The following is a 57,671-nucleotide window of genomic DNA, read 5'->3' on the forward strand; positions in this document are numbered from 1 at the left end:
ACTGCTACTCGTACTGCTGGGTCTCGGCAGAGGCGGGTTGTTTTGGCAACGATGATCTGTATGGCGGTTCCTTGCATTGCTCAGACCGGTGCGTTTATCGCTTTGTTGGCTGAGGTTTCTTTGTTGGCTGTAGTTGGGTTGTTTGCGGTTCATTTTGGTGGTTTGGTTGTTGTTGCATTGGTTATGGGTCGGTTGTTAGGTACGGGAGGTTCTTTGGATGTTGTTGAACTACCGGTTCTTCTCTCTCCAGACCTCGGGATGTTGTGGAAGAAATGGGTTATGAGAATGAAGGGGTTTATCTTGGATGGAGCGGTTCCTTTGGTTGGTGCGGTTGGCGCTGCCTCTGTTCTATATGAAACCGGGGTCTTGAAGGTTTTAGGCCGGGTTATAGAGCCTTTAGTGACTGAGTGGTTGTTGTTGCCGAGTGAGGCCGCAGTTCCCTTGATACTCGGTGTGGTGCGGCGTGAATTAACTGTGCTCCCATTGATTGAGATGGAGCTAACCGTGCTACAGTTATTTGTCGCTTCGTTGGTCGGTTTGTTTTACATCCCCTGCATCGCTGTTTTAGCAATACTAGCAAAAGAGTTTTCACTCCGTATGACTGTTGGTGTTCTTTTAGCAACTACGGTTGTGGCTTTTACAGTTGGCGGTGTCGTTGCAAGAATTGGACTCCTTATCTAACTGTTGATAGAAAAAACAAACACCAACCCTGTGATATCTCTAACCCACCCTTAAAAAAATTAACAAGTACCTTTGTATTAATTAAAAAATAATTTAAACTTCAAGTTTGTATTAAAAGGACGGTTATCTGTGCTAAAAAAAATATCAAAAAAACTCGAAAAAACATTCAGTAGATCCCCCCTATTCTTCAAGATCTACGCAAAACCATACCAAAACGTCGTTGAAAGAGAGATACAACTAACAAAAAAACATGGAGAACTCAAACAACCATTACTAAACATCGGATGCGGAAGCATGCCCTTCACAGCATACTACCTAGCAAAAAAAACAGGCCTACAGGTACACGCAGTAGACCAAAACCCAGAGATGACAAAACTAGCCAGAGAAACATTACAAAAACTCGATATAGAAAATAAAATAAAAACAATAGAAAAAAAAGCAAGCGAAATCGACTACAAAAACTACCAAAACGTCTACACCGCACTCCACCTATCACCCAAAAAAAAGATATACAACAGATTTATCCAGACAGCTAACCCAAAAGCACAATTCCTTGTCAGAGAACCCAGAAAGAGATTCAAAAACCAATACGACCAAATCCATAATTCAGAAAAACCAAAAGAATGCGTCAAACACAACCTAATCACCTTCAACCGATCCTGCCTATACACAAAAAAATAACCCCCTAAACAACAGGAGCTAAACACTTGAAACCCAGCTTCAATAAAAAAATCGCCTTATGGATATTAGGCGTATCAATACTAATGGGCCTAACTGTTTGGGCTGGATGGCAAGAACTTTTAACAGCCCTAACCCAAACAACACCACAACACCTAACCCTACTACTAATCCTACAACTCACCACAACAATCATGATAGCATACCAATGGAAATATATAATCAATAAAACCTCAAACTACATCGACCTCTGGAAAACATACCTAATCCTACAAGCAGGATCCTTCGTAGAAATGGTAACACCCTCCTCAAAACTAGGAGGTGAAGCCGCCAAAATATATCTACTACGACACAACACAGAGATGGAGTACACAGACTCAACAGCAGTAATGCTAGCCCAAAAATACATCTCCCTAATACCATTCCTATTCATAACACTATTCTTCACAATAATAGGATACATAGCATATGGATTACCCAGAACCACATTCCTAGGACTCGGATTCCTAACAATAATCGTATTAACTTTAGCCGCCCTAACAATATGGTCCAGATATTGGGGAGAACCATTAAGAGAAACAGGAGAAGGATTAATAGGCAAAGCACTCTCCAGCCTCGACTTCCTAAGAAAAGCATCACTCGAATCAAGCAAAATACTAACAAAAAAAGACTTCACCTACCTATTCACAATATCCACCGCAATATGGATCTTATACCCAATCAAAGTCTGGATAGTTGGATACATGTTAGGCTATGAAGTTGGAATAGTAGCTATAACCGTCATCACATACATCAGCTACCTAACAAGCCTACTACCACTCACACCAGGCGGCATAGGAACGTTTGAAGGAACAATGGCCATCTTCTTCAACATAACAGGCTATACATTCACCGAAGGCCTCGCAGTAGCACTCGTAACAAGGCTTGTAACCTACTGGTTCCCACTACTAATATCATTCCTAGCATCAATATACATATCAAAAGCCACAGAAATACCAATACTCAAAAATAAACAAAAAAAACCACCAAACAAATAAAAAAAACAAAAAAACCTTTTTTTCACCAAAAAACCAAACCCAAAAACCAATTACCCAATAAAAACTTTTTAGACAGCCTTATTTTACATCAAAACAAACATTAACTTGGAGGGGATGGTTTGTACCAAGAAGGACACATAGGACTCAGCCTACTATTCTACGCCCCAATAGCATATGCATACCTATACATAGGAACAGCATGGTACATACTACTACCAGCAACCCTCACAGCCATCACACTATCAAACCTCCCCGACATAGACCTAAAAACAACATTCCTAACCCACCGAGGCTTCACCCACACAATCCTCTTCGCACTCATAATCGGAATACTAACAGCATTCCTATTCCTCGGAACAATCTCACTATTCCAAACACTACCCATCGAACAAAGAATAACCACCTGGCTACTAGGATTCCTAACAGGCACCACAGCAATAACATCACACATATTCGGAGACATGCTAACACCAATGGGAGTAAAACCCCTATGGCCATTCACAAACAAAAAAATAACAGCAAAAATGTTCAAAGCCCAAAACAGACTAGCAAACACAACATTCCTAATGGCCGGAGTATTCACATTCACATCAATAATCTGGCTATCCATATAACAAACAAACTCACCAACCAACAACCCTAACCTAACCTAACTTAACCTAACCTACCTTCCTAAACTTTTTGTGCAATCTATCTATCAATCGCTAAAACCTTGCAAACCATGAAAAAAACTTTATAAACAAATTACTAAATAGAACAATAGATCTAGATGAAGTGTGCTGAAACAGTTGAGAGTATGTCCAAATACTTGAAAAAACAAACCGTAATAGATTTCCAGCTTCTAAACCGGAAATTCGAAGGAGAAAAATACCGGATTTGCAATGAAAAACTAATCGACGTAATCTCAATCATCATACTCTCAGCAGCCAAAAACGAAGAACTGTTCCAAGACATCATCAACTGGGGTGAAGAAAACGGAGTAGCCTCACCAGCAACCTTCTCCAGAAGAAAAAACTTCCTCATAGATCTAGAGCTAATAAAAGAAAACAAAATAAAAGAAGGCGTCGGCCGACCAAAACTCAAACTAAAACTCAACCAACAACGATTCGAAAAAATGTTCGGAAAAACATTCTTCAAAAAAAATATAAAAAACAACGGAGACCTATAAACCAAACAAAATACAAACAAAACCAGATCAAAGTAGGTTGAATCGGTTTGACTGTTATGTGTGTATGATTGTCTGGTTTGGTTTTAGTTGTTGTTTGGTTGTTATTCACGTAGTTGGTTTTTTAACTCCATGATTTCGTCTATTCTTTTTCTTGCCTGCTCTACGAGCTGGGTATTGGTTGAACCTTCTAGTTTGCCTAGTTCTCTTTTATAGGGTCCGAGTCTTTTTCCGATGTTGCGGGCTTTTTTTTGGGAGATACCGTCTTTTCCTTTTAGTTGTGTTTCGTAGATCTCTTCTATTTTGTTTAAAATTTCCTTTACTTTTTTTTCTTCATTGGTTGAATATCCGTTTTCATTGATTTCAAGCATTCCTGCTATTAGTTCTGCGACCTTTTCTCCTCGATCTGTAAATTTAATTACTTTTCTTCGGCCAGAGATTTTTGATTCCAACAAACCGACCTCTTCCAACTTGGATACAGTTTTGATGATATGGGAGTAACTGCCTTCAAGGCTGTATGAAACTTCGGTTGGATATGTCTCACCTTCACGATAAACTGTTAGTAAAATTTTAACCGGGACCTCTTTGAACAAGGTTTTCTTTAGTTCTTTTTTCATTAAACATTCATTTAAACACAAACTATAAAAAACTTGATTATAATCCCGGGAAATCTATTTCTTTAAGATGAACTTACCAAGCTTGGGAGACATAAAGAGACTCAGAAAAAAAGTTGGGATGACACAGAGCGAGCTTGCAGATCGAGCAGGTGTCTCCCAACCATTGATAGCCAGAATAGAATCACTCGATATAGACCCAAGATTCTCAACATTCAAAAAAATCTACGAAACACTACAGGAAGCGGAAAAAGAACGAATAAACGCAGGAGACGTGATGCACAGCCCAGTGATAACTGTAAAATGCTATCAAGAACTAAAAGACGCAATCGAAGTAATGAGAGACTCAGATTTCAGCCAAATACCCGTCATAGACAAACATGGAGTCCCAATCGGCAGCGTATGCGAATCAACAATAATAAACGAACTAGACTCCACAACACCGGAGAGAATACGGGACAAAAAAGTCGAAGACGTAATGGGCAGTTGCTTCCCCACAGTAACACCGGTAACCGACCTCGAAGTAGTGCTAGGAATGCTAGAGTACACCCCCGCAATCCTAGTCACAGAAAAAGGAAAACTGGTCGGAGTAATAACAAAACACGACATCATGAAAGTAGCTGAGGAAAAATAAAATGGAAACAAAACTACAGGTAGCTCTAGACATAACCGAACTAAACACAGCACTAGAAATAGCCGAACAAACAGTAAAAGGAGGAGTAGACTGGATAGAAGCAGGAACACCATTAATAAAATCCTCTGGACTAAAAGCAGTACAACAACTAAAACAAAAACACCCAGACAAAAAAATCATCGCAGACATGAAAACAATGGACACAGGCAGCCTAGAAGTAGAGATCGCATCAAAAAAAGGAGCAGACATAATATCAATACTCGGTACAGCAGCAGACCAAACAATAAAAGACGCAGTACAAAAATCAAACGAATACGGAACCCAAATAATGACAGACCTAATAAACACAAAAAACCCAGTACAAAGAGCAAAACAACTAAAAAACCTAGGAACCGACATAATACTAGTCCACACAGGAATAGACCAACAAATGGCTGGAGCAAACCCACTAGACACACTAAAAGAAATCACAAACAACATAACAAACACACAGATAGCAGTAGCCGGAGGACTCAACAAACAAACAGCAAAACAAGCAGCCAAAACAGCAGACATAATAATAGTAGGAGGCGCAATAACCAGATCCAGCAACATACAAAAATCAACCAGAGAAATAAAAAAAGCAATAAAAAACACAAAACAAACCACAAAACAAACCACAAAACAAAAACAAACCACAAAACAAAAAATCCAAGAAATAACAACCTGCAACCTAGCAGACGCCCTAAACCGAAAAGGAATAATACCAATCCAACAAGTCAGTGGAGAAAAAACATTCGGAAGAGCACTAACAGTCAAAACAATGAACGGAGATTGGTCAAAACCAGTACAAGCAATAGACAAAGCACAAAAAGGAGACATAATAGTAATCGACGCATCAAAAGGAAACCTAGCAGTATGGGGAGAACTAGCAACAAAATCTGCAATAAACAACAACATAAACGGCGTTATAATAAACGGCGGAATACGAGACATAAAAGAAATAAAAAAACTAAAATACCCCGCATGGGCAACACATACAACACCAGCGGCCGGAGAACCCAAAGGCAACGGAGAAATAGGAACAGAAATACAAATCGGCCCCACAACAATAAAAACCGGAGACTACATACTCGCCGACCAAAACGGCGCAATAGCAATAAAAAAACAAAAAATAAACTACGCAATAAACAAAGCAAAACTAATAAAAGAAAACGAAGACAGAGTACGCAGCCAAATCCAACAAGGAAAAACACTATCAAAAGCAATAGAACTAAAAAAATGGGAAAACCAACAAAGATAAACAACCAAACCCAAAAACAACCAACAAAACAAAGAAATAAAAACACCCAAAAACAATATAAAATAGATAAATACCTTTCTAACAAAAAACAAACGTGATAACATGGTAGATAGGGCCGTAATACCAGCAGCTGGAAAAGGAACAAGACTAAAACCAATAACAGACGCAATACCAAAAGAAATGATAAGAGTCGGTAGAAAACCAACAATAGAACACGTACTAACAGTACTAAAAAAAGGCGGAATCAAAAAAGTATTAATCGTAGTAGGACGTCAAAAAAGCGCCATAATAGACTACCTAGGATCCGGAGAACGCCTAGGAATCGACGTATACTACCGCGTACAAGAAAAACCAAAAGGAACCGCCCACGCAATATCACTCGCAAAAGACTTCATACAAAACGACTTCGTCATAATGTACGGAGACAACTACATAACCCCCTACAACACCATGGAAGACATAATAAACTACCACAAACAAAAAAACAGCCAAGGAACACTCGTACTAGACAAAGTTGAAGACCCAAGACGGTTCGGAATCGTAGACATAGACCAAAACGGCCAAGTACACGGAATGATAGAAAAACCAACCATGAAAGAAGCCCAGCCATACAAAAGAAACGACCACTGGCTAAACATCGCAGGCCTCATGGTAATGAACCCAAAAATATTCGAATACATCGAACAAACCACACCCGGAAAACAAGGAGAACTATGGCTAACCGACGCAATAGAACTCATGAGAAAAAAAGAAAACAACCTACACGGATATATATTCAACGGCACCAGATACGACATAGGAACATTCGAATCACTAAAACAAGCCGACATACAAGCACAAAAAAACAAGAAATAAAAAACCCCTATAAAAACTACAGTCACAAAAAACCTACATAATAAAAAAAGGTTCCTCACATATACTAGATATAACAGTTCTATTCTGCATTTAGTATAGAATATCAGATGGTATTCGAGTTGATATATGGTTTGTTTCTCTGATTGTGTATTGTTTTTTTTGTTTAGGCAATATGGGTGTGGCTTGTTGTTTAGTTTTTTTATTTTATTATAGAGGTGTGTCCTCTCCTTATGGAGGAGAGGTTTTTTCGTAGCCCTGGTTAGAGATAAGAAATAGTTAGGTTTGGTAACTCCATTCTCCTTTGTATTCTAGGTCATGGAACTCTGTGAGATAGGTTTTATGGAGTTCGTCTGGATCTAATTCATCGTATATTTCGGGATATACAGATTCTGCCATCAATGAAGTTCCAATAGGGTATCTCATTGCTGAAACGACGTCTTGTGAGAGAAGGTGTACTTCATCTTCTTCTAATGCGGTTGTTAGGGACAGACCTGTTCTCTCCATTATCGTGTTATACTCGTTTTCCACTTTTTCTGTTGTGTTAACGGTGTATCCAAGTGTATCTGAACACCTGATTATTTTAATCATAACTTCAGGATTTTCATCAACTACCCACTCTGGACTAACTTCTGGATGGGTTTTATCTAAATCCTCGGCGATATTTCTTGAATTAATCAACTCTAGCATTTGATGCCAGTTGGAGTCGTTTGTTGCTGCAGTGGTGTATTCTTCGAATTGCTCTATATATACATTTTTAACATCTTCTTCCCCGATTTCATTGGTAAGTTCGATTATTTCTTCCATTGATTCCTCATAAAAATCTAACAGTTTTTCTGCATTGTCTTCTGCATCTAATATCTTACCTAAAATCTCGATTTCTTCTTCTATTTGATCTACTTTATAGAAATCCAGTCTAACAACAGTTATGTCAAACTTATCAAGTTTGTCTTCAAGGTCTTCTTCATAATCAGAGTATGCAATAACTAGATCTGGATTTAAACTGGCTATCTCTTCATAGTTAGGGTTGAAAAAATTACCTACGGTAGTTCTATCATCTAAATCTTCCCAAAATTGGTCGCCCTTCATAAACTCTGAAATTCCAACAATTTTGTCGTCACAATCAAGAGCTCTGACAGCTTCTGCAGAGTTACTTGTTAATGTAACTATCTCCTCAACTGGATAGTTAACTTCTACCTCAGTACCGGTTGAATCCTCGATTGTTATTTTATCTTTATCGCTTTCCATACCATCGATACAACCTCCAAACGATATAAATAGAGCTAATACTATTAAAACAATAAAAAAACTTAAATAACGTTTTTTCACCATATTTGATCCCTTAAATACATTTTAAACTATTTCTATATCTGTACAAAACAACATAAATATTACGTTTCTATCAAAAAGTATTAAAAAACACATAAAAAAAATAAAAAAGTAATAAATAGGGTTTGGGGAAATTCGTTACCAGCAGAGCCCCTCACATTTATCTAGTCTACGTCCCTCTATACATGGAATATCTATATCTAGTTTTTTGTATTGTTCCCAGTCGGTCAGTATTAGGCAGGCATCCGCTTGGTTTAATGCTTTCTCCGGTGTTTTTTCGTAGTTTATATCTGGAAATACATCCATCATGTTTTCACTTGCTTTCGGGTCATGAGCGTATATTGTGGTGTTTTTTTGTTTTAGAGTTTTTATAACAGGTAATGCTCTGCTTTCCCGTATGTCATCGGTTCCTGGTTTAAATGCTAGGCCTAATACAGCTATTTTTTTATTTTTTAGCTCACCGATTTTCGACTCCAACATCTCAACTATTTTCTGAGGTTGTTTCTGGTTAGTTTTCAGCACTGCGTCAAGTATATCCGGTTTTTCGTCTACTTCAACTGCTTTAGATTTCAAGGCTCGAACGTCTTTCGGGAAGCAGTTGTGGATTATAATACCATAACTAGCTGTGAATGATTGGTTGTCTTCAACCTCGACTGAATGTACATCAACATCCTCTGTATACCTATCTATTTCAACAACCCGATCCACATGATTTTCTTCTCCGTTTTTGTTTTTTTCTCTAAAAATCCTTAGACGTTCAGTACGAGATATCTTGATATCATTTCTAACCTCTTTAGAACCCAATGTTTTTTCAAAATCCAGTTTTAGTTCTGACCCACTACTACGTTTTATCGTTGTATCGATATCCAGTGACTCCAACAACAATGATAGTTGTTCACCCAACAACTGGAGTTCAGGCCCAATAATCAACTGTGCCTCACCACGACCACCACTGTAGTTGGGGAAAATTCCCTTTAAAAAGGCTTTTTTATTATCGGTTGTTTCTTGAAACACCTGTTCAGGTATTTTTTTACCATAAACACCGATACAAAACTCCTTTAATAAAGCCCCGGCCAACTGGTTTTCAATACTTAACTGGTTTTTATCTCCTGGAGTTATCGTGTAAGGCACTTCGAATCTATTCAAAAATTCATACACTGGATCTAAGTTATCAGCATCCATCGTTCTAAAAACACACATACCGTTATCGATAAGCTGTTCGGTGTCTCCAAAATTTATAAAACTACCTATAAACATCCAGATGTCTTCACCTAAAGAACAAGGTGACTCAAAAACACCACCACCCAACCCCTTTATATTACAACTATCCTTCTCAGACATATCTAAACCAACTGCTTCATCAACTGGGACCCAATCCTCTTCTTCCCCACCTACATCGATCAAAACATCTTCAACACCATGTTTTTCGATTATCTCTAAGAAATCTATCGATACGGGGTTTACTGGAAACTCCCCAATCAAAGGTATTTCATCACCAACCGACAGATTGATTGCAGGCTTTACGCTCCAACCACCATCCTGAACAATAAATGGATGGTCCTCCGTCGCTTTCAAAGAACGACCGCTTTCCGTAAACACCTCAACCAAAACATCATTATAAGGTCTTTCAGTAACGGTGGTAATCTCTTTAAACTCCCGACTACCTGTATCTAAATCTAGACTGTAAGCCTTCAAACTACAATCTTTGATAAACAAACTATGGAGCTTCTCTATCGGAATATACTTTAACTCACCATCTACCTCTACCAAAACCCTCTCCCCGGTAGGTAAACAACTTCCACCAAAACCAACACCACTATCTAAAAAACTACGTTCTACACGCTTATCCAACCCAACCCCATCCATAACCTCATACGAATCAATATCAAGTTTTTTACATATATTCCCAACTTCATTAGCAAAACTAATTTTGGTTGCAAGCAAAGAATTGCTGGCGTACTTAACCATCTCAGCCGTCTTTACATCGGTTTCAAACACTTGGAAACCATCATCAATCAAAGGCCTATACAGCTGCTTCAAATTCTCAACTGCCTCTTCATCACCACCTAAAACAATCCTATCCGGCTCCATAAAATCATATACCGCCGTTCCTTCACGCAGAAACTCAGGGTTACATGCCAACAACAAACTATCCTTCCTCAACCCACTTTTCTCCAAAACAACCCTACCAACCTCCTTAGTACTACCAGGCAGAACAGTACTCTTAACAACAACCATATGGCTTTCCTCCGACATCAACGCCTTACCAAGCTCCCGAGCACCATCCAAAACAACCGACAAATCAAGACCCCCATCCTCACAACTAGGTGTAGGCAAACAAATAAAAGTAATATCAGTATCTCCAACAACACCATAATCAGTAGTCGCATAAAAACGAGAACCCAGATGTTCATCAAGTAACTTCTGAAGACCCGGCTCATGAATGTGAAGCACACCACTATTCAAACCATCTACAACATCCGGATCAATATCAACATTAACAGTCTCATGCCCAAGCTCAGCAAGACACAAAGCAGTCGTAGTACCAACATAACCAGAACCAACAATACTAACCTTCATAACACCTATTATCTAATCCTCAAAAAGAAAAATCCTAACGGATAAAAAACAAAAAAAAAGAACAAAAAAAACAAGAAAATAAAAGTTTGAGTTAAAATGAATCTTTAGAAATGATGTAATCTCTGTATTTAGAGTAGCCGGTGGGTTTTATAGAGTGGTTAGTTGGGTTGTTTTGTTTTTTCTGGGTTAGGTTTCTGTTGGTTGTGGTATTTTTTGTGGGTCTTCTTCGTATAGGTGTGGGGTTTTTTGTTCTGATTTTGGGATTATGATTTTGTGGCCGTCGATGTTTTTTATTTTTATTTTTATTTGGTATACTGGTTCTATGTTTTTTTTGGATAGTGTTTCTGGTCCGCCTGATGCGTGTATTTGTCCTTTTTTCATGATTATTATTTGGTCGCAGTATCTTGCTGCTAGGTTGAGGTCGTGTATTGCTATTAGGACTAGTATGTTGTTTTTGGTTTGTTTTCTTGTTATGTTGAGCATTTCTATTTGGTGTTTGATGTCTAGGTTGTTTGTGGGTTCGTCTAGGACCAGTATTTTGGGTTTTTGTGCTAGAGCTCTGGCTAGAATGACTTTTTGTCTTTGACCTCCGCTTAGTTCGTCTAGGCCGCGCATTGCTAGGTGGTTTAGGTCGAATTTGTTGATTAGGTTTCTGACTATTTTTAGGTCTTTTTTGCTTGGTTTCCAGCCTAGATAGGGTTTTCTTCCCATTAGTATGGTGTCGAATACTGTTATTGAGAAGTTTACTTCTTCGGCTTGGGGTACGTATCCGATTTTTCTGGCTCTTTGTTTTTTGTCTATTTGGGGTAGGCTGGATCCATCTATTTTTATGTCTCCTTGTTTTGGTGTGAGGATTCCGGATATGCATTTGAGTAGGGTTGTTTTTCCACAGCCGTTGGGTCCTAATAATCCGATTACCTGTCCTTTTTGTAGGTTTAGGTTGATGTTTTTGAGGACTTTGTGTCCATTGTAGTCGTAATTAACGTTGTTTACTTGTATTGTTACCAATTTCTTTTCCTCCTTCTGAGTATTAGGTATAGGAATAGTGGTACACCTAGGAATGAGGTTAGTATTCCTACTGGTAGTACTTCGGGGTATATTATGGTTCTAGCTACGGTGTCTGAAGCTACAAGTATTATTGCGCCGATTATTGCGGATGCTGGTACGAGGAATCTGTGGTCGGTTCCATATATCATTCTTGTTATGTGTGGGGCTACCAACCCGATGAATCCTATTGTTCCTAGGAAGGATACTGCTGCGGCAGTCATTAAGCTGGCTACAACCATTCCGTATATCCTTATTTTTTCTACGTCAACTCCTAAACTGGATGCGGTTTCATCACCTAGCATTAAAGCGTTGAAGTCCCAGGTCCATTTAACTACAGGTATCAGCATTATTAGTAGTATTATTGTTACTATTCCGGTGTTCATCCAGTCTGCTTTACCTAAACTTCCGAAAAGCCAGTAAACTATCGCTGTAACCTCTGATTCGTCACCTATATACTGTAGTAGTGATAGTCCGGCTGAGAAAAGGTACATCATTGCGATACCGGCAAGTATGAGGGTTGCGCTGTCTGAACCCTTCATTTTGGTGATGCCGATGATTAGGAAGGCTGGTGCGAGTGCGAAAATGAATGCACTTATGACTAAAACCCAGTCTTGACCGATTAAGGTTTGAAGTCCTAGAAAACCGCCTGTAACAATCACTAATGCGGCTCCGAATCCAGCACCTGATGCTACACCCAGTGTGTATGGAGATGCCAGAGGGTTTTTCAGTATGTTCTGCATTACGACTCCAGCGACGGCTAAACAGGCTCCAGCAACTATTGCCATGAAAACCCTCGGCATTCTTAGGTGCCAGACAATGGTTGACTCTAGATGGCTTGAACTGAATGTAGTTGGGAAAAACCTGTTTAAAACTGCGTTTACAGCTTCAACTATCCCAACGGTGGCACTTCCAGCTGACAGTGAAGCAATAGAAGTTATACCTAAGATTATGAGGCTGGTGACCAAAAACAGATATTTTCTATTTATATATTTGGCGTATCCATCCTCAGAATCCCAATAACCTCCATGTTCCAACCCCATACATTAACCACTTTCTTTGTTATTTGCTGTAATACCAAATCCCATCATACTCTATTCCATGGAAATCCTCTAGATATTCTTCATGAACTTCCATTGGATCTATATCTTCATATACATCTGGATAGAGATACTCAGCCATAATTAATGTACCAATGTTGTTTTGCATTGTTGATAAGACGTTTTGAGATACCAATACGAGCTCGTCGTTTTTAACCGCATCTGTCTCCGACAACCCCTCCCTATCAACAATATCGTTGTACATCTGTTCAGCGTTCTCTGTACAGTTCACATCATACCCTAGTACACTTGAATCCTGAACCACCTTCATCATAGCATCCGGATTGTTATCAAGAACCCATTCAGCACTTACGGTAGGATATGTCCTGTCTCGGTCTCCAGCAATGTTGTTTGCTCCAACCAACTCAACAACCTGGTGGTAGTTACTTTCGTTTGTAGAGGCAGTGCTCCACTCTTCAAATCCCTCAATATAAACATCTTTCACTTCACTCTCGTTTATATCACCAGCAAGCTCTTTAACCTCATCCATATGTTTGTTATAGAAGTTAAGTAGCTCTTCAGCCTCATCTTCCTTGTCTAGTATTTCACCTAGTATCTCTATCTCCTCTTCTATACTATCCATCTTATAGAAATCAAGCCTAACAACATCTATTCCAAACGGCTTTAAATCATCTTCAAGATCTTCAGTATACTCAGTGTATGTAAGAACTAAATCAGGTTTTGGTTCAAGACTAGCTATCTCCTCTGGATTAGGATTGAAGATGTTTCCAACACTATCAATCTCACCTAAATCTCCCCAGAAATCACCGCTCATATAGTCATTTATTCCAACCACCTTATCTTCAGCCCCCAAAGCTCTAACAGCTTCGGCTGAATCACTAGTTAACGTCACTACATTCTCAACAGGATAGTTAATTTCAATCTCCTCTCCAGTAGAATCAACAATTGTTATCCGTTCCTTATCACTCTCGAAATAATCTACACAACCACCGACCAACAATACAGATGACAACAAACAGACAACAAACAATAATTTTAGATATTTACGCGGTACCAATTTACATTCCTCCAACAAAAAAACTGTTTACTTAAAAACATAACAATAAAACGCTATCCATATAAACACATCTTAGTAACGACCTTCCATTTATAAACAGTTTTTTATAGATTTATTTGAAATATAGGATAAAAACAAATAAATATTACGATACCACTCAAACATAACAAGAACCGTATAAAAAAACAGAAAAAATAACAACAAAAGGTCGATAAAAAAACAAACAAATACATTACACAAACTTTTCTATCAAACCAAAGACAATTAACAGATGTGAACCAAATCAAAATAGATGTAAATCAAAGCTCTATGTTGTGATTTCTTTATGAATGTTAATGAAACTACACTTGAATTAGTTGAAGAGTTGATCGCGTGGGCCGAAGAAATCAACATCGAGGTTTTTCAAGTAGGCGAATCAACAATAATCGATTGTTCAAAGGGAGGATATGACGCTGGAGCTCTATACACTATGGCCTGCCAAGGAGGTCTAGCAACAACAGGTTTTACCGAAATGGATATAAACGGAACTATGTTTCCAGCAACACAAAACTATACAGATAATCCTGTTTTAGCCTGTATAGGATGTCAGAAAGCGGATCTAAACCTTGATGGAGCCATAGGCTCTGGACCTGCAAAACTTCTTACAACCGAATGCAATACACCTGAAAAACAAGAATCAGATTTCGCCGTTCTAACATTAGAAACAGACAAAACCCCTACAAAAGAAACACTCGAGAAATTTGCAGATAGATGTGGAGTTGCAGCAAACTGTTTATACGTATTAACCGCCCCAACAAACAGCCTGGTAGGAAGTATACAGATATCCGCCCGCGCAATAGAAACCACGTTATATAGGCTCCAGAGACAAGGATACAACCTAGAAAACATAATATCCGGTTTCGCAACAACACCAATCCCACCAATAGCAGAAGACCCTGTAAAAGCAATGGGACGAACAAACGACGCAGTCATATATGGAAGCAAAGTACACCTAACCACTAAAAAAGACAGCGACAAATTCAAAAAAACACCATCCAAAAACTCAGAAAAATACGGCAAACCAATGATAGAAGTATACAAAGAAGCCGACAAAGATTTCTACAAAATCGACCAAGACTTCTTCGCACCAGCCCAGATAACAGTTAACACAACCAACAACGGAAAACTCAAAAAATATGGAGAAATCAACCCCCAACAACTAAAAAAATCATTCAAAATAGAGGACTAAAAAATGGGACTAAACTACAAAGAAGCAGGAGTAGACATAAACCAAGAAGAAAAAACAATAGAAGCACTCGCAACAGCACTAGCCGGAACAACAAAAACACGCAAAGGAGAACACCAACCACTCGACATAAAAGGCCATTACGCAGGCCTAATCAACATCGGAGACAAAATAATAGCAATGGCAACAGACGGAGTAGGAAGCAAACTAATAACCGCCAACGAAATGAACGACTACACCGGCATAGGAATAGACTGCATAGCAATGAACGTAAACGACATAATCTGCACAGGCGCAGAACCAATCGCCTTCGTAGACTACCTAGCATTCGAAAAACCAAAACCAGAACAAGCCAAAGAAATAGGAAAAAGCATAAAAAAAGGAGCAAAACAAGCAAACATAACCGTCCTAGGAGGCGAAACAGCAACACTACCAGAAATAATACGAGGATTCGACATAGCCGGAACATGCATCGGACTCGCAGACCCAGAAAACCTAGTACTAGGAAACGAAATAAACATAGGAGACAAAATAATAGGAATAAAAAGCTCCGGAATCCACAGCAACGGCCTAACACTCGCCCGAAAAACAATAGAAAACTCCGAAATCAACTACCACACCAAAATAAACGGCCAAAAAATAGGTAAAACACTACTAACACCAACCAGAATCTACGTAAAAGAAATACTAGAAATAAACAAAAAATGCAACATAACAGGCCTAGCCCACATAACAGGCGGAGGACTAAGAAACCTAAACAGACTAGGCGACTACAAATACAACATAAAAAACCCACAAAAACCCCAACCAATATTCCAAAAAATACAAGAACTAGGAAACATCACAAACAAAGAAATGTACAGAGTATTCAACATGGGAACCGGATTCTGCATAACAACACCAAACCCAGAAAAACCACTCAAAATACTAAAAAAACACAACAGAGAAGCCAAAATAATCGGAGAAATACAAGAAGGCAAATCAATCCACATAAAGGGAGTCGGAAAACTATAAAAAAACAAACATCCAACCCAAAACACACCAAAAAACAAAACCCCCTAAAAACCAGTATAAGGAGTTTTTTTAACTTATTTGGGGTGTGAAGTTCTCTTCCTTATGGAACGAATGTGGAGTTAGGTTGGGGATGGATCACTTGAACCTATAAAAAAAGTTGTTGAGGAAGTTACTTTATGGAGTATGATTATGAATAGGGGTTACAAGTATTGTCTCTATCCTTTAGAACAGGATAAGCATGAACTGGTAAAACTTCTTGAACTGTGCCGACAGGTCTACAACCATTTCCTTGAAGAACTCAACGTAGCAGATAATATTTTAGGTAAGGGACTTGCCGAAGTTACGTCTGCAGAGAATGCAACCTCTACAGACAACAAACACCAGATTCAGTTCTGTGATGTATCTGCAAGTTGTGTCATCGAAACAGGAAGCCCCTTCCACCTCGAAGCATAGCTGAGAGATGGTAGTGGGTAGTTCACAGCTTCAACCTCTCTTTTATTTCATCATAACTTTCTTTCAAGTCCTGCGATATCACTCTGGTATCCCCTAAAACCGGCATGAAATTTGAATCACCTTCCCACCTTGGGACGATATGAGTATGTATATGTGTATCTATACCGGCTCCAGCCACCCGACCTAGATTTGTACCAACATTATATCCATCAGGATTAAAAACCTCATCACTAGCTTCTATATACCTTGATAGAAACCGCTGAGTCTCCAAAACCTCTTTTTCAGTTCTTGAAGTATAATCCGAAGTATGCCTATATGGAGCAACCATAGCATGCCCAGGGTTATAGGGATATTTATTAAGCAACAAAAAACAACTTTCTCCTCTATACAAAATCAAGTTCTCCCTATCCCTACCAACATCCTGTTCAGGCAAACTACAGAAAACACAATCTACATCATCATTTTTAGCCTTCCTAACATACTTGATTCTCCAAGGTGCAAAAATACGTTCCATCATCATGAATTAAATACCTGGACCCGTATTTATTTTTTGATGAAGAAAGTTAACGATGTAGAAATAGAAGACACATACTGCGAAGCATTCGATGGATTATACACAAGACTACAGATAACAGCTGGAGACAAAAAAAGACTAAAACAAGCAACCGAAGGATCAACTGCCCTTCCCTGCACAGTCTTCAACGAATCAGAAGGAGGAGTCGAAACCTACTTAAACAAAACAGAAACCATAGACGGAAGACCAGGATCAATAATACAGATATGGGTCAACAAAACCGGTGGAAAAGAAAAACTAGAACACGAAACCGCTAAAAGAATTCGACAAGGAATACTCGTAGTACCCGAAACAAAAGTATTCAACCAAACAAACTCCAACAAAAAAATCGACACAATGAAAAAAATAGGACACTGCGGCGATGGATACGAATGGACCGAAAAAAGACACAACAGAGAAATGATAAACATCCCAATAATGATGGGAGAATTCCTAATCGAAAAACAAATCGCCTACAACACAGGCATAATGGGCGGAAACATATGGTACTACTGCGACTCAAACAAAACAGCACTAAAAGCAGGAGACGCAGCACTCAAAGAAATCAAAAAAATAAAAGGAACAACAACCCCCTTCCAAATATGCTCAGCCGGATCAAAAGTCGAAACCAACTACCCAGAAATAGGCCCCACAACAAACCACCCATACTGCCCAACACTAAAAAACAAAATAAAACAATCAAAAGTACCAAAACAAACAAAATCAATACCAGAAATAGTCATCAACGGAACAAACAAAAAAGCCATAAAAAAAGCAATGAAAAAAACAATACAAACAATAACCCAACACAAAGGAGTACAAAAAATATCAGCAGGAAACTTCGGAGGAGAACTAGGCAAACACAAAATACACCTACACGACCTAATCTAATTCAATCTAATCCAATCCAATCTAATTTAGCTTAATCTAAGTCCACTTTACTTGATTTTCTCTCTAGATTACCTATTTATACGAAACAATATAAAAGATGGAGATTAAGTCTTGAGGTAATTTAAAAATAAAAAAAGGATGAGGGACTCAAGGATAGTGGCCGGTATGGATAGGGAGTAGTTTGGTCTTTGTTTAATCAAGTTTTAAGCATCTAAACTTGATTTATTAAATCCCTCTTTTTTTCTTTTCTATGGTTTTTTTGTTGTTTTTTTGTTTTGTTGTGTTTCAGTCTTTGTCTGAGACTTTTGCTTCTTCGAAAGTCATCATGTCGGTTAAAACGCTGCACGCTGATTGTATTATTGGCATGACTAGTACTGCGCCTGTTCCTTCACCTAGACGCATGTTGAAGTCGACAAGTTCCGTTAATCCGATGTGGTTTAGTGTGGCTGCGTGTCCAGATTCAACGGAATCGTGGCTGGCTATTAGATAGTTTTTTATTTCTGGTTCGATTTCGTAGGCAAGTAATGCAGCTGCTCCAGATATAAAGCCATCGACGATTACTGGTATGTTTTTGCTGGCTGCTGCTAGAGCGACACCTGCCATGCCACCGATTTCATATCCACCTACTTTTGATAATACATCGAATGGGTCTTCTGGGTTTGGGTTGTTGGTTTCGATTGCTTGTTTTATGCTATCTATTTTTTTATTGTATCCTTCGTCATCGACTCCGGTTCCACGGTCGGTGACATCTTCTACATCGGTTCCTGTGAAACATGAGATTAATGCGCTGCTGGGAGTTGTGTTCCCGATACCCATATCGCCGATTGCAACCAAATCTATTTTTTCTTCATTATAGATTTCTTGGAAAACCTTTATACCGGATTCAACTGCTTTAACAGCTTTTTCACGGGACATAGCGGGTTCTTTAACCATGTTGTTGGTGCCAGGTCCAAGGCTCATGTCGACTAATTCTGGATGTTCGATCTCCGCTTTAATGCCCATATCTACAACAACTGAACGTGCTTCTGCTTCACTAGCCAGAACGTTCACGGCTGCACCTCCATTCAAGAAGTTCATTACCATCTGGCCGGTAACTTCCTGTGGATAAGCACTGACACCCTCTTCAACTACACCATGATCACCAGCCATAGTGAAAACTGCTTTATTTTCGATGCTGGGAAGACCACCCTTAATGCCAGCAATTTGAATAGAAAGCTCCTCTAACCTACCCAAACTGCCACGTGGTTTAGTCAAAGAATCCTGGCGTTCACGAGCCTGTTCCATAGCCTCTTCATCTAATGGAGATATGTTTGATAAGACATTATTTAACAAATCACTTTCAACAACTACATTCTTCATATAAACACCTATTACAAAGCTAGTTTAAAAAAACACAATGCAATACTTGTACTGACATGAGTATATATAGATAAATACATGCCTTCACGTAATACAGATGTAATACAACAATCGGTCGTTATATAGAGTTTAATATAAAAACGGTTTTTTTGTTTTTTTTGTTTTTTAGGGATAGCTGAACAAACATACTATTTAGGACACGGACATATCAAACGTCAAGGTGATTTAATTTGAAGATTGCAGTTACCGGTTGTCTGGGTAATATGGGCTCGAGAATTGCAGAGGCAGTTATCGAGAGTGATGATCAAATTGTTTTTGCAGTTGAAGCCCCAGGCCATGAAGAGATAGGTGTTGATTTAGGGGAAACCCTGGGTTTTGGAGAGATAGGTGTTCCCATTTCATCGGCAGCCGATTTTAAAGAACTACTTGATTCAGAAAAACCAGATGTGGTAATTGATTTCACAATGCCCCAAGCAACACTTGGTTTTGTTGAAGATTGTATAGAGTCACGCGTAAACATAGTTGTAGGTACAACAGGATTTACAGATGAGGTCAAAGAAGCAATGTTAGGCGATATAGAAGACAGCGATATATCGGCTTTAGTTTCACCGAACTATTCGGTAGGAGTCAATGTTTTCTGGAAGCTTGTTTCGATGGCCGCTAGAACATTAAATTATGATGCAGAGATCGTTGAAGTACATCATAACCAGAAAGTAGATTCACCAAGTGGTACAGCGATTAAAACTGCAGATATAATAAAAGATATGCGGGGAGAAGGTGAATTTGTATACGGTAGGAGTGGAGTCCATGAAAGGGAGAAAACAGAGATAGGTGTACATAGTGTTCGCGCTGGAGATGTAGTCGGTGACCACACAGTATACTTCAGCGGTACCAACGCCGGTGAAAGAATCGAAGTAACCCACAGAGCACATGACAGACAAGCCTTCGTTCAAGGCGCATTGATGGCAGCTAGATTCCTGTTAGACCAACCACCAGGCCTATACAGCATGGACGACATACTAGGTTTCGGCCAACAAGAAGGAATAGATGAAGAGATAGCAAGGCCGAAAAGATGTAAAAAAGGTGGAAGGCCAGGTTTTGGAGGATGTGGACGAAAGTAGAATCCCATTTCGAGAGCTATCCCGCTCAAAAGAAAGTAATGCGGCTTCTATTAAAAAGAGGGTTCAAAATAGATGAACAAGGAACCATACGTTCAGGCAGTATACGGATACCCAAAGCCCAAATCGCTCAAGAAGTAGAAGTAGACAGAAAAGCAGTTGACGCAGCAATCAAACGTATAGAAAACAACGATTTCCTGCGAGATATTTTCCACAACCTAAGGTCGATGACTCTACTTGAAGACGTAGCTCCAAAACTAGGTTTAGGGATAACAATAATAACACCTACAGATGCTGCAAAAAAAGGGATATTAGGCAGAGTAGCAGCAACAATCTCTAAAAAAGACATAAGCATATACCAAGCGATAGCAGACGACCCAAACCTAACAGACAACCCAAAATTAACAATAATAACAGAAAAAAGAATCCCAGGAAACACTATAGATGAATTAAGAGAGATAGAAGGAGTTAAAAAAGTAACTATCTCCTAAACCTCTTTAAATCGAATCTTTAAGTCTCTTTATCTCTTTTTTTATCTCTTCTATAATCTCTTCGTTCTCATGATGCATCAAACCCTCACCACATTCAGGACATTTAAAGTCTATATCTGTTGCTTCTTCAAAAGTCAGTTTAACGTGGTTCTCAGGACACAAATAAAACACATTCTCTTCCTCAAAAACAAGACGTTCCTCCAACTCCTCAACTATCTGTTTCTTCCGTTTCTCCATCACATTTTCAGCATTATCCAAACTAAGCTTCCACGTATACGTAATCCACCCAGTATTGCTGTTTCTACTCCGGGTATATTCAGCCAACCCATTTTGATACAACTGATAAAGAATCCTTCGAACATCATTCAACTCCAACTCAACATTCTCAACAAGCTCTTCATCAACAGCAGTACCTCTCTCCTGCAGCTCCTTAACTACCTGAAGCGCTTCCTCACCAGACACTTCCTTTATAAAATCTCTAATCGTAGGATCTTCCAGTTTATTTCCATCAGAACTTGACAAAATAACACCACAACAAATTTTTAAATAAATCTACACCAGACATCTAAAACCAGGTTCAAAACCATAAATAAACCAATAACATTCACCAGCCTTAACCAAAACCTGTAAACCGAACCAACAAACATCATAGTTAACTCACACCAAACCCAGCCCAGACAACCCAGTATCCTCTATAACTATATGTTCTACAACAAAATAAAATCTTCTACACAACACCAAACCAAGAACCCACATTAATTCAATTTAATCAATTACTGATTCAAGTTGTTTTTAATCAAGGTATTTAACTTTTTTATCGTTTTCTGATGGAACGACTTTAACTTGACCATCAAAATGTTTTTTCAATTGCTTTCCATCATATATTCTATCTAAAAGAACTGCTAGAGCAGCAATTTCCGAATGAGGTTGGTTTGTAACCGATATATTGAGGTCAGCCAGTTCATAAACTCGGCCGGGAACTTTTTCAGCACCAACAACGACCAGTATATCCTGGTCAATAGATTTCAACTCACTTGATTTATCTACTAAACGCTCACCGTACATTGTTAAGTGAACAATCAACCCACTCCAATTTTTTAGTACACTACGCCAACTAACCCCAACCTTTACTTCAAAATCTCCACCAAAACGACTGGAAACATCATCGATGCTTTTTTTTATCTTCTCGTCACTTGACGTCAAAAACAATCCGTTTGCACCGAAAGCCCTACCAACCAAACCAACATGAGTAGTTATTCTCTGATCCCTCTGTGGCCTATGCCCCATTCTAAGAATCTTGATATCCATAAAAACCCCATATTCAATTCAGTTCAGTTAATGGCTATCTACGATACTGTAATCTATGTTGGATTCTTCGAGAGAGTCAACCAAATCCTGTAACTCAGTATGGCTACAGAAAACAAATACATCTAGACCATGGGATGCTGCATGTGAAACAGCTTGTTTGGCTCCAAAAAAAAGATCAGGTTCACCATAACTTTTACGCATCGCAACAAGACCGGGTAAGCCAACTGCTGCAGTTAAATCAATCTGCTCTCCAACTTCCACTTCGTATCCGATGTTAGAACCACCATCTTTTTTAGGTGGGACTCTGACAACAGTTACCTTACCAGGAGCCATATCTATGATGCCTGAAATCTCCTTGATGTTAACCTCATCTCCAACATCGGCATCTGAGGTTGCTACTCCGTGTGCTGAACTATCCTCTTTAGATCCAGCTTTTAACAACCCCCCCTCCATATACAACCCAACCTCCATACCCTCTGTAACATGTACTTCAGCTATAGCTGTAAAATAAGGAATCTTGTTCAAAACATTTCTCTGAATATCTTCATAAAAATTCTTCAGAAACTCAGACTGGTCAATTATTCTCTGAACACCCTCCATCGTAACATAATACCCCTCCTCGCCTTCTCTTAAAAACCCATCCTTCTTCAAAGTTTTTATGTTTTCAGAAACAGCTTGAGGAGTGATACCAAACTTTCTAGCTATGTTGGTCTGTTTAACACCAGGCTGGTTTCTAGCCACTTCAACAAGAATTTTCAACTTAGTATCAACTACATCATCCATCTTACCCATCTACATTCAATATTTATTAAACAACTATAATTTGATGGATTTTTTATTTCCGCTCAATCTTATTCCCACGTATATACACCGAGTCACTACGTCGAGCCATAGCTCTCACAAGCACTTCACTTTGCTCCAGTTTCTCAGACAAATCAGAAATAAACTCACTTCCGTTTTCAATCATACCCTCAAGAGCTTCTTGATCTTTCTCAAACAACTCATCGGAAAGCATTGATATATGAAGTATCTCAACAATCTCTTTCAAATCACACTCAAAATTAGCTTTAAACCTTGAATATGAAGTTTCATACTCCTTAACCGGACTACCGTTGTTCATACTCCAATGAGACTTAACAAGCCCTATAGAGTTAAGTAAATCCAACATCTCCTCAGCATCCTTACCGAACTCCTCCTCCAACTCATCCTGAGATACATCGCCATCAAAAACCTGTCTAAAAATCTCAGTATACCGATCGTTTTTAAAAACATGAAGGAGCGGTACCAAGTCAGCCGGATCGTTAATAATCTTGGTATTATTACTCATAAATACACCAATTCAGATTAAACAAAATTGTGTTAAATATAATTATAGTTACTCAAAATTAAAGTTTACTGAAAATTCAAAGTAAAACTCCCTACCTTTACCGCGAAGCAGATGCAAATGTCAATAACAAACAAACCACCGACTCAAAAACCACTACAAAAACTTAAATAACCAACAGGGTCATACATACTTCGGATCACTTAAACCAAACAATAAACTCCACACAGCTTAAGTGATTATCTTGATTTTATTGTGGCCGGGGTGGGGTAGTGGCTATCCTGTAGCCCTGTGGAGGCTACGATCCGGGTTCGATTCTCGGTCCCGGCCCTAAACCAACCAAAAACCACAGCTAAAAAAGCTTAGAAAAATTAACAAACAAGAAACTATTTTTTTACTAAACTCCACTCCAGATATACTGTTTCTACAAAAAATATATACCTTGGTTTAACTCACATAGCTGTTGTGAAATAAAAATGAACTACTTTTTTTTCAGCATGTTTTTCACTTTATCCCATATTATTTCATATTTCATTGCAGGAATAGCTAGTTATCTTTTTAGTAAAGACATGTATACGGGTGGTGAGAGAACACTTGATTTCTTAGTCGACCCATCTGAAGGCGATGAAGCAAAATTCACTGCATACAAGGTATTACCGGCTCAGATTGTTAGGGGTTTATTGATGTCTGTTGTTTTATATCCAGTGCTTGGTGCCATAGCCGACCTATCATTCACTACCCAGTTTCTGTTTTTCACAGGCCTGATGTATATATACACAGACCTGTCCTCTGCAGTCCCATTTCCCAGCAACATTGAAGGACAAGTATACATGAAAAAAAGACATTTAACCAAACACTCCTTCTTGAAACCCCAGATAGAGATAATCATATACAGCGTGATATTCGGGATTCTAGTCAGCTTGTTCGCATTCTAACAAGATAATAATTGATCGATTAAATTCTCCCTTAAATGGAGTGCAGGGCTTTTACTAACTTAAGTTTCTATTATCTGTTTTGATGTATATAGGTGAGGTAATGGGCATCGATATAGGTTTCAGGTATAGCCCACACTATCTTTACATCGAGCAATGCGTATATATGTATATATAGTATTTGGAATTTTTGTTGGGAACTTTTTTGAATATGTTTCAAGCACTTACATAACTAACTATTTATTTTGGTATCACTATAGAAATGGTTTTTCTTCTAATCTTTCTCAACGCGATTTAGAGTTTTAGCCAACTTCCGTCTTCGTGTGGGTCGGGGCATGGCCATTCTTCATCTGGTTCTCTACAGTTGCATTTTCGTTTGATTTTCCTGCGTGTTTTGTTTTTATTTTCGTTTTGGTTTTTGGTTTTATCTGTTTTTTTGGTTTTGTTTGTTTTTTGTTTTTTCATTTGTTTGCTCCTTTTTTGGGTTTTATTTTTTTCTGGGTTTGTTTTTCTATTGTTTTTTGGATGTGTTGGTTTATTTTTAGGTTTTGTTCGGTTTTTTTGATTTGTTTGGTTTTTGAGACTGTTGCTACTCTGTTGGGTAGTATTGGGCATTCTCCGATGTCTTCTGTTGATTGTTTGTAGAGTTTTAGTCTTCTTGATATTTTCTGTGTTTGTGTTTTGTCAACTCCTATTAGTGGTCGGTATATGGGTAGGTTTGTTGAGTTGTCTAGTGTCATTAGGTTGTCTAGTGTTTGTGATGCTACTTGGCCTACGCTTTCCCCTGTTATGATTCCTTTTGCGTTTTCTTGTTTGCAGATTTTTTCTGCGGCTTTGTACATTGCTCTTTTACAGATTATGCATGTTTGTTTTCCGGTTTTGTTTTCCATTTCTTGGTATATTTCTTCGAAGTTTAGTTGTATGAATTTGATTCCGTTTGGTGTGTATCTTGATAGTTTTTTGGCTACTTTGGTTGCTCTATCGTTTTCTTTTTTGTTTCCGTATTTGCCTTTGTCTATGTATAGTGCTATTGGTTCGCATCCTCTTTTTAGCATTAGAGCGGTTGCTACTGGGCTGTCGATTCCTCCTGAGAATAGTGATACGAGTTTTCCTTGTACTCCGTAGGGAAGGCCGCCTAAACCACGGTATGTATGTGTGTATATGTAGGTTTTTTCGTTTCTGACTTCTATGTTTACTGTGAAATCTGGGTTATCGAGGTCTACGTTTGCATTGAATTTTTTTCTTAGGTGGTCTCCGACAGAGATCTTTATGTCTTGGCTTGAGAAATCGTGTTCTCCTATTCTTCTTGCGTTTACTGCGAAGTTTAGATTGTTTGATAGTTGGTTTTCGCTTACTGTTGTTGAACCTTTGGTTATTTTTTCTAGGTTTGATTGAACTGTAATGCAGGGGCTGTAAGAAACTATTCCGGGTATGTATGAGAGGGCTTGTAGTGATTTGTCTATTGAGGGTGTTTCGAGGAAAACTCGGCCTCTTGGGGTTTTTAGTTTATATTTTTCAACGCCTTCTTGTTCGAGTGATTTTGTTATGTGGGATTTAAGTTTCTCGATTAACTGTCTCCGCACATAATTACTTTTTAAAGCGATTTCACCATACCTGATTAATATTAAATCCCATTTCATTAAATGACCTCAGAATCTGTTTATAGTATGTTTTTTAGCTCTATGGTTTAGTTGGTTTATTTTTTCTTGAAGAATAGCCAGTTTTCGGGGTTTTCTTTGGGTTGAAACCGGATTAGAACGTATTTGCCGTTTAGTTTTTCTCCATCTATATCGATTATTATCTCATTTGTTTCCCATTTAATTGGTTTGTAACTACCTTTGTCCCATACTGTTACTTCACCGGCTCCATACCTACCTTCTTCGATTTCGCCTTCGAAAAAAGCATAACCTTTTTCGTGGTCTTCGGTCTCTATTGCAAGTCTTTTTGTGGATGGGTCGGTTGAAGGGCCTTTAGGTATGGCCCAGCTTTTAAGAACACCTTCTTTTTCAAGCCTGAGGTCGTAATGCAATGTGGACGCGTCATGTTTTTGGATAGAATATATACGGCTTTTAGACATCACAAAAACCCTTAAAAATACAATCAGAAGCTATATAGAAATAAGTTTTTACAAATATTTTTTGTATAGTTTAGGTGGTTAGGGTGGTTTGTTTTTAAATCAATTTGAAGTTAAATCAGGTTGATATAATTTTGTCGATAAAGAATTAGTTGGAACAGCGATAACCATTATTGTAGTTCTGGGTAGGGGTGTGGAGTTTTGTGAGCTGGGTTTTGTTGGAGTTAGAGTTGTATAGTGTTTTGTATAGAGTTTTATAGGTGGTTTTAGATGAATAGAATTGGTATTATTGGTGGAAGTGGTATTTACGATCCCGAGTTGTTTGAAGATGTTGTGGAAAAACCGGTTGACACTCCGTTTGGATCTCCATCGAGCGATCCGGTTGTTGGGTATATTGGGGATAGAGAGGTAGTGTTTATTCCTCGTCATGGAGAGGGCCATAGGCACTGTCCAACAGAGGTTAACTATAGAGCTAATATCTTTGCATTGAAGAAGCTTGGTGTTGATAGGATAATTGCGGCAAACGCTGTAGGTAGTTTGAATATAGATGTTGAGCCTCTTGATATAGTTCTGCCTGACCAGATTTTTGATAGAACTAAAAAAAGGGATAGTACGTTCTATAGTGAGGGTGTTGTTGCACATGTTGGGTTTGCCGATCCATTCTGCCAACAACTATCTAAATCGATTGCCGATGTAGCTGGTGATGATTACTCTGTTGTTGAGGGAGGGACTTATGTAGCTATTGAGGGCCCTATGTTTTCAACACGAGCTGAATCAAACTTCTATCGGGACCAGGGATTCGATATAATAGGTATGACAGCTGTTCCAGAAGCTAAACTGGCTAGAGAGGCAGAGATATGTTACTCAATAATAGCAACGGTAACCGACTATGATGTCTGGCATGAAGAGGAGGATGTAACGATGGATTTGGTTGTTGAAAGGATGCAGAAAAACGAAAACGCTATTAAAGATGTGATAGCGAATGTAGTTCCTGAGATACCAAGGGAGAGAGATTGTGTTTGTTCTAGTGCGTTGGAAAACACAATAGCTACAGATCCTAGTGAAATTCCACGGGATAAAAAAGACCAACTGGAACTATTGATAGGTAAATACCTATAAAACCAGTTTTTTATGTGGTTGTATGGAAGTTGATTTAATACTTGAAGATGGAGTTATCGTTCCAGTAACTGAGGGAACGTTTAGAGGATCGATAGCTATCGATGATGGAGAGATAGTGGGTGTTGGTGAAAACCAGGAGATATTGAATAGATTCAAAGGAGATAGGTTGGATTTAGACGGCTCAATAGTTATTCCAGGCCTCATAAACACCCATACCCATCTAGCTATGACCCTTTTAAGAGGAGTGGCAGACGACCTACCTTTGGATACCTGGCTTGAGGACTATATATGGCCTTTGGAAGGTAGGTTGCAGTCCAGACACGTTTACGCTGGCTCGTTGCTTGGATGTCTGGAGATGATAAAAAACGGTATTACTTTTTTTGCAGACATGTATGTCGAGCAAAATATGGTGGCTAAAGCCGTTGAAGAAACAGGGTTACGGGCAGCTCTTTCTTTTGGTTTGGTAAGTATAAACAAGGATGAACAAGGAGTTAAAGAGGAGCTTGAAGAAGGTATAGAGGTCTATCAAAAACTTGCTGGAGCTGCTGGAGGTCGTGTAATAACAACTTTAGGCCCCCACTCCCCATCAACATGTTCAAAAGATTTTCTCAGAAAACTACGTGATTCAGTTGGTGACTGTTTGATACAGATACATCTCGCTGAAACCCAACAGGAGTTTGATCAGGTTATGGAGGAACATGGGGTTTCTCCAACCGAGCTGATTCACAATGTAGGTTTGTTGAATGAAAACACCGTTTGTGCACATGCGGTACACCTTACTCAAGAAGACATAGATTTGATAGCGCGTTCTGGAGCAACTGTATCCCACAACCCAACCAGCAACATGAAGTTAGCGTCTGGAGTGGCACCTATACCTGATTTGTTGGAGAAAGACGTTACAGTCGCTTTAGGAACCGACGGAGCTGCTTCAAACAACTCGCTCGACCTTTTTGGAGAGATGAAGTTAGCTGCGTTACTACACAAATCCAGTAATATGGATCCCACCGCTGTCCCAGCAATAGAGGTGCTTAAGATGGCTACAATCAATGGTGCGAAGGCATTTGGATTGGAAGATAGTTTAGGTTCGATCGAGGTAGGTAAAAAAGCAGATCTCACAGTAATCGATTCAAACTCACCAAACATGACACCTAAACACAATGTCGTGTCAAACCTCGTATACTCAACGACAAACCGTGAAGTGGAAACTGTAATTATAGATGGGGAGATAGTAATGAAAGACCGTGAGATACAGAGTTTTAATGAAAAAAAAGTGATCAAGCAGGCGGAAAAAATGAGTAAAGACATAATTGAGAAGTGAAAATATGGATGGAGAAAGAAAAATCAAGTGGGCAAGAGACCACATGCCGGTGATGGAAGAGATACGCAGTGAAATGTCAGAGAAAAAAACCTTAAAAGGACAGACAGTCGGTATGGCCTTACACGTAGAACCTAAAACAGCAGTGCTAGTAGAAACACTAAGAGACGCAGGCGCTGAAGTATATATAACTGGATGCAATCCATTAAGCACACAAGACGACGTTTCAAAGGCCTTAGACAACCAAAAAGGGATAACAAGCTATGCAAAAAAAGGAGTAACAAGAAAGGAGTATTACAAAGCCATCGACAACGTGATAGATAAAAAACCAGACATAACAGTCGACGATGGAGGAGACCTTGTTTTTAGAATACATCGAGAAAGACCCGAACTCATCAAAGACATACAGGGAGGTACAGAAGAAACAACCACCGGAGTCCATAGATTAAGAGCGATGGACAACGAAAAACAACTCAAATACCCAGTGATAGCGGTAAACGACACACCAATGAAAAGACATTTCGACAACATACACGGCACAGGCGAATCAACGATATCCGCAATCACAGCAACAACAAACATACAGATATCAGGAAAACAAGCAGTAGTAGCTGGATATGGATATTGTGGTCGTGGTGTAGCTCAAAAACTAGATGGATTAGGCGCCAGAGTAACAATAACCGAAACAGACCCCAACAAAGCTCTTGAAGCAGTTATGGATGGATTCGAAGTAGAAAAAATGAATAAAGCAATACAGAAAGCAGACATACTCATAACAACAACAGGAAACCGAGACGTCGTTCGAAAAGAACATCTAGAAAAAATAAACGACGGAGCATTACTCGCAAACTCAGGACACTTCAACGTTGAAATAGACATAGAAGCAGCAGAAGAAATCGCAGTAGAAACAAACAATGCCAGAGAAGGAGTAATCGAATACAAACTCAAAGACGGCAGAAAGTTCTACATAATAGCCGAAGGAAGACTCGTAAACCTAGCTGCACCACAGGGATTGGGACATCCAATAGAGGTCATGGACCTAAGCTTCGCAATACAAGCCCTCTCAATACAACACATACACGAAAACCAAAACCTAAAACCAAAGGTACATAACGTGCCAACAGAAATAGACCGTAAAGTAGCTAAAAATAAACTAAAAACAATGAACATAGAGATCGACCAGCTCACAGACAAACAAAAACAATACCTCGAATCATGGGACACAGGAACCTAAAAACCATATAACCAAAAACAGATAAACAAAACACTAAATTGAGGAAAAAAACTCTATGAAATGGTGGGCCAAAAGGATAGGACTCAGCATAATAGGCTTTATAGCAATAGTAGCATCCTTCACGTTAATATACCAATGGGGAATGTTCTATTTCGAAGGACAAGAAAGAAATATATACCAATCACTACAGAAAGTCATCGAAATATTAACCACCGCAGGCTTCGGAGGAGACGCAGAACACTGGACAACACTAGGAATGAACCTAATCGTTGTATCCATGAACCTAACAGCAGTCCTACTCATATTTATAGGCCTACCTCTTGTCGTAATACCCATGTTCAAAAGAGCCCTTGAAGGAAAGGTAGCAAGGTCAAGCGACCTAACCGACCACGTAATAATATGCAGCCACTCCCCAGCAGATGAAATACTAACCCAAGAACTAAAAAACTCAGACATACCTTACCTATTTATAGAAAGAAACCTCGAAACCGTTGAAAAACTCCTCGATATGGGACATGAAGCAATAGTTGGAGACCCAGAGAAAGTAGAGACATTAAAAGCTGCAAACGCCGATAAAGCCCGAGCCCTAGTTGCAGACGTAGGTGACTCCACAAACCCAACAATAATACTATCCGCAAAGAAAGTCAACCCACGAATCCGCGTAATAAGCATGACAAGGCTTGAAAAAGAAGAAAGATACCACATGCTAGCTGGAGCAGACTACGTAGTCAAATCCAGAAAGGTACTTGGAGAAAGCCTAGCAAACAGAGCACTATCATCCGTAGCAGAAAAATTCAACGAATCGATAGAACTAAAAACAAAACTAAAACCTGCCGAACTACTTGTAGAAGAAGAAAGCCCAATCATAGGAAAAAAACTAAGAGAAATAGAACAGTTCAACACACGAAAAACAACCGTAATAGGAATCTGGACCGGAGGCAAATTCATAGCATCACCAGAACCAGACACAGAAATCAAAGAAAACGCAATAATCCTAGTACTAACAGAAACACTATACTTCGAAAACCTAGAAGTAAGACCAATATCAAGCTACCACGGCAAACTAAACAAAGTAATAGTATGTGGATACGGAACAGTAGGCCCTTCAACAGTAAAAACACTAAAAAAAGCAGGTCTAGACGTCCAAACCATCGATTTAAACCCAGGTGAAAACATAGACATAGTTGGAGACGTAACAAACCTAGATACAATAAAAAAAGCAGACCTAAAAAACGCTAGATCCGTAATACTAACCCTAAACGACGACACCGCCGCAGTATACGCAACATTAATAATAAAACACGAAGCACCCGAAGTAGAGATAATAGCCAGAGCAAACAGCCCCGAAACAATATGGAAACTCTATAACGCCGGAGCCGACTTCGTACTATCACTACCAACAGTAGCAGGAGAAATACTAGCCTCAGTGATAATAAAAGACCGAACAATACTCACACCAAAAACAAAACTAGAGTTCGCAAGAATACCAATCAAAAAACACAGCGGCAAAACCATGGCCGAACTCGACATCAGGAATAAAACAGGAGCCACCATAATAGCAGTTGAACGCGAAAACAAACTACTCACAAAAATAAACGCAGAATTCGCAATAAAAAACGGAGACACCATGATAGCAGTTGGCAACAAAAGAAACATAAAAAAAATAAAACAACTCTTTAAATAAATATAGCCTAGCTAAGCCAATTCTAAAATAAAATAAAATAAAATAAAATAAAATAAAATAAAATAAAATAAAATAAAATAAAATAAAATAAAATAAAATAAAATAAAATAAAATAAAATAAAATAAAATAAAATAAAATAAAATAAAATAAAATAAAATAAAATAAAATAAAATAAAATAAAATAAAATAAAATAAAATAAAATAAAATAAAATAAAATAAAATAAAATAAAATAAAATAAAATAAAATAAAATAAAATAAAATAAAATAAAATAAAATAAAATAAAATAAAAGAAAATATAAATAGCAATTGGAGATGGAGTCAACATACCTTTGAAACGGTTTTCTGAAACCTACTATGTCAATCTTGATATAACTTTATTATTTCTTCAGCAATTTCTATAGAAGAATATTTCTCAACGTGATTTTTACTTTTATCTACAAGTTCTTCGTCATCTATGCAAGCTTTTATTTTATTTTCAAGCATGTCTATGTCTCCAGGTGTGTATAGATATCCGTTTTTTCCATCGATAATATTGTTTTTCAATCCTTTACAGTTGGCTCCAACCACAGGGGTTCCACAGGCATTTGATTCAAGGGCAACCAAACCCTGTGTTTCCGCTATTGAAGGGAAAACAAAAACATCCAATGTTGAATAGAAATAAGGTAGCTTATCCCGCTCCAACCAACCTAAAAAAACAACATTATCTAGGTTTTTAGCCATCGATTCATATCTCTCCCTACAAGGACCATCTCCAGCTATAGCCACCGTATATCCATCAAGTCTCTTGGAAACCTCTATTAGGTCTTCAAGGTTTTTTTCTGTACTATGTCTACCGCTATACCCGATCACCGGTTTTTCAAAACTAAACAAACCATCCTTTTTTTCATTAAAGAAATCTAGATCGATAGCGTTCGGAACAACCTTAACATTCCTTAAACCCTTCCCAACAACATCTTTCTTAATCTCTTTTGATGGAACGGTAACTATTTCAGCGGTCCCTAAAAACCTTTTCTCCCAACCGATATACAGGTATTTTAAAAACCTTTTTATCGGCTTTAAACTGGTTATATAATCTACATAATACTCAGGACATGTATGAAGTGTATTTATGTGTTTTGCGTTTTTCTTCCTTGCAATATACGCACCAAACCCACCTATAGAGAACTGGGTGTGCGTATGCACTACATCTAAATCTCCAAGCCGATCTGAAATAGCTTCAGGAAAACCAACTCTATATCCCTCATAAAAAGGTAATGAAAACGATTTAATTCCAATTTCGTTTTCACCACAAAGATAATCACTAGATTTAGGGAAAACTACAGTAACATCCAAACCCCGCTCAAAAAACTGTTTTTTAAGGAGAGAGATAGAGTAGGTAACCCCATTAATCTGTGGAAAATAACTATCCGTAAATAAAGCAACCTTCATAAATCCAAAACCTCCCTATAGATCTGATCCAACTTCTCACCCGTGTTTTCAAGGGAATGTCTTTCTGCTAAATCCAATCCATTAGAAACCAATTCCATTTTTAAACCATCGTCCTCAACAACCGACATAATGTGTTTTTTAAACTCTTCAACACAATCACCCTTCAAACACTCAACCCCATCTCTACAGTAATTAAAACCTGGAATATCCCTTAAAACTAAAGGCCTTCCACAAGCAGCTGCCTCAAGCACAACCAAACCCTGGTTCTCAGTATAACTCGGTAGGAAAAAAACATCGCCAGCAGAATAAGCTCCAACCACATCATCGACCCTACCGGTAAACAAAACATTATCAGGCGGGTTCTCAATCAACCTACTTACAGACCTTTTCTGAAGTTTTTTACGCAAAGGCCCAAACCAAACAAAATTAAATTCAGGCATTTCTTCAGCAACCTCAACAAAGCTCTCAACACCCTTCCTCTGAAAAGGAGAGCCAACGGCAAAAACTACGGTACCATCCAACCCAAACCTACTTCGATACTCCCGTCTTAAACCAGGGTCAAAACTATATTTGTCGATGTCAACCCCATTAGAAACAACAATAGGTTCTTCCACACCATATTCAACCAACCTCCTTTTAGTATACGTCGATGGACACAAAACAACATCTCCCTGACTATAATAAAAACCAAGATATTTTTTCAAAGGAACGGACCCATAATCACTCAACATAAAACTACCCTTAAAATCCTCACCGGTAGTGTGAGCATGAACAACAACCTTTCTACCCTTTCTTTTAGCTCTAAACAAATGAAATAGGGATTTAGGGCCAACTGTATTCAAATGAAGTATATCGAAACAACTCCAAGGATCATGTGTCAACTTCAACCCAGACCTACCCAACTTACCTAAAGCTTTACGTTGATTATCTGTAGCCACACCAATACCACTTGTATCAAGCCGGCTCTCCATCTCCAAGTAGATACACACCTTCATCTCGATATACAACACCATTAATTAAACTTATAAATCATTATTTTAGAGACACAAAAAATGAACAGACCAACCAAACTCCTACTAATCTCACTTGCAACAAGTATAGTTACAATTTCAGCATTAATAATCCTTACAGCCCCAGATGGATTGATTGACGGATTAATCCAAATAGAACTTCCTTATCTACTTCTAGCAGCAGCACTACATATAACCGGATGGATATTGTGGACGGCCAAAGTAAACATATTGGCCAAAGCATCAGAAATGCCCTTAAAATTCAATAAAACACTAAAAATAGTATTAACAAGCTCTTTCGCCGCAGCAATCACACCTTCATACGCAGGTGGAGAACCTGTACGCCTATGGCTATTAAGCCGTGAAGAAAAAAGCTCTGGAGGAGTCGCCAGCGCAATAGTAATAAGCGAAAGAGCAATGGACATCTTTTTCCTAATAATAATCGGAACCATAAGCCTGTTCGTAATAGGAGAACAATTCACAGAATACATATCACTACAGATAACATTCACATTCATAGCAATACTCTTCCTAACAGGAGCAGTAGGATTTATAACAAGCCTACTAAAACCACAACTAATCAAAAAAACCCTAAAAACACTATGCAAACCAATAGAAAAAATCAGACCAGGCACAAATAAACAAATCAACCGAGAAATAGACTCATACAACAAAATACTATGGAAATACATCAAAAACAAGAAAAAACATCTCTTGATAGCCTCAACCCTAACAATAGGAATATGGATAATCGAATTCACAATCCCATACATAATACTCATTGGATTAGGCCTAGAAATAAACCTCCTGATAGCATGGGCAGGATATGCATTACTAATGTTCTTAGTCATGATCCCAACAACACCTGGAAGCAGTGGTGTAGCCGAAATAGGCGCATCAATAATATACTCAACCCTTGTAGGAGCAGCATACATCGGGATATTCGTCCTACTCTGGAGAACAGTAACATACTACCTAGACCTGTTAATAGGAGGTATAACAACCTCAATAATGATAAAAGACATAACCAAAATAGAAGAAAAAATAAAAAACCCACTCAAAAAACCAGACAACAAACAAACCAACGAAAACAAATTAAAATAAAATAAATAAAAATAGAAACAACAACAACAAAAATAAACAAAAAAATTAATTTATTTTTTTTAACCCACTCTTGGTTTTGAGTTCGTAAACTGTGTATTTATTTATCTATGTTGGTTATACACGTACTCTTATTATTGGGGTAGGATGTGGTTTTCGGGATTTTGTAATCAGGATATCTAAATTTAGGTATTTTGAAAAGTGTTTTGAAAAAATGGTTATGCGGGTGCCGGGATTCGAACCCGGGCTATGAGCTTTCTTCGATGGTTCTTGGAAGGCTCAAGTCCTACCACTAGACCACACCCGCGAGTGCGCCGACCGGGATTCGAACCCGGGCTATGACCGTGGCAGGGTCATGTCATACCACTAGACCATCGGCGCTTTTTGTATGCCGCGGCCCGGATTTGAACCAGGGACAGCTGCCTCTTCAGGGCAGCGCTCTCCCAGACTGAGCTACCGCGGCGAACACGTATATCCTTATCACTCGTTGGTATTAAATTATTTGGTATTCAGACGGTGTTCTTCTTTGTTTTTGTAGGTTGTTTGTTTTTATTTCTCAGTTGTCTTAGTTTTTTTCTATAACTGTTTTTAAATTCAGATTAATGTGGTTTGAACTACTTTTGGTTCAAGCCCCGAGGCACTCTCCTTTGTTATCTGTAGATATCTTGTTGGGAAGGGTTTGATCTACAGTTTTAGATGTTTTTTATTGATTTTAGGGTGGAGTTTGATTGATTTTTTTCGATATAGTTTTGGTTTTTTTGGTGTTATTTTGAATGGTGTTGTTTTATTTCTCCTGTAATTTGGTTTGTTTAGTATGTGGTGGTTGAGGTGTATGTGTCTCGGCAGGGGGTTAGTATTTCTTTTGGCTCGATTGTGTCTTCGGAGATTAGTATTCCGTTTACTATGATGCGGTCTCCTTCGAGGCTTTGTAGGTTTAGGCTACCTGTATAGCCTTTTACGTGTAGTTGGTCTTCTGTGTTACTGTCTGTTATTATGAAGTTTCTTCCTGTGTCTGTGTTTTCTATTGAATCGTTTTTAAGTATTCCATCTGCTTGTACTGATTGGTCTATGTATCTGTCTGGGTTTTCGGTTATTTCTGATATATCTGTGTATCTATCCATGGATATTGGGGCGCCCCATAACCCTATGATGAGTGCTATTGTTATTACGATTATGCCGATTAGGTATTTTTTGTTAATTTTCACTTTTCAGGACCTCGATTTCTTTGTTAATTTTGTCCTGTTTCTTTTTGATCCAGAATAGATAGCCGGCGATAACTATCCAGACAATGAGGTATGCTGCAGATAGTAGTGTTAGGTCTTCCATGGATATTTCCTCTTAATACTATTTTCGTTGTATTTTATATTTAGGTGGTTTGTTGTTATCTGGTTATTGCATCTAGGAATATATATTGTTGAGCGTATCCTGCGTATTCACCCCATTTGTCTCTGGCGTATTCTTGTATTTCTTTGTCGGTCATGTCATTGAGTTTGTAGTTGTTTTTCATTTGTCTACGTATATTTACGTCTACTGGGAAGGAGTTGTAGTTTGAATAGCTGAATAAGGATATACAGTCCGCTATCTTGGTTCCAACACCCATTAAGGTCATTAGTTGTTCTCTGACTTCATGATGGTTTTTGTCATGTAGGCTGTTTAGGTCAACCACTCCGTCTTTTAACATACTGGTTGTTTTGGATAGGTATCTACTTCTATATCCGGCTTTTAGTTTTTTGAAGTCATCTGTAGTTAATTTATATAGCTCGTTATCCAGAGGTGGTAGGTAGACTTTATCCCCATCTATGGTTTTTTCGTGGCCGTGAAATTTGGTTAGGTTGGATATAAAATTAGATATGTTTCGGATGCAGTTGTTTGCGGATACTATGAATGCGATAACTGTGAATTGTGGGTCGAATCTTGTTATTCGTAGGCCACTGTGTTTTTCTGTTAGGTTTTTGATAAATTCGTCGGTGTTTATTTTGTTTATTATTGCTTCGATATCGTGGTGTAGACCTAGAAACTGTTTTACTGTTTTTTTAGGTACATCGGCTTTGTATGTGATGTGGTCGTTTTTTTGATGTAGTTTTATAGGTTTGTAGTTCTGGTTGTACTTGATAAATCCAGTGTAACTGCCTTTTTTTTCGTTGAACACGAAGTTTGGTGGCTGTCCACTGTATATTGTTTTGGATAGGTCGAATGGCTGTTTTATTTTTATTTTGTTGGTTTTCATTTTTTTAGTTATTATGGTTAGGGATGGGGTAAGTTGTTTTTTTGAGTTATGTGGTTGGGGTTGTTCCGCTTGTGGTGGGTGGTTTTATTTTTCAAGTGCGAGTCTTGCTAGCACTCCCTCGATTTGTATTCGTCCATCTGCACCTTCTATCATTCTGTATTCGGCTTCACCTATTAGGTCGATTAGTTCTACCTTTTTTTTGTCTGGTATATCTAGATCGTAGACCGATTTATGTAGTTGTTTTACTATGTCTTCTCCGGAAAGACCTCGTTCTATCATAAGTTCTTCCAGCCTCTCTCTGGTTTCTATGAAATCTTTGTTTATTGCGCTTAAAAACAGTTTTTTAATTTCTTCAGGCCTTGCCATTGAAGTTATTTGGTATATATCTTTTTCATCGACTTTGTCGCTTAGAGACGCTGCTGATTGTAATGCGTTGATTGATCTACGCATGTCTCCATTGGATATGTGTTCAAGGGCTTCTAAAGCTTCATCTGTAATCTCTATCTCTTCTTCTATAGCTATATATTTTAGACGTTTTTTTACTGCTTCGCCTGGCACTCTAGAAAACCTAAAAACAGTTGTACGTGACTGGATTGGCTCAATAATTCTAGATGAATAGTTTGCGCTTAAGATAAAACGACAGTTGTCGCTGAAACTCTCCATGGTACGTCTCAATGCAGATTGAGCATCCGATGTAAGTGAGTCGGCTTCATCTAAAAAAATTATTTTAAAATCTGCTCCACCGATCGATGAAGATTTAGCGAAGCTTTTAATCTTACTCCTAACTACGTCTATACCTCTTTCATCGCTTGCGTTTAATTCGGTGAAGTTCATGTTCCATGTATCGCTAAACAACTCCCTGGCTATAGCGACGGCTGAAGCAGTTTTACCCACGCCAGGTGGTCCAGCAAAAAGGAGATGTGGAAGATTTCCTGTTTTAACATAAGATTGAAGTCTATCGATAACTCTGTCCTGACCAACTATATCTTCAAGGCCTTCAGGCCTATACTTCTCAACCCATATTTCTTGTTTCATAGCCATCCCAAATTTGTTTTAACTTAAACTAAATCTTTTTTATTTCTCCATCTTTATACGATTGAAGTATGTCCAACCGATATTTAAAATGAAATTGGAGTTTTTTGGTTTGATTTTAATAGATAAAGGATTAGATCCATCTTTTCCTGAATTTTAATTAAAACTATATTGGTAGGGATATCTATCCACTCTGAATCCTATTTCTCTCACCGTTTCACCCTCTTGTTCAAGTTGTAGCGATATTTTATCTTTGTTGGAGTTGAAGGTAAAATCTAAGTAAATTATTTTATTTCCATCAACTACAACGTGCGTCTCTTCAACCAACTCTCCATTAACACTTAGTTTTAATAATCCTTCAACCGGTTCGTCCGCTCTATTGTATATATTTACAAATATCGTTCCTTCGCCTGAATCAAAGTCTATATCGATAGTTCCAGTGTCATCTATTTCAAGACATCCTCTTTCTGGTAAACTTGAAACAGATACTAACCCAAAAATGGAGAGGAATAGGATGATCAATACGGTTATTGGAACAAGATTGTTAGCTATTTTTTTCAGCAACTAAAACACCTTCATCTAAATCTCTTTAACCATTGTATAGTTCTCTGAATCCATCTATCAAGGAAATCAAGTTCGTAATTCACGTTATATCCAACCAACCCAGCAAATATTCCTAATAAAGTTCCAGCAACTACATCAAGCACCCAATGTACTCCTAAATACATAGTTGAGGCCAAAACCGATATTGCAAACATCCATGAAACAACCATCCACAGACCATACAATTTTTTGTTTCGGTATGCTTGTGTAGCTATTACCGCTACTGTTACAGATATGGAGGAATGTAGGCTCGGCATACAGTTATTAACACCATTAACCCAGATAATAAAATCATTAGCAGGTAGATTAACGGAGAATAGTAATGGAGCAACTCCCTCTAAAACCATCCAAGATTCATAAACAGGTAAAAACAAAAAGAATGGTAAAGCAACCATATAATTAATTAAATAAGATAGAACTGTAGCTTTAACTTCTTTCAAACTGTCACAGTAAATATAAAGTGATATAGAGAACACTATCAAGAATATATAGATAAATACGTATGTGAAAAACATATACCCAGTTAAAAACGGAGTTACTATAACTTGGAATAATGAGACAACCCCTCCTTCAACCCCATAAATAATCGGAGTTAAATCAAAACCGATATACTGGCCTAAATCCGATAAAACACGGTTTTGGATTGTGTTTAACAGAAAAACCATAATAAGCGCTGTAATATAGGCTTTGTACTTAAAAACCATATCCATAGCTCTATTGAAATCAAGAGAGATGTCACTCGGTTTGAAAGCTTTTGCTCCAACGTAGAATAACAGTATATTTACAAAGATTATTACAGCTGCAACTAAGTACATACTAAATATTCAGGAAATATCAATCTCCCTACATTCCCCCAAATAACTTTAAAAACCTAATTGATATACAAATTAATTATTTTTTCCATTATTAATCTGTATCTGAAAAGAGACTTCTTAATTTTCAATAATTTGGTAGAAATAAAAAGAAAACAGAAAAAACTCTATTTGATCAATAATTTTTAAAGACATTTATTACGTTTTTTATTACGCTTAGTTTTTTAGTTTGATTTAGGGTTTTTTGATAGATCTTACAATAGATTAAAATAACATGATTGTTTAATATCTTTTCAGTACATTCGATAATAACTAAATATTGTTTTGAATGTTAAGGAATATCGCATGTGTTGTCGTTTTTGTTTTGTAGGAGGTTATGTAAGTGGGTATATTTAGGAAAATTTTAGTTGTTTTGTTGGCGTTTTTACTTGTAGTTGGTTTTGCGTTCACCGCTTCAGCTATAACTGCTGAGAGAACTGTGTTGAATAGTGATTTTGTTAAAGATACGATTGATAATGAGGAACTTCATGTTTCGATTCATAGTGAATTTATCTCTATTTTGGAGGATGAAATGGATGAAGAAGATGAAGAAGAACTTCCTCAAGAAATGATTGATATTTTGGGGAAAACCATCTCGGCTGACTTCATCCGTGATGTAATGCACAAGAACATCGATTTGGCTTACGAATATATAGATGGGGATAGAGATGAATTGATTTTTGAAATCGATGTTGATGATTTCGAAAGCAATTTTGAATTGGAGTTTGAAAAATATTTACTAAACAGCAGTATGACTGAGATAACAGAGTTGTTGCCTGGGAATGGAGGGATGGAAGATTTAGAAGAACTCCATGAATACAATGGTGTGGTGTACAATATATCAATGATTGACCGAATGCTAGAAAGTGAAGAATCATACAACGAAGTAGTTGATGAGTATCGCTCTGATTTAGCTGCAATAGTTGGTGAAGAAAACGTTGATGACGTTATCCAAGAAAATATCGATGAAATAAGAGATGAAGTTGAGGGTGATTTTGATGGTGATGCTGAGGAAGAGGCTTTCGTAAATGCCTATGTTGATATGATGGTAACTCCTTTAGAATCGATAGGTAATGAAGACAGTTACAGTGTTTTCTTAGATAACATGGAGGATAATAAATCTGAGTTCTCAAGTGAATTTACCAATGCCTTTATTGGTCAAATTACTGAGGATATGCCAACTGAAATCAACTTAACCGATGAGATGGATGAAGACGATGTTGGGTTGGTTGAAGACGCTAGAAACTTACTGCAACTGTCTTGGATAGCTATATTGGTAGGTGTTATCGGGATCTTAGTTTTCACTGGATTGATCTGGTTAGTTTCAGGTTCGTTGATAACTACTGCTTATTCAGCGGGAGCCGCAGCGTTGATCTCAGGGTTGATAGGGATCTCAAGTTACTTTACAGCACCCATGGTTTTAGACAGATTTAGAAACGAGTTAGGTGAAGACGCACCAGAAGTCCTAATAGATGGCATTGAAGCTTTCGTGACTAACATCGTTGAAGTTCAAACGATAATATCGATATTGATACTGATGTTGGCAGTTGTTTTACTGGGAGTTGGGATATACCTGGCCAGAAAAAACAACGATGAAGCAAAATGAGGTTAAACAGATAGATCTGGCGTTTTTACTGTATTTTGGTTTGTGAGTGGGTGTGAAATACATCCACTCTGTATACTAATTTTTTGTTTTTTTGTTTCTAAGTTTAGCTCGTAATAGATAATAGGGTTTTTTTGGAGCTGATTTTTTTGTTTGTTTTGGTTCAATGTTTTTGTTTGTTTTTTTTGTGTTTAGGTTTATTCTTCGCCCATTACTTTTGAGGCTAGGTTTCTTCCTCTTGTTGTGAGTTCGACTTCTCTTCTTTTTCTTATTTCATTTAGGGCGTTTATTTCGACCAGTCTTTCGTATATTTCTTCGACTTTGTCTACGTCTACTCCGATGAAGTCTGGTATGTCGAATGGTGATATTCCGGAGTATAGGGCCATTATGATTTCTTTTTCTTTTTGGTCTAATTCTATTTCGCTTTTAACGTGTTTTTCGAAGCTTTCTTTGATGAAGTTGTTTATTACGCTTAAAGTGACTTTTGGGGCGTATATGTAGGATACTACAGATACTCCTTCGTCATTTATTCTTTCTATGACTAATGTGTCTTTTTCTTCTCCTTTGAAGTCTTTGAACTCCATTGATATGTTTTGTACGTTTTCTAGGTTTAGGTTTAGGATGTTTCCGTCTTCGTCTACGAAGTGCATTGATTGTTTTTTGAGTGTTGTTTTTGCTTTTTTCCATTTTGTGTCGTCTTGTAGTACTCCTCCTTTTTTTACTGGGTCTTTGACTACCACGATTTTGTTGTCAGCGAAGTATTTTAGTAGTATTCTTTTGAATTTTTTTAGTTCGCTGTCTTTCATGCTTGTTATTAGTGATACGGTTCTTTCTCCGTTTTTTTTGTATACTATCCCTACGTAATCGCCTTGTTTGAGTACTTCTTGGTTTAGGTTGAATTGGCCGCCTATCTCTTTCATTGATTTGAGTTTTATTTTTTTTCGGCCTTTTTTGTTCACTAGCCAGAGGTTTTTGTTTGTTAGAATTATTTTTCCTTTAACCCATTTGGCGTCAACTCTGCGTGTGTTTCCTTTTATTAGGGGGTGTATGTATCCACCTATCATGTCGAATAGTTTTTTTTCAGAAGAACCCATTATTCTCCTCCGAGTTTGCTGTATGCCTTTGATGCGAATATACGTACTTCTTCAGAGTCGTCTTCCATTAGTTCTTTTATCTGTTCAAGTGCTTTTCTGTCGCCTATTTCTCCTAAGGCATATGCAGCCATTTTTCTTACGTTTTTATTGTTTTTGTTTAATGCGGTTAGTAAAGGGTTTACGGATTCATTACCTATATTGATTAGGCTTAATGTTGTTATCCTTCTTATTTGGGGATCGTCTTCACTTAGGAATGATATTAAGTTGTTTACAACTTCTTTGTCACCGATTTGGCCTAATAGCCAGATTGCGTTTCTTCTTATTGAAAGTCTTTTACCGTCTTCTGCTGCTACCAATATTTTTTTGTGGTCTAGGTCTGAATCGAATCTTTCGATTTTTTCTGAGATTTCTTTACGTAGTTCGTGGCTTCTTTGTTCTGGTATTTTGGATAGGAAATCCATTAGGGCGAATGCTGCGGCTTCTTTAACTATGTCTTCTTTGTCGCTTAAGCCATTTACGATTGCTTCCATTACTTTTTCTCCTAGGTAGTCGCTTAGTGATAGGATTGCTTGTTCTCTGACTGCTTCGTCTTTGTCGTTTGCTGATTTTATTAGTAATGGTTTTGTTTTTTCCCCTCCTATTAAACTTAGTGAATTGACTGTTTCTCTTCGTACATCGGCGTGTTTGTCGTCTAGTAGTTTTGATAGTGGTTTTATTGCTTCTTTCTCCCCTATTGACCCTAGTGATATTGCGGCGTTTTTACGTACATCTTTATCTGGATCTTTGAGTGCGTTTATCAATGGTTCTACTGCTCTTTTATCTTCAATTCGACCTAAGGCTAGTGCTGCGTCCATTCTAACATAATTGTTATCGCTTTTCAATGATTTTATAAATATTTTCAGTAGGTCTCCCCATTGGTTTTTTTGTGTATCTTTGTCCAGTCCTTTCATCCTTTCTATAAGTAGCCAAACTGCGTCTGTGTCATCCATCCAGGCTAAAGAGTTGGCTGCTGCCCTCTTAACTTTTTTAGGTTGTTTTTCACTGAATATAACGTCGATTAGCGTTTTTATGCTTTTTTCTCCACCTATGGACCCTAATACTTCAGCAGCCCTACATCTCACATTGGTATTACTACTGTTCTCGATGTGCTCTTTTAATCCATCGACATTTCCTTCACGTTCAAGACTGTAGAGACTTTTCTTCACCATCGCATCACTATACTGTTTTTAACCAAATATATTTTCATCTAGAACCCTTATTAAATGAGGCCGGGGCTTTTAGTTCTGGCATCAAGGATTACACCTCATATCTAATTAAAAATAAGTGTATTTGAAAGCTTTATTTATAGATTGTTTGGTGTGATCGTTATAAACATTTTTTAGAGAAATTGAAATGCTGATTCAATCATATTTTGGTTGAGTTATAAGTTTGGATAGGTACTGTTAAATACCAATATATTATGGAGGAAAACCTGGAGTATGTCTTTGAGAGGCGATAAAAGTTTTTTAAATCGTTTGGAACCGAAATACATAGTTTTGTTTGCTTGTTGGTCTGTCTGGTTTGTTAACTTCCTAGTGAGGATGTCTGTACCAGTTTTATTACCTTCGATTCAAGTTGAGTTCGATGTGGCTTACATAGAGCTAGGGTTGATGATGTCTGCACTTACATTTGGCTATGCGGTTTCTCAAATTCCAAGCGGTATACTCGCTGACAGGATGAAAAAGAAATATGTCATAGTTCCAGGTATGGTTCTTTTTTCTTTGGCTATGGTTGGTGGTGCGATATCGAATTCATCGACCGTGTTAATCTTGATGTTGTTAACGGCTGGCCTTGGATTGGGAACTTACTATCCAGCTGCAACATCTTTAATAGCTGCTTGGTTTGAAAGAGGAGAGCGTGGAAGGGCTTTTGGGATACATGAAACTGCTTCAAGTGTTGGTTCTGTTGTAGGTCCTTTGTTGGGAGGATATCTTGTATATGCTTTTGGTTGGAGAGAGGGATTTGGAGTACTTTTGATACCAGGATTGCTGGCCATACCTATTATCTGGTACCTTGGTAAAGAACCTGATATCGATATTTCAGGTTTGAAGAAACAGAAGATAGTTTTAAACCCGATATTAATGCCTACAGCTGTTTATACATTGATGATAATGGGTTGGATGGCTTTCACGACATTTTTACCTTCATACTTAACGAACGTCGGATATGATGACTTCTCTGCAGGTATTTTGTTTGCGATAATGCCTTTGGTGTCTGTAATCGCGATGCCAGTTGCCGGTAATTACAGCGATAAGTTCGGTAGAGGTAAAGTTATATTTACGTTGTTGATTATATCGGCACCACTGTCTTTTTTAGTCACATATTTCGAGCATTGGATACCGATTTTGTTCTTGCTTGTGACGATAGGTAGTACTTTGTTCGCAGCTTATCCAGTTGTTATAGCTTTGATTTCGGATAAAATACCGGCTTCTAATAGGGCTGGTACATTTGGTTTTGTAAACGCAATAGGAATGGTTTTCGCTTCAACCACTCCAACTGCAATCGGTTATTTGATAGATATTTTGAACTATAGGATTGCGTTTTTAACAATATCTTTGATGATTCTTGCTGCAGCGTTTACTATGCTAAAAATCAATTGGGATGAGGGGAAAAAAGAGTAGGGCTAACCCCTATCCAAAAAGATTTAAAAAAACTTTAATTTAAGTTAACAAACTTGTTTTTTGGCTAAATAACTATTTTAATTAAGAACAATAGGTAGTTAATTGAAAGTTAATCGACCTATATATCTGGCTTAAAAAATTTAGACATTCTGAAAACCTGGTGGTAGATAGATATGAAAAAAGAAGCAATGTTTTATGAAGAGAGGTCTGACGGTAAGGTTAGATGCAATTTATGTAACCACCGCTGCATACTCAAAAAAGGGGAGAAAGGGATTTGTGGTGTTAGAGAAAACGATGAAGGAAAACTATATACTCTTGTATACAACGCAATCTCTTCTAGAAACGTAGATCCTATTGAGAAAAAACCTCTCTACCACTTCCATCCAGGTAGCCGTGTTTTCTCCTTAGGCTCTGTTGGATGTAATTTTCAATGCCTTAACTGTCAAAACTATACGATAGCAAGAGCACGGCCAAATGAAGTATATCTAGAAGATATGACTCCTGAAAAATCGGTTTCAATTGCTCGGAAAAACATGTGTGAGGGGATGGCATATACATACAATGAACCAACAGTTTGGTACGAATTTAACTATGAATCTGCTAAAAAAGCAAAACAATCCGGTCTATTTACAGTATATGTAACAAACGGCTATATAATGCCTGAACCGCTTGAAGAAATCGCTCCATATCTAGATGCGGCGAACGTCGATATAAAGTCGTTCGATGGAGACGAGTTTTATAGGGAAGTTTCATCTGCAAAATCCAAGCCAGTGTTAAAAACATGTAAAGAAATGAAGAAACATGACATACACCTAGAGATTACATACCTTGTGATACCAGGGTATAACGATAGAGAAAAAAACTTCAAGGAACTTGGTGATTGGTTGGTTGATGAGATTGGAGACGAAACTCCGGTGCACCTAAGTAGGTTCTATCCAGCCCATAAAATGATGGATGTGGATCCAACTCCAATAAAGAAGATGGAGAGGGCTCATGAAATATTGACAGATAAAGGAGTTAAGTATGTCTATCTTGGAAACGTAAGGGGTCATGAATATGAGAACACAATCTGCCCAACATGTGGTGAAGTATTGATAAAGAGGGATGGATATTCAATCGAGGTTATGGGGTTGGATTTATACAACAAATGTGACAACTGTGGTGAAGATATAAACGTGATAAGGTGAAGTAACCAAAAAAGTTTGTATATAAGTTTGATTTAGAAGTAAACATCTTCTTTAGGATGTACTTCTATTCCTTTGCTTGAGATTTCAAAGGGATTTATTTTTTTACTGTGGTCTGAACCTCTCATTTTATAGACCTCTATGCTTCTCGACCTAACCCCTTCTTTCCGTTCATTGTAAAGCCTGATCGTTCCTTCTGTAACGAATTCTTCCATATCGAACCTACTCATCCTGTTTTTATCAAGCACTTCAGATGTTAATAAAGATGTTAATCCAATGGCGCTTAATGTTGCGGAGAGTTTAAGAAAATTGATACGAAGTTGTTTCTGGGTGTCAGAGACAAACCCTAATGAAGTGGTTGAATCAAATACACATCGTTTAGCACCGATATCTTCTTTAATCTCAACAATTCTTTTGAGAGTTGAATCCATATCGAAAGGGTCGACTTCAACATACTCTTCATCGGTTGGAATACCAACTTTAGCGGACTGTGAATCGAGTATGGCAAGTTTATCATGCTGCTCGAGTTTCTTTAAATCCATGTTATAAGATTTCATATTTTCTCGAATATTTTTAGGGTCCTCCTCGGTCACAACCAGGATACCGGGTTCATCGTATTCAACGACACCGTTATGTAGGTATTGAATCGAAAAAGTCGATTTACCGGATCCAGCGTTACCCGAAACCAAATAACTCCGGTTTTTAAGCAAACCTCCACCACAAAGTTCATCGAATCCTTTAATACCTGTAGGTACTCTTTCTGACTGAGAACCACCTTCAAAACCATCTTCATCATCGTCGAAATCAAATCCACTAAAATCAGAATCTTCAACAACCATGTTCCTAATTAAACTATTTTTTATGTATTTTCTTACTCTATCTACATATTTTAACCGAACCAACGTAGATGAACCCGACCATTTTTTCTTTAGTTTATTGACTTTCTGTATAGAATATTTTTTTTAGAATACTTAAAAAATAACCGGCTGTGTATTGTTACGTTGTTTTTTCTTAATTTATAGTTGTTTTCTGTAGTTGGTTTTTTTGTTTTGTTTAGGGTTAAGGATTTGTTTTTCTGGGTTTAATTGTTTTTTAGTTTATTTGGTGTTATTATGTTGTTTCTGTCTGGTGGAACTGGTACTCCTAAGTTGATTCGTGGTTTTCGGTCGTTGATTGATGAGGGGGAGATGGTTGTTGTTGCTAATACGGCGGATGATACTTTTGTGTCTGGGAATTTGGTTTGTCCTGATTTGGATACTGTAGTTTATACTTTGGCTGGTTTGATTGATGATGATCGGTGGTGGGGTATTGAGGGTGATAGTTTTGATACGCATGATTTTTTGAATCAGATAGGTCAAGGTGAATATATGCGTATTGGTGATTTGGATAGGGCTGTGCATATTAGGCGGACTGTTTTGTTGGAGGAGTTTTCTTTGTCTAGAGTTACGGAGGAGATATGTGGTTGTTTAGGGGTTGAGGCGGATGTTTTCCCGATGACTGATGATAGGGTGAGGACTAAGATTGTTTCTGGTGGTAGGGAGTTTGGTTTTCAGGAATGGCTTGTTGAATTGGATGGGGCTCCTGTTCCTGAGAAGGTTGTTTTTGATGGTTTGGAGGATGCTGTGCCTTCTCCGGGGTTTTTAGATGCACTTGATTGTGAGGATAATGTTGTTATTGGGCCTAGTAATCCGGTTACGAGTATCTACCCGATTTTATCTTTGGAGGGTGTTTGGGATAGGTTGTTAGAAAAAAATGTTGTTGCTGTAAGTCCTATTGTGGATGGGGAGCCGTTTAGTGGTCCTGCAGTTAGGTTGATGAGGGCTTTTGGTATTTCTCCGGATAACTATGGCTTGAGAGATTTTTATGATGGATTGGTTGATTGTTTTGTTTATGATGTGCGTAATCAAGATCCACCGGGGGATGGGGTTGTTTTTGATACGTATATGAGGTCTTGTAGGGATGAGGCTTTTGTAGCTAGTAAGGTAATTGATTTGTTTGATGAGATGTAGATATTTGTTTAACTTTATATTATGGATGGTGTTTATATGGATGTTAAAAAAACTTCGGATTGTTTAAGGCTTGCATTGATGTATGAGGTTGCAGCGACGCCTAAACCTGGCTGTATTGATAGGAACTATGATCACTCTGATACGTCTTTTTGTGATTTTATTTCTTCGGCGGTAGCTGTTTCTAGATGTTTTGAGGAGTGTTTTAATTCTTCACTTGGTGAGGTTATATTGGGTTCTACGAAGAATATGGTTAAGTCGCATAGTGGTCAAAATACTCATTTTGGTGCTATATTGCTTAATGCTCCACTTTATCTTGCTGCTGTTCAAGTTGATGATTTTGAGTTGGATAATGTGGTTGAAACTGCTGGTAAGATTGTTGAGGCATCGAGCGTTGACGATGCGATTAAGTTTTATGAGTCTTTTCGGCATGTTGAGGTTGGAGGGCTTCGTGATGATATTGAGGAGTTGGATGCTGAATCTAGGGAGGCAATACTAGATATTTCAAGGAATTCTATATCTTTTTATGATTTGATGGAGTTGTCAGTTGAGTATGATGGTGTTGCTCGTGAGGTGTGTAGAGGGTTTGAAAGAACTATTGAGGGTTTTGGTTATTTGGATGAGGGTCCTATTGATAACGATAGTTTGGTTAGGTGTTTTTTAAACCTGCTTACTGAACCTGATACACATATAGTTAAAGTACATTCTCGGGAGAAGGCTGAATTGGTTTCGCAGCAAGCTAGGGAAATTATTGATGAAGGGTTTCCAGAAGGTAGGTTGCAGGAGTTTGATAGTAGGTTGAATGAAGAAGGGGTTAGTCCTGGTACAACAGCGGATATTTTGTCTAGTAGTATTTTTATGTCGCTTTTAGATCGGAAGAGTGATTGATGATGAATGATGTGTTGAAGGGTTTGGGTTTTACAGAAGGTAGGGTTATTGAAACTCTCTTAGTTACTGAGAGTGAGGAAGGTTTTAATTGTGCTCCCATCGGTGTTTGGAGTGAAGGTGGTTATCTTTGGTCAAAGGTTCATGAGGATTCGGAAAGTTATAAGAATCTGAGTGTTGAGTCGAGGTGTACTGCTAATATAGTTGATGTAGGTATGTTGGTTGAAGGGTTGTTTACCGATTTAGATATAACTGGTGGTGTGGTTGATGGGGCCGGTGCTGTGTTGAGGTTGGCTGTGGTTGGTTTTTCTGTAGATGGTGAGTGGGGTTTGGTTAAGTACTCTGTTGATGGTGTGGAGGTTTTCGATTCTTGTGCTCGAGGTTTGTGTAGGGCTGAACTTTGTTTGCTTGAATCTGCAGTTCATGCTTCTAGGGTTGGTTTGGATAATAGTCATGTTGGTTTTATTGGGCATTATCGAGAGATAATAGATAAAACTGGAGGGCGGTCTGAAGTTGAGTTGATTGATAGGTTGATTAGTAATTATGGGTTGGATGTTGAATGAGTTCGAAAGCTATTGGTTGGTGTATAACTGGTGCTGGAGCGCTTCTTGAGGAGAGTATTAGGGTTGCGTCAACTGTTTCTCGGGATTTCGATATAACTTTTTTTGTAAGTCGTGCGGGGGAGGAGGTTCTTGAGATGTATGGTTTGATGGATGAGTTATGTGGGGTTGTTTCTGATAGTTATCTAGATGAGGTTTTTTTAGCTTCCGATTCTGGATTTAGTTTTCCTAAAACTGGGAGGTTTATGTTGGGTCGTTATGAGGCGTTGGTTGTCTCACCGGCGACTTCCAATACTGTGGGTAAGATGGCGCATGGTATTTCGGATACTCTTGTTACGAACTGTTTTTCTCATGCGACAAAAACGGGGGTTGAGGTTTTGGTTGTTCCGGTTGAACTTGAACCTGCAGCTTCTATAACTCCATATTATATCTCAAAGGATCTTTGCGATAAGTGTGGTAGGTGTGTTGATGTTTGTCCGGAGGGTGCTGTTCGTTTTTATGAGATTGATTACTATCGTTGTTCTGGGTGTGGTAGGTGTGTTGATGTTTGTCCGGAGGGTGCTGTTCGTTTTTATGAGATTGAGGTTGTAGAGAGGGGTGTGGATCGGGAGAATATTGAGCGGATTGAAGGTATGGAGGGTGTTAGTGTTTTTGGTTCTCCATTTGAGTTGTTAGATAGATTGTAGTTTGTGGTTTTTTTAGGTGGTTTTGTTTTATTTGAATATTTAGGGTAACAGTTAAATATTTTTACACATATGTGTGTTATTAGGGTGTTTTAATTGCCAACAAGAAACAAAACAGGGCCATACGGAAAAGGCCCAGCAACAGGAAAAGACCTAGGAAACTGCATAAAAACCCAAGAACCCCAACCCAGACTCTGCCAAAGAAATAGACATCGAAGAAAACCTAGAATAAACCAAGGACCTATAAATAACCATCAAAACACAAGAAGAATAAACCGACAACCAGAAAACAACCAAAACATAAAAAAACGGATAAAATGGCTAGAGAACCAAAAAACCAAACTCCAAAACGAGATAAATAGACTAAAACAAAAACTAAAACAAGAATAAAACCAACCAACCCCCTCATTATCTCTTTATTATTTAAAAACCAACCCTACCGATAAATATAGAAAATAACACCTACAAAAACCCCAACTATTTTTCCATTCCAAATTAAACCAACCAAAACCAACACAACCAGTTTTTTTCGATAATTTCAATAAGCAAAACCAAACTATTAAGGTAAGGTGCGTCTGGATGGAAGAAGACAACGAAAAAAACCAAGGGTCGGGACGAAAAAGAAGAGGGCGTCCAAGAAGACCCCGAAAAGTAGGTTGGACCCCCAACGTAAACATATTCAAACCAAGGGGAGTTCCAGCAAGAGAACAAGATGAAATAATAGTTACAGTAGAAGAGATGGAAGCAATAAGACTAATCGATATCGAAGACCTAACTCAAAAAGAAGCAGCAGAAAAAATGAGAGTATCGAGAAGGTCATTCTGGAACGACCTAAACTCAGGGAGAGAAAAAATAGCAAAAGCCCTAACCAAAGGAAAAGCAATAGTAATCCGAGGCGGCGACTACTCAGTAGATAGATAAAAAACTAAACACACATCTACCCAAAACCCAGATAAACAAAAAAAGATAACTAAATTCCTCAGTGGTTATGATGAATCTTGAACAAAATATAGCTGTAGCGAAAGGAGATGCCAATCCAGACGCAGTACTTTCTGGTAACGTCCTATCCGTATACAATGGCGAGGTATTCCAGACCGACATCGCAATAAAAAATGGATATATAGTAGGCCTTGGAAACTACCAATCTAAAAATACATACAAAACAGATGGAATAATAATACCCGGTTTAATCGATGCCCACATGCACATAGAAAGCAGTTTCTTAAAACCCATCGAGTTCGCCAGAGCAGTAATACCATATGGAACAACATCTGTAATAGCCGACCCACACGAAATCGCAAATGTAGCTGGAATTGAAGGAATCAAATACCTAATTCAGGCTAGCAAAAAACTACCACTAGATTTCTATTTCATGGCTCCATCATGCGTACCAGCAAATAAAGAACTTGAAACCTATGGAGCCACAATAGACGAAAAAGACATAAAAGAAATGCTAGAATGGAGGGAAATCCTAGGTCTTGGAGAGCTAATGGACTTCGAAGGAGTTTTAAACCAGAATCCAGAAGTCCTAAAAAAACTAGAGATAACCAGAAACCACAAAATCGATGGACACTGTCCAGGCCTAACCGGGAACAGACTAAACGCATACCTAACCTCTGGAGCAGACACGGATCACGAATGCATAACAAAAGAAGAGGTCCTAGAAAAAGTAAGGAAAGGAATGAAAATCATTTTACGAGAAGGATCTGCATCAAGAGACCTAACCCGATTAATCGAAACTGTTAACGAAAAAAACTACTGTAACTTTATGCTCGGAACAGACGACCTTGATCCCACAGACATAGAAAAAAGAGGCCACATCGACCATAGAATTAAACTGTGCATTGAAAACAATATCTCTCCAGAAATCGCAATCCAGATGGCCACATTAAACACAGCAAAACACTATGGCTTGAATGTTGGAGCAATATCTCCAGGACGAAAAGCAGACCTAGTGGTCGTCAAAGACCTTAAAGAAATGGATGTAAAATCTGTTTTCAAAAATGGAGAACTAATCTGGAAAAAACAATTTAAAAAACGATTAAAACCGCCTAAAACTGTCAAAACCAAAAACTACGTCAAAATCCCAGATATAACTATAGAAGACCTTAAAACACCTAAGAAAAAAGGAAAAATAAGAATTATCGATATATTTCCAGACAAAATAGCAACCAAAACCCTAGAGATGGAAGTAGAAACAAAAAACATCCCCGACCCAGAAAGAGATATAGCTAAAGTTGCAGTCATAGACAGACATGGAAAAGGAAAACACATAGGAATAGGATACGTCCGTGGATTCGGAATAAAAAAAGGAGCCCTCGCAAGCACAGTAGCACACGACTCACACAACTGCATTACAATCGGAACAAACGAAAAAGACATGATAACAGCAATAAACAAAATAAAAGAGATAGGAGGAGGCCTAGTGATAGCATTAAATGGAGAAACGGAAACACTACCACTACCAATAGCCGGATTGATGTCAAACCTCAAATACCAAAAAGTAATAGACAAACTAAACCTTGTTCGCAAAAAATCCAAGCAACTGGGAATAGAAATCGAACACCCCTTCATGAAAATGAGCTTCCTATCCCTACCCGTAATACCCGAACTACGAGTAACAACACATGGATTAGTGGATGTAAATGAAAACCAAATCGTCGACCTATGGATTGATTAACATGGAGAAAAACCTCCTCTATTCAGAGAAAGAAATAAAAAACAAAGTCAAAGCAATAGCGAAGCAGATAACAGAAGACTACCAGAAAAACAAGCCAGTAATGATTGGAGTATTAAAAGGATCTGTAATATTTCTTTCAGACCTAATGAGAGAAACTGAAATCCCACTAGAAATAGATTTCGTAGACGTAAAAAGCTATAAAGGCACAGAAAGCACCAAACCAGAACTAAGATTGAACACAACACACAAAATCAAAAACAGAGACATAATACTCGTTGACGACATACTTGACACGGGAAAGACAATGCAACTACTAAAAAAAGAATTCAAATCAAGAGGAGCAAAATCGATAAAAATCTGCACCCTACTAGACAAACCATCACGCAGAGAAGTAGAGATACAGCCAGACTACACAGGATTCAGAATACCAGACGTATTCGTAATAGGATACGGCTTAGACTACAACGAAAAACACCGAAACCTACCAGATATCTACAAAATCGAACAACAAAAAACCTAAAAAAAAATACTTACTATAGAGCAAAAACCAAAAAAAGTTGAATTAAAATGGAACTATTAATGACCGCCGGACCTACAGAAATCTCTCCAAGAGTAAGAGCAGCTATGAACAAAGAGATACAGAGCCCTGACTTTGATGAAAAATTTAAAGTTTTCTATAAAAAACTAATACAGAAAACGAAAAAAATATATAGAACCGACAAAGACCTGTTAATTCTTGGTGGAGAAGCAATATTAGGTTTAGAAGCAGCTGTATCCTCAATTATAGATAAAAACAATCAAGTACTCTGCATAACAAACGGTTTCTTCGGAGATGGTTTTATTGATTTCGTTGAAATGCGAGGCGGAAAACCAACAACCGTAAAACACCCATACGACCAACCGATAAACATCGAGAAAGTGAAAGAAAGTTTAGAGAAAAACAACTTTAAAGCAGCCACAATAGTTCACTGCGAAACACCAACAGGAATATTAAATGAAATCGATGAACTGTTAAACCTACTAAGAGAAAACAACATAACAACAATAGTTGACGCAGTTTCATCACTAGCCGGAACACCGGTACCTACAGACAAAATAGATATCTGTATAGGCGGTTCCCAAAAATGCTTTAGCACACCACCAGGACTAACAACAATAACAGTCAGCCAAAAAGCCTGGAGAGAGATAGAAAAACACAAACAAGACACATACTACACCAGCTTAAAACCATGGAAAGATATGTGGCTAGAAAACAATCAATTCCCATACTCAAACCTTGTAACAAACCTATATGCATTAAACGAATCAACCGACATGATCCTGGAAGAAGGAATAAACAACGTATTCAAAAGACATAGAAAAACCCATAAAACCTGTATAGAGCTATGCAAAAACCTCAACCTCGATTTCTATCCCAAAAAACCAGAAACCATGTCACCAACCGTCACAGCAATAAAAATCGAGGGAAAAGCCAAAAAAATACAGAAAACCGTTAGAAAACAAAACAAAATCCTACTCTCAACAGGATTAGGGGAACTACAGAACGATATAATACGAATAGGCCATATGGGATATAACGCAGATATAAATAAAGTACGTAAAACAGTAGAAGCAATAGAAAAAGCTTTGAAATAAAATAACTACAGAAACAAAATACAGAGATTTTTACTAGAGGAATAATTAATGGATTTTTTCCTTGAAAGAGCCATTGTAATAATACTATAACGCAGATATAAATAAAGTACGTAAAACAGTAGAAGCAATAGAAAAAGCTTTGAAATAAAATAACTACAGAAACAAAATACAGAGATTTTTACTAGAGGAATAATTAATGGATTTTTTCCTTGAAAGAGCCATTGTAATAATACTAGCTTTAGCAATAGATATGGTTGGAGAACCTCCAGCAAAAATACATCCAGTAATATGGATGGGATCAACCATCAACTGGCTTGAATCAAAACTAAACAAAGGTAAAAAAAAGGCCAAAGGAATACTAACACTACTAACCATTGTTTTTTTATTCGTAGGTCCAGCAATTCTAATAGAAACATATTCAGGACCATTCAGCTATATAATAACAGCCTTGATAGCTTCAACCATGTTTTCACTTAAAAACCTATCAGACATGGTTAAAAAAACAGCTGTAGACGATTTACAAAACAAGAGAGAGGTGGTTCAAGGTTTAGTCAGCCGTGACACAAATAAACTAAATGAAGGCCAACTAAACTCCGCCGCCGTAGAAACCGGAGCCGAAAACATTACAGACAGCGTGGTATCACCATTATTTTACTACGCATTACTTGGACTCCCAGGAATAGTACTATTCCGAGTTGTAAACACACTTGACGCAATGATCGGATACCGCAAACCCAAATACAAAGAATTTGGTTGGTTTTCAGCCAGAACAGATGACCTGCTGAACTACATCCCAAGCAGAATTTCAGGAATATTAATCCTATTAACTGGATGGAGAAAAGGAGCGTACAAAGTAGTGAAAAAAAACAAACACATAAAACTAAACCCTGGATGGACAATCAGCGCTATAAGTGGAGTTCTCGATAGAAAACTAGAAAAAAAAGGATATTATTCAATCAACCCTGAAAAACAACCACCAACAAACGAAGATGTAACTAAAACTGTAAAAATAATATGGAAGGCCTCAGGCCTTTTCACAGCAATATTAATAACAATATTATTGGTAGGTGCAATCCTTGTATAAACCAAAAAAACACATACTCAATGTAAAGACCCCACACCACGGTGGAATGAAAGAAGAAGAGATAAAGAAATATGGGTACACCCCCTCAGAAATAATCGACTTCAGCGCTAGCTTGAACCCATATGGCCCGCCCCAGATTGTAATGGATGAAATAAAACGAACTAAAAAACAGGACATACATTACTATCCAGATTCAAACTCCCAACATTTAAGGAAAAAAATAGCTGAAAAAAACAACCTTAACCCCCAAAACATCATCGTCACCGCAGGCATGTCTGAACTTATCGACTTAATTGCCCAAACATACGTCAAAGATAAAACACCTGTAATAATACCTGAACACACATACGGCGAATACGAACCCAGCTCCAAACTCAATGGAGCAGTAATAAAAAAAGCAAGTATGCCAAACCACCAACTCGATGTCAACAAAATAAACAGACAGGTCGAGAAAAATTCAGTTGTCTTTATATGCAATCCAAACAACCCTACCGGCGACCTACTATCCCCAAAAGATATCAAAAAAATACTAGAAAAAACCAAAGAAACAAACTCACTCCTAGTTATAGATGAAGCATACCACGACTTTATCGAAAACCCACAAACCCATAAAGAGATAATAAAAGAAAAAAACGACGTAATCGTCATGAGAACATACACAAAGGCATACAACATACCAGGAATACGTATAGGATATGGATTATCCAACAAAACACACATAAAATACCTATTGAAATCTAAAATACCATGGAACGTCGGAGATATTCCACAAAGAGTCATAAAGACATTGTTAACAAAGGAAGCAGATTTATTCATGGATAAAACCAGGAAAAAACTAAAAGAAAACAAAAAACACCTTAAAAACGACATCGAATCACTAGGCCTTGAAACCACAACCTCAAAAGCCAACTTCTTGACAATAAAAGTTAAAAACGCCAGAGAAACAAGAGAAAAACTATTAAAACATGGTTTAATCGTAAGAGACTGCAGTTCCTTCGGAATGCCCCAACACATAAGAATAGCAGTACGCAGAAAAAACGAGAACAAAAAACTAGTGAAAGCACTAAAAAAAACAATATAAACAAAAAGAACACATTATAAAAAAACAACTAAAAAACATAAAAACCTGTTATATCCAATATAAAAGCTTTATAAAACGATTAAAAGGTTTTATTTTCATAAAAAACCTTTTTTACTGCTTATAACACTGTTAAAACTCTTTTTAATTGAAAT

At 37.9% G+C, this 57,671-nt stretch carries 60 protein-coding genes and 4 tRNA genes (1 of these 64 only partly in view); 35 read left to right on the forward strand and 29 right to left on the reverse strand.

The annotated features are described in order from the left end of the window. The 5 genes from AMET1_RS06810 to AMET1_RS06830 all read left to right on the forward strand — a co-directional run. On the forward strand, positions 1–681 hold the end of the coding sequence (locus tag AMET1_RS06810; RefSeq protein WP_086637729.1) for a ferrous iron transporter B. The gene continues 1,017 nt to the left of window position 1, outside the view; the window shows 681 of its 1,698 coding nt (coding positions 1,018–1,698); its start codon lies off the left edge, out of view; its stop codon occupies positions 679–681. 129 nt (positions 682–810) lie between these two features. Next, on the forward strand, positions 811–1,362 hold the full coding sequence (locus AMET1_RS06815; RefSeq protein ID WP_086637730.1) for a methyltransferase domain-containing protein: 552 nt from the start codon (positions 811–813) through the stop codon (positions 1,360–1,362). A 26-nt stretch (positions 1,363–1,388) separates the two neighbouring features. Then, the gene (locus tag AMET1_RS06820) at positions 1,389–2,396 is read left to right on the forward strand and encodes a lysylphosphatidylglycerol synthase transmembrane domain-containing protein (RefSeq protein ID WP_086637731.1); all 1,008 of its coding nucleotides are present in this window, start codon (positions 1,389–1,391) and stop codon (positions 2,394–2,396) included. Between the two features lie 119 nt (positions 2,397–2,515). Beyond that, entirely contained in the window at positions 2,516–3,010 is a 495-nt protein-coding gene (locus tag AMET1_RS06825) for a metal-dependent hydrolase (protein WP_086637732.1), read from the forward strand. A 155-nt stretch (positions 3,011–3,165) separates the two neighbouring features. After that, entirely contained in the window at positions 3,166–3,564 is a 399-nt protein-coding gene (locus AMET1_RS06830; RefSeq protein ID WP_143406892.1) for a transcriptional regulator TbsP domain-containing protein, read from the forward strand. Between the two features lie 101 nt (positions 3,565–3,665). Here the strand turns inward: AMET1_RS06830 and AMET1_RS06835 are convergent, their stop codons facing one another. Beyond that, entirely contained in the window at positions 3,666–4,178 is a 513-nt protein-coding gene (locus tag AMET1_RS06835) for a winged helix DNA-binding protein (protein ID WP_086637734.1), read from the reverse strand. 67 nt (positions 4,179–4,245) lie between these two features. Here AMET1_RS06835 and AMET1_RS06840 point away from each other — a divergent pair, with 67 nt between their 5' ends. The 3 genes from AMET1_RS06840 (at position 4,246) to AMET1_RS06850 (ending at position 6,946) form a co-directional block, all read left to right on the forward strand. Then, a complete protein-coding gene (locus tag AMET1_RS06840; protein WP_086637735.1) occupies positions 4,246–4,809 on the forward strand; it encodes a CBS domain-containing protein in 564 nt (187 codons plus the stop codon). Between the two features lies 1 nt (position 4,810). Then, positions 4,811–6,091: a 3-hexulose-6-phosphate synthase gene (gene hxlA, locus AMET1_RS06845; protein ID WP_086637736.1), complete on the forward strand. Its 1,281-nt coding sequence runs from the start codon at positions 4,811–4,813 to the stop codon at positions 6,089–6,091. Between the two features lie 102 nt (positions 6,092–6,193). Further along, entirely contained in the window at positions 6,194–6,946 is a 753-nt protein-coding gene (locus tag AMET1_RS06850; protein ID WP_086637737.1) for a nucleotidyltransferase family protein, read from the forward strand. A gap of 276 nt (positions 6,947–7,222) precedes the next feature. Here the strand turns inward: AMET1_RS06850 and AMET1_RS06855 are convergent, their stop codons facing one another. From AMET1_RS06855 to AMET1_RS06875, 5 genes are all read right to left on the reverse strand, one after another. Continuing rightward, positions 7,223–8,191, reverse strand: a complete 969-nt coding sequence (locus AMET1_RS06855) for an ABC transporter substrate-binding protein (protein WP_161490816.1) — start codon at positions 8,189–8,191, stop codon at positions 7,223–7,225. A 219-nt stretch (positions 8,192–8,410) separates the two neighbouring features. Then, positions 8,411–10,852, reverse strand: a complete 2,442-nt coding sequence (locus AMET1_RS06860) for a nucleotide sugar dehydrogenase (RefSeq protein WP_086637739.1) — start codon at positions 10,850–10,852, stop codon at positions 8,411–8,413. Between the two features lie 186 nt (positions 10,853–11,038). Then, entirely contained in the window at positions 11,039–11,860 is an 822-nt protein-coding gene (locus tag AMET1_RS06865) for an ABC transporter ATP-binding protein (protein WP_201721312.1), read from the reverse strand. Continuing rightward, the gene (locus tag AMET1_RS06870; protein ID WP_086637740.1) at positions 11,854–12,939 is read right to left on the reverse strand and encodes a FecCD family ABC transporter permease; all 1,086 of its coding nucleotides are present in this window, start codon (positions 12,937–12,939) and stop codon (positions 11,854–11,856) included. Before AMET1_RS06870 ends, AMET1_RS06865 begins: the two co-directional genes overlap by 7 nt. A 19-nt stretch (positions 12,940–12,958) precedes the next feature. Then, positions 12,959–13,969, reverse strand: a complete 1,011-nt coding sequence (locus tag AMET1_RS06875) for an ABC transporter substrate-binding protein (RefSeq protein ID WP_161490817.1) — start codon at positions 13,967–13,969, stop codon at positions 12,959–12,961. A 370-nt stretch (positions 13,970–14,339) separates the two neighbouring features. Between AMET1_RS06875 and mch the strand changes: the two genes are divergently transcribed. The 3 genes from mch (at position 14,340) to AMET1_RS06890 (ending at position 16,706) form a co-directional block, all read left to right on the forward strand. Next, positions 14,340–15,242, forward strand: coding sequence for a methenyltetrahydromethanopterin cyclohydrolase (gene mch / locus AMET1_RS06880; RefSeq protein ID WP_086637742.1), 903 nt, complete (start codon positions 14,340–14,342; stop codon positions 15,240–15,242). Between the two features lie 3 nt (positions 15,243–15,245). Further along, on the forward strand, positions 15,246–16,253 hold the full coding sequence (gene purM, locus AMET1_RS06885) for a phosphoribosylformylglycinamidine cyclo-ligase (protein ID WP_086637743.1): 1,008 nt from the start codon (positions 15,246–15,248) through the stop codon (positions 16,251–16,253). A gap of 189 nt (positions 16,254–16,442) precedes the next feature. Further along, positions 16,443–16,706 carry a helix-turn-helix domain-containing protein gene (locus AMET1_RS06890; RefSeq protein WP_161490818.1) on the forward strand — a complete coding sequence of 88 codons (264 nt, stop codon included), beginning with the start codon at positions 16,443–16,445 and terminating at the stop codon, positions 16,704–16,706. Positions 16,707–16,728: 22 nt separating this feature from the next. Here the strand turns inward: AMET1_RS06890 and AMET1_RS06895 are convergent, their stop codons facing one another. Then, positions 16,729–17,226 (reverse strand): HIT family protein, encoded by a 498-nt coding sequence (locus tag AMET1_RS06895; protein WP_201721313.1) that lies wholly within the window; start codon positions 17,224–17,226, stop codon positions 16,729–16,731. 33 nt (positions 17,227–17,259) lie between these two features. Here AMET1_RS06895 and AMET1_RS06900 point away from each other — a divergent pair, with 33 nt between their 5' ends. After that, positions 17,260–18,150 (forward strand): formylmethanofuran--tetrahydromethanopterin N-formyltransferase, encoded by an 891-nt coding sequence (locus tag AMET1_RS06900; protein WP_086637745.1) that lies wholly within the window; start codon positions 17,260–17,262, stop codon positions 18,148–18,150. A gap of 285 nt (positions 18,151–18,435) precedes the next feature. Here AMET1_RS06900 and cobT read toward each other — a convergent pair whose 3' ends face one another. Further along, positions 18,436–19,509, reverse strand: coding sequence for a nicotinate-nucleotide--dimethylbenzimidazole phosphoribosyltransferase (cobT, locus tag AMET1_RS06905; RefSeq protein WP_086637746.1), 1,074 nt, complete (start codon positions 19,507–19,509; stop codon positions 18,436–18,438). Positions 19,510–19,739: 230 nt separating this feature from the next. On the opposite strand from cobT, the gene dapB reads away from it, so the two are divergent. Next, positions 19,740–20,630: a 4-hydroxy-tetrahydrodipicolinate reductase gene (gene dapB / locus AMET1_RS06910; protein WP_086637747.1), complete on the forward strand. Its 891-nt coding sequence runs from the start codon at positions 19,740–19,742 to the stop codon at positions 20,628–20,630. Beyond that, positions 20,615–21,118, forward strand: coding sequence for an amino acid-binding protein (locus AMET1_RS06915; protein WP_086637748.1), 504 nt, complete (start codon positions 20,615–20,617; stop codon positions 21,116–21,118). Before dapB ends, AMET1_RS06915 begins: the two co-directional genes overlap by 16 nt. A gap of 6 nt (positions 21,119–21,124) precedes the next feature. On the opposite strand, the gene tfe is transcribed toward AMET1_RS06915, so the two are convergent. The 4 genes from tfe to AMET1_RS06935 all read right to left on the reverse strand — a co-directional run bounded on the left by tfe (position 21,125) and on the right by AMET1_RS06935 (position 23,753). Beyond that, positions 21,125–21,640, reverse strand: coding sequence for a transcription factor E (gene tfe / locus AMET1_RS06920; RefSeq protein ID WP_161490819.1), 516 nt, complete (start codon positions 21,638–21,640; stop codon positions 21,125–21,127). Between the two features lie 270 nt (positions 21,641–21,910). Next, positions 21,911–22,426, reverse strand: a complete 516-nt coding sequence (locus AMET1_RS06925; protein ID WP_086637750.1) for a tRNA (cytidine(56)-2'-O)-methyltransferase — start codon at positions 22,424–22,426, stop codon at positions 21,911–21,913. Positions 22,427–22,453: 27 nt separating this feature from the next. Further along, the gene (locus AMET1_RS06930) at positions 22,454–23,209 is read right to left on the reverse strand and encodes a DUF7839 domain-containing protein (RefSeq protein WP_161490820.1); all 756 of its coding nucleotides are present in this window, start codon (positions 23,207–23,209) and stop codon (positions 22,454–22,456) included. Between the two features lie 52 nt (positions 23,210–23,261). Further along, a complete protein-coding gene (locus tag AMET1_RS06935; protein WP_086637752.1) occupies positions 23,262–23,753 on the reverse strand; it encodes an ArsR family transcriptional regulator in 492 nt (163 codons plus the stop codon). Positions 23,754–24,008: 255 nt separating this feature from the next. Here AMET1_RS06935 and AMET1_RS06940 point away from each other — a divergent pair. Together AMET1_RS06940 and AMET1_RS06945 are read left to right on the forward strand one after the other, a co-directional pair. Beyond that, positions 24,009–24,080, forward strand: a tRNA-His gene (locus AMET1_RS06940). 146 nt (positions 24,081–24,226) lie between these two features. After that, positions 24,227–24,685, forward strand: a complete 459-nt coding sequence (locus AMET1_RS06945) for a hypothetical protein (protein WP_086637753.1) — start codon at positions 24,227–24,229, stop codon at positions 24,683–24,685. A 291-nt stretch (positions 24,686–24,976) separates the two neighbouring features. Here AMET1_RS06945 and AMET1_RS07945 read toward each other — a convergent pair whose 3' ends face one another. The 3 genes from AMET1_RS07945 to AMET1_RS06955 are packed head-to-tail and all read right to left on the reverse strand — an operon-like array spanning position 24,977 to position 26,759. Then, positions 24,977–25,147 (reverse strand): hypothetical protein, encoded by a 171-nt coding sequence (locus AMET1_RS07945; protein ID WP_161490821.1) that lies wholly within the window; start codon positions 25,145–25,147, stop codon positions 24,977–24,979. Next, positions 25,144–26,322, reverse strand: coding sequence for a tRNA uracil 4-sulfurtransferase ThiI (gene thiI, locus AMET1_RS06950; protein ID WP_086637754.1), 1,179 nt, complete (start codon positions 26,320–26,322; stop codon positions 25,144–25,146). Before thiI ends, AMET1_RS07945 begins: the two co-directional genes overlap by 4 nt. A gap of 56 nt (positions 26,323–26,378) precedes the next feature. After that, on the reverse strand, positions 26,379–26,759 hold the full coding sequence (locus AMET1_RS06955; RefSeq protein WP_086637755.1) for a DNA polymerase ligase N-terminal domain-containing protein: 381 nt from the start codon (positions 26,757–26,759) through the stop codon (positions 26,379–26,381). A gap of 267 nt (positions 26,760–27,026) precedes the next feature. Here AMET1_RS06955 and mtnP point away from each other — a divergent pair, with 267 nt between their 5' ends. Genes mtnP through AMET1_RS06975 form a run of 4 tightly spaced genes read left to right on the forward strand, consistent with a single transcriptional unit; the run spans position 27,027 to position 32,108 of the window. Further along, positions 27,027–27,875 (forward strand): S-methyl-5'-thioadenosine phosphorylase, encoded by an 849-nt coding sequence (gene mtnP / locus AMET1_RS06960; protein ID WP_086637756.1) that lies wholly within the window; start codon positions 27,027–27,029, stop codon positions 27,873–27,875. A 22-nt stretch (positions 27,876–27,897) separates the two neighbouring features. Beyond that, positions 27,898–29,193, forward strand: coding sequence for an amidohydrolase family protein (locus AMET1_RS06965; protein ID WP_086637757.1), 1,296 nt, complete (start codon positions 27,898–27,900; stop codon positions 29,191–29,193). A gap of 4 nt (positions 29,194–29,197) precedes the next feature. Next, a complete protein-coding gene (locus AMET1_RS06970; protein ID WP_086637758.1) occupies positions 29,198–30,424 on the forward strand; it encodes an adenosylhomocysteinase in 1,227 nt (408 codons plus the stop codon). 55 nt (positions 30,425–30,479) lie between these two features. Next, the gene (locus tag AMET1_RS06975) at positions 30,480–32,108 is read left to right on the forward strand and encodes a potassium channel family protein (RefSeq protein ID WP_086637759.1); all 1,629 of its coding nucleotides are present in this window, start codon (positions 30,480–30,482) and stop codon (positions 32,106–32,108) included. Positions 32,109–32,469: 361 nt separating this feature from the next. Here AMET1_RS06975 and AMET1_RS06980 read toward each other — a convergent pair whose 3' ends face one another. Then, complete coding sequence (locus AMET1_RS06980; RefSeq protein WP_086637760.1) at positions 32,470–33,540, reverse strand: glycosyltransferase; 1,071 nt, start codon at positions 33,538–33,540, stop codon at positions 32,470–32,472. Then, on the reverse strand, positions 33,537–34,535 hold the full coding sequence (locus AMET1_RS06985; RefSeq protein ID WP_161490822.1) for a glycosyltransferase family 4 protein: 999 nt from the start codon (positions 34,533–34,535) through the stop codon (positions 33,537–33,539). Before AMET1_RS06985 ends, AMET1_RS06980 begins: the two co-directional genes overlap by 4 nt. 57 nt (positions 34,536–34,592) lie before the next feature. Here AMET1_RS06985 and AMET1_RS06990 point away from each other — a divergent pair, with 57 nt between their 5' ends. Then, complete coding sequence (locus AMET1_RS06990) at positions 34,593–35,654, forward strand: lysylphosphatidylglycerol synthase transmembrane domain-containing protein (protein WP_086637762.1); 1,062 nt, start codon at positions 34,593–34,595, stop codon at positions 35,652–35,654. A 218-nt stretch (positions 35,655–35,872) separates the two neighbouring features. Here AMET1_RS06990 and AMET1_RS06995 read toward each other — a convergent pair. From AMET1_RS06995 to AMET1_RS07035, 9 genes are all read right to left on the reverse strand, one after another. After that, positions 35,873–35,958: transfer RNA gene (locus tag AMET1_RS06995), tRNA-Gly, on the reverse strand. Between the two features lie 3 nt (positions 35,959–35,961). After that, positions 35,962–36,032, reverse strand: a tRNA-Gly gene (locus AMET1_RS07000). 8 nt (positions 36,033–36,040) lie between these two features. Then, positions 36,041–36,114 (reverse strand) — tRNA-Phe (locus tag AMET1_RS07005). Between the two features lie 346 nt (positions 36,115–36,460). After that, positions 36,461–36,856: a cytochrome c maturation protein CcmE domain-containing protein gene (locus AMET1_RS07010; RefSeq protein WP_086637763.1), complete on the reverse strand. Its 396-nt coding sequence runs from the start codon at positions 36,854–36,856 to the stop codon at positions 36,461–36,463. Then, positions 36,846–36,977 carry a CcmD family protein gene (locus tag AMET1_RS07015; RefSeq protein WP_086637764.1) on the reverse strand — a complete coding sequence of 44 codons (132 nt, stop codon included), beginning with the start codon at positions 36,975–36,977 and terminating at the stop codon, positions 36,846–36,848. Before AMET1_RS07015 ends, AMET1_RS07010 begins: the two co-directional genes overlap by 11 nt. Positions 36,978–37,032: 55 nt before the next feature. Further along, the gene (locus AMET1_RS07020) at positions 37,033–37,878 is read right to left on the reverse strand and encodes a DNA glycosylase (RefSeq protein ID WP_086637765.1); all 846 of its coding nucleotides are present in this window, start codon (positions 37,876–37,878) and stop codon (positions 37,033–37,035) included. A gap of 84 nt (positions 37,879–37,962) precedes the next feature. Further along, on the reverse strand, positions 37,963–38,913 hold the full coding sequence (locus AMET1_RS07025; protein ID WP_086637766.1) for a replication factor C small subunit: 951 nt from the start codon (positions 38,911–38,913) through the stop codon (positions 37,963–37,965). A 153-nt stretch (positions 38,914–39,066) separates the two neighbouring features. Beyond that, positions 39,067–39,474, reverse strand: a complete 408-nt coding sequence (locus AMET1_RS07030) for a hypothetical protein (RefSeq protein WP_086637767.1) — start codon at positions 39,472–39,474, stop codon at positions 39,067–39,069. An 11-nt stretch (positions 39,475–39,485) separates the two neighbouring features. After that, positions 39,486–40,328, reverse strand: coding sequence for a phosphatase PAP2 family protein (locus tag AMET1_RS07035; RefSeq protein WP_086637768.1), 843 nt, complete (start codon positions 40,326–40,328; stop codon positions 39,486–39,488). A gap of 379 nt (positions 40,329–40,707) precedes the next feature. Between AMET1_RS07035 and AMET1_RS07040 the strand changes: the two genes are divergently transcribed. Beyond that, complete coding sequence (locus tag AMET1_RS07040) at positions 40,708–41,970, forward strand: hypothetical protein (protein WP_086637769.1); 1,263 nt, start codon at positions 40,708–40,710, stop codon at positions 41,968–41,970. Between the two features lie 194 nt (positions 41,971–42,164). Here AMET1_RS07040 and AMET1_RS07045 read toward each other — a convergent pair whose 3' ends face one another. Beyond that, on the reverse strand, positions 42,165–43,061 hold the full coding sequence (locus AMET1_RS07045) for a CheF family chemotaxis protein (protein ID WP_086637770.1): 897 nt from the start codon (positions 43,059–43,061) through the stop codon (positions 42,165–42,167). Beyond that, the gene (locus tag AMET1_RS07050; RefSeq protein WP_086637771.1) at positions 43,061–44,269 is read right to left on the reverse strand and encodes a HEAT repeat domain-containing protein; all 1,209 of its coding nucleotides are present in this window, start codon (positions 44,267–44,269) and stop codon (positions 43,061–43,063) included. The genes AMET1_RS07045 and AMET1_RS07050 overlap by 1 nt, the downstream gene beginning before the upstream one ends. Before the next feature lie 270 nt (positions 44,270–44,539). Between AMET1_RS07050 and AMET1_RS07055 the strand changes: the two genes are divergently transcribed. Both AMET1_RS07055 and amrS read left to right on the forward strand, forming a co-directional pair. After that, positions 44,540–45,721, forward strand: a complete 1,182-nt coding sequence (locus tag AMET1_RS07055) for an MFS transporter (RefSeq protein WP_086637772.1) — start codon at positions 44,540–44,542, stop codon at positions 45,719–45,721. 173 nt (positions 45,722–45,894) lie between these two features. Then, positions 45,895–46,908 (forward strand): AmmeMemoRadiSam system radical SAM enzyme, encoded by a 1,014-nt coding sequence (amrS, locus tag AMET1_RS07060; RefSeq protein WP_086637773.1) that lies wholly within the window; start codon positions 45,895–45,897, stop codon positions 46,906–46,908. A gap of 32 nt (positions 46,909–46,940) precedes the next feature. Here the strand turns inward: amrS and AMET1_RS07065 are convergent, their stop codons facing one another. Next, positions 46,941–47,807, reverse strand: a complete 867-nt coding sequence (locus tag AMET1_RS07065; RefSeq protein ID WP_201721315.1) for an ATPase domain-containing protein — start codon at positions 47,805–47,807, stop codon at positions 46,941–46,943. Positions 47,808–48,017: 210 nt separating this feature from the next. Between AMET1_RS07065 and cofD the strand changes: the two genes are divergently transcribed. The 11 genes from cofD (at position 48,018) to AMET1_RS07120 (ending at position 57,519) form a co-directional block, all read left to right on the forward strand. Further along, positions 48,018–48,914 carry a 2-phospho-L-lactate transferase gene (gene cofD / locus AMET1_RS07070; RefSeq protein ID WP_086637775.1) on the forward strand — a complete coding sequence of 299 codons (897 nt, stop codon included), beginning with the start codon at positions 48,018–48,020 and terminating at the stop codon, positions 48,912–48,914. A gap of 36 nt (positions 48,915–48,950) precedes the next feature. Beyond that, positions 48,951–49,799, forward strand: coding sequence for a triphosphoribosyl-dephospho-CoA synthase (locus tag AMET1_RS07075; RefSeq protein ID WP_161490824.1), 849 nt, complete (start codon positions 48,951–48,953; stop codon positions 49,797–49,799). Further along, positions 49,799–50,359 (forward strand): DUF447 domain-containing protein, encoded by a 561-nt coding sequence (locus AMET1_RS07080; protein ID WP_086637777.1) that lies wholly within the window; start codon positions 49,799–49,801, stop codon positions 50,357–50,359. The genes AMET1_RS07075 and AMET1_RS07080 overlap by 1 nt, the downstream gene beginning before the upstream one ends. Further along, positions 50,356–51,042, forward strand: a complete 687-nt coding sequence (locus AMET1_RS07085; protein ID WP_086637778.1) for a flavoprotein — start codon at positions 50,356–50,358, stop codon at positions 51,040–51,042. The genes AMET1_RS07080 and AMET1_RS07085 overlap by 4 nt, the downstream gene beginning before the upstream one ends. 93 nt (positions 51,043–51,135) lie before the next feature. Beyond that, the gene (locus AMET1_RS07090; protein WP_086637779.1) at positions 51,136–51,429 is read left to right on the forward strand and encodes a DUF5320 domain-containing protein; all 294 of its coding nucleotides are present in this window, start codon (positions 51,136–51,138) and stop codon (positions 51,427–51,429) included. Between the two features lie 189 nt (positions 51,430–51,618). Continuing rightward, positions 51,619–51,960 carry a DUF134 domain-containing protein gene (locus AMET1_RS07095; RefSeq protein WP_086637780.1) on the forward strand — a complete coding sequence of 114 codons (342 nt, stop codon included), beginning with the start codon at positions 51,619–51,621 and terminating at the stop codon, positions 51,958–51,960. Positions 51,961–52,030: 70 nt separating this feature from the next. Continuing rightward, positions 52,031–53,719, forward strand: coding sequence for an adenine deaminase (ade, locus tag AMET1_RS07100; protein WP_161490825.1), 1,689 nt, complete (start codon positions 52,031–52,033; stop codon positions 53,717–53,719). Next, entirely contained in the window at positions 53,685–54,239 is a 555-nt protein-coding gene (gene hpt, locus AMET1_RS07105; RefSeq protein ID WP_201721316.1) for a hypoxanthine phosphoribosyltransferase, read from the forward strand. The genes ade and hpt overlap by 35 nt, the downstream gene beginning before the upstream one ends. Positions 54,240–54,286: 47 nt before the next feature. Beyond that, complete coding sequence (locus AMET1_RS07110; protein ID WP_086637783.1) at positions 54,287–55,354, forward strand: pyridoxal-phosphate-dependent aminotransferase family protein; 1,068 nt, start codon at positions 54,287–54,289, stop codon at positions 55,352–55,354. Positions 55,355–55,550: 196 nt separating this feature from the next. Then, complete coding sequence (locus tag AMET1_RS07115; RefSeq protein ID WP_086637784.1) at positions 55,551–56,438, forward strand: cobalamin biosynthesis protein; 888 nt, start codon at positions 55,551–55,553, stop codon at positions 56,436–56,438. Positions 56,439–56,484: 46 nt separating this feature from the next. Further along, complete coding sequence (locus AMET1_RS07120; RefSeq protein WP_143406893.1) at positions 56,485–57,519, forward strand: pyridoxal phosphate-dependent aminotransferase; 1,035 nt, start codon at positions 56,485–56,487, stop codon at positions 57,517–57,519. Positions 57,520–57,671: the final 152 nt, after the last annotated feature.

The organism is Methanonatronarchaeum thermophilum (assembly GCF_002153915.1).
Lineage (GTDB): Archaea > Halobacteriota > Methanonatronarchaeia > Methanonatronarchaeales > Methanonatronarchaeaceae > Methanonatronarchaeum > Methanonatronarchaeum thermophilum.

What these genes read in the sequence shown, in the direction of transcription:
- AMET1_RS06830 (WP_143406892.1), top strand. Translation starts at nt 3,166, where the DNA reads ATGAAGTGTGCTGAAACAGTTGAGAGTATGTCCAAATACTTGAAAAAA.
- AMET1_RS06835 (WP_086637734.1), bottom strand. Translation starts at nt 4,178, where the DNA reads ATGAAAAAAGAACTAAAGAAAACCTTGTTCAAAGAGGTCCCGGTTAAA.
- AMET1_RS06840 (WP_086637735.1), top strand. Translation starts at nt 4,246, where the DNA reads ATGAACTTACCAAGCTTGGGAGACATAAAGAGACTCAGAAAAAAAGTT.
- hxlA (WP_086637736.1), top strand. Translation starts at nt 4,811, where the DNA reads ATGGAAACAAAACTACAGGTAGCTCTAGACATAACCGAACTAAACACA.
- AMET1_RS06850 (WP_086637737.1), top strand. Translation starts at nt 6,194, where the DNA reads ATGGTAGATAGGGCCGTAATACCAGCAGCTGGAAAAGGAACAAGACTA.
- AMET1_RS06855 (WP_161490816.1), bottom strand. Translation starts at nt 8,191, where the DNA reads ATGGAAAGCGATAAAGATAAAATAACAATCGAGGATTCAACCGGTACT.
- AMET1_RS06860 (WP_086637739.1), bottom strand. Translation starts at nt 10,852, where the DNA reads ATGAAGGTTAGTATTGTTGGTTCTGGTTATGTTGGTACTACGACTGCT.
- AMET1_RS06870 (WP_086637740.1), bottom strand. Translation starts at nt 12,939, where the DNA reads ATGGGGTTGGAACATGGAGGTTATTGGGATTCTGAGGATGGATACGCC.
- mch (WP_086637742.1), top strand. Translation starts at nt 14,340, where the DNA reads ATGAATGTTAATGAAACTACACTTGAATTAGTTGAAGAGTTGATCGCG.
- purM (WP_086637743.1), top strand. Translation starts at nt 15,246, where the DNA reads ATGGGACTAAACTACAAAGAAGCAGGAGTAGACATAAACCAAGAAGAA.
- AMET1_RS06890 (WP_161490818.1), top strand. Translation starts at nt 16,443, where the DNA reads ATGAATAGGGGTTACAAGTATTGTCTCTATCCTTTAGAACAGGATAAG.
- AMET1_RS06895 (WP_201721313.1), bottom strand. Translation starts at nt 17,226, where the DNA reads ATGATGATGGAACGTATTTTTGCACCTTGGAGAATCAAGTATGTTAGG.
- AMET1_RS06900 (WP_086637745.1), top strand. Translation starts at nt 17,260, where the DNA reads ATGAAGAAAGTTAACGATGTAGAAATAGAAGACACATACTGCGAAGCA.
- cobT (WP_086637746.1), bottom strand. Translation starts at nt 19,509, where the DNA reads ATGAAGAATGTAGTTGTTGAAAGTGATTTGTTAAATAATGTCTTATCA.
- AMET1_RS06915 (WP_086637748.1), top strand. Translation starts at nt 20,615, where the DNA reads ATGTGGACGAAAGTAGAATCCCATTTCGAGAGCTATCCCGCTCAAAAG.
- AMET1_RS06925 (WP_086637750.1), bottom strand. Translation starts at nt 22,426, where the DNA reads ATGGATATCAAGATTCTTAGAATGGGGCATAGGCCACAGAGGGATCAG.
- AMET1_RS06930 (WP_161490820.1), bottom strand. Translation starts at nt 23,209, where the DNA reads ATGGATGATGTAGTTGATACTAAGTTGAAAATTCTTGTTGAAGTGGCT.
- AMET1_RS06935 (WP_086637752.1), bottom strand. Translation starts at nt 23,753, where the DNA reads ATGAGTAATAATACCAAGATTATTAACGATCCGGCTGACTTGGTACCG.
- AMET1_RS06945 (WP_086637753.1), top strand. Translation starts at nt 24,227, where the DNA reads ATGAACTACTTTTTTTTCAGCATGTTTTTCACTTTATCCCATATTATT.
- AMET1_RS07945 (WP_161490821.1), bottom strand. Translation starts at nt 25,147, where the DNA reads ATGAAAAAACAAAAAACAAACAAAACCAAAAAAACAGATAAAACCAAA.
- thiI (WP_086637754.1), bottom strand. Translation starts at nt 26,322, where the DNA reads ATGAAATGGGATTTAATATTAATCAGGTATGGTGAAATCGCTTTAAAA.
- AMET1_RS06955 (WP_086637755.1), bottom strand. Translation starts at nt 26,759, where the DNA reads ATGTCTAAAAGCCGTATATATTCTATCCAAAAACATGACGCGTCCACA.
- mtnP (WP_086637756.1), top strand. Translation starts at nt 27,027, where the DNA reads ATGAATAGAATTGGTATTATTGGTGGAAGTGGTATTTACGATCCCGAG.
- AMET1_RS06965 (WP_086637757.1), top strand. Translation starts at nt 27,898, where the DNA reads ATGGAAGTTGATTTAATACTTGAAGATGGAGTTATCGTTCCAGTAACT.
- AMET1_RS06970 (WP_086637758.1), top strand. Translation starts at nt 29,198, where the DNA reads ATGGATGGAGAAAGAAAAATCAAGTGGGCAAGAGACCACATGCCGGTG.
- AMET1_RS06975 (WP_086637759.1), top strand. Translation starts at nt 30,480, where the DNA reads ATGAAATGGTGGGCCAAAAGGATAGGACTCAGCATAATAGGCTTTATA.
- AMET1_RS06980 (WP_086637760.1), bottom strand. Translation starts at nt 33,540, where the DNA reads ATGAAGGTTGCTTTATTTACGGATAGTTATTTTCCACAGATTAATGGG.
- AMET1_RS06985 (WP_161490822.1), bottom strand. Translation starts at nt 34,535, where the DNA reads ATGAAGGTGTGTATCTACTTGGAGATGGAGAGCCGGCTTGATACAAGT.
- AMET1_RS06990 (WP_086637762.1), top strand. Translation starts at nt 34,593, where the DNA reads ATGAACAGACCAACCAAACTCCTACTAATCTCACTTGCAACAAGTATA.
- AMET1_RS07015 (WP_086637764.1), bottom strand. Translation starts at nt 36,977, where the DNA reads ATGGAAGACCTAACACTACTATCTGCAGCATACCTCATTGTCTGGATA.
- AMET1_RS07020 (WP_086637765.1), bottom strand. Translation starts at nt 37,878, where the DNA reads ATGAAAACCAACAAAATAAAAATAAAACAGCCATTCGACCTATCCAAA.
- AMET1_RS07025 (WP_086637766.1), bottom strand. Translation starts at nt 38,913, where the DNA reads ATGAAACAAGAAATATGGGTTGAGAAGTATAGGCCTGAAGGCCTTGAA.
- AMET1_RS07035 (WP_086637768.1), bottom strand. Translation starts at nt 40,328, where the DNA reads ATGTACTTAGTTGCAGCTGTAATAATCTTTGTAAATATACTGTTATTC.
- AMET1_RS07045 (WP_086637770.1), bottom strand. Translation starts at nt 43,061, where the DNA reads ATGGGTTCTTCTGAAAAAAAACTATTCGACATGATAGGTGGATACATA.
- AMET1_RS07050 (WP_086637771.1), bottom strand. Translation starts at nt 44,269, where the DNA reads ATGGTGAAGAAAAGTCTCTACAGTCTTGAACGTGAAGGAAATGTCGAT.
- AMET1_RS07055 (WP_086637772.1), top strand. Translation starts at nt 44,540, where the DNA reads ATGTCTTTGAGAGGCGATAAAAGTTTTTTAAATCGTTTGGAACCGAAA.
- amrS (WP_086637773.1), top strand. Translation starts at nt 45,895, where the DNA reads ATGAAAAAAGAAGCAATGTTTTATGAAGAGAGGTCTGACGGTAAGGTT.
- cofD (WP_086637775.1), top strand. Translation starts at nt 48,018, where the DNA reads ATGTTGTTTCTGTCTGGTGGAACTGGTACTCCTAAGTTGATTCGTGGT.
- AMET1_RS07075 (WP_161490824.1), top strand. Translation starts at nt 48,951, where the DNA reads ATGGATGTTAAAAAAACTTCGGATTGTTTAAGGCTTGCATTGATGTAT.
- AMET1_RS07080 (WP_086637777.1), top strand. Translation starts at nt 49,799, where the DNA reads ATGATGAATGATGTGTTGAAGGGTTTGGGTTTTACAGAAGGTAGGGTT.
- AMET1_RS07085 (WP_086637778.1), top strand. Translation starts at nt 50,356, where the DNA reads ATGAGTTCGAAAGCTATTGGTTGGTGTATAACTGGTGCTGGAGCGCTT.
- AMET1_RS07095 (WP_086637780.1), top strand. Translation starts at nt 51,619, where the DNA reads ATGGAAGAAGACAACGAAAAAAACCAAGGGTCGGGACGAAAAAGAAGA.
- ade (WP_161490825.1), top strand. Translation starts at nt 52,031, where the DNA reads ATGAATCTTGAACAAAATATAGCTGTAGCGAAAGGAGATGCCAATCCA.
- hpt (WP_201721316.1), top strand. Translation starts at nt 53,685, where the DNA reads ATGAAAACCAAATCGTCGACCTATGGATTGATTAACATGGAGAAAAAC.
- AMET1_RS07110 (WP_086637783.1), top strand. Translation starts at nt 54,287, where the DNA reads ATGGAACTATTAATGACCGCCGGACCTACAGAAATCTCTCCAAGAGTA.
- AMET1_RS07115 (WP_086637784.1), top strand. Translation starts at nt 55,551, where the DNA reads ATGGATTTTTTCCTTGAAAGAGCCATTGTAATAATACTAGCTTTAGCA.
- AMET1_RS07120 (WP_143406893.1), top strand. Translation starts at nt 56,485, where the DNA reads ATGAAAGAAGAAGAGATAAAGAAATATGGGTACACCCCCTCAGAAATA.